This window comes from uncultured Sphingomonas sp., assembly GCF_964021865.1.
In the GTDB taxonomy this organism is placed as follows: domain Bacteria; phylum Pseudomonadota; class Alphaproteobacteria; order Sphingomonadales; family Sphingomonadaceae; genus Sphingomonas.
Genome location: NZ_CAXIAM010000010.1, coordinates 1 through 55397, shown reverse-complemented (window position 1 = coordinate 55397; position 55397 = coordinate 1). Strand labels below are relative to the sequence as shown.

Genomic DNA, 55397 nt, shown 5'->3' with positions numbered 1-55397 from the left:
GACCTGCTACGGCGGACCGACCAGCCGTAGCGTCGACCGTCGGCAGTGCCGTTCGTGCGACCCGAAGGGCGTCGAGGTCCGTCTAGCCGGCCTAGGTCGATGCCTTGCCCGACGTCAGCGCATGAACCCGCAGACGCGGGAAAACGTCTTCCAGCGACCTCGTATCGGGCAGGACGTAGACATAACCGCCCTTCTTCTCGAACAGCGGGCGCAGATCCGCGCCGTAGAATGCCTTTGGCACGTTGATGCAGCCGAACGTGATCCGATTGTCGTCCGCTTCCGGCGACAACATACGCGCGCGCCGATTTTCCGACTTGGCGGCGTCTCCCGGGATCGGATGAATCGCGACGCTATTGGTGTAATCGACCCACAGCACGCGCTGCCGCCCCGCGGCATAGCCGAATTTGGCGAGGAAGCGTCCCGCCGGCGTGGTCTTTTCCGCGGGGCCGATCTCCCCGAGCTTCTTGCTGCCGACGCCGGGGGTCGCATCGTCGCCGGGCGCGATGCCGATCAGCACGGGCACTTGCGCCAGTAGCTTGCCGCGACCGTCAAAGAGCATCAGCGACGCATCATGCTTGTCGATGACCACATAGGGCAGCGCATGATTGTCGCGCGACGTCGCAATCCAGTCGGCAACACGCGCCGCATCGGCCGACGGCGACAGCGCAGGTTGCGTCGGTGATGTCGGTGCTGCACCCGGCGCGCCTTGCGGCATCGGCTTGGAAACCGGCGGAGCGCCAGCAGCGATCAGAGCAACACCCGCAAGTATCTGTGAAATCATCAACCTATCGCCACAAGCCAAAAGCGGCCGCCCTGCGCGGGCGGCCGCCGGATCATCGTCAACAAGCGCATGGCGCTCGGCTTCACCGAGCACGAATTCGCATCGTCAGCGCACGACGACGGGAACGCCCTGCACGCGTCGATGTTGCTTAGTGGCGGGGGCGCTTGCCGCGCTGCTCCTGCTGCTGAAGCCGCTGCTCGACGCCGTCGACGCGGCCGTTCAACTGATCGAGGCGCTGGCCCTGCTGCTGCGCCTGCCCCGACGCGGCCTGCGCCTCGGCGAGCGCCTGCTTCGCGGTGCCGTCGGTCGCCTGCAACTGCGTCTCCAGGGTGCTGACCCGCGCGCTGACCGGCTCGATCTGCTCGCGCACATACTTCTTGGTGGCGCAGCCGCCGAGCGTCGGGGCGATCAGCAGTACGGCAACCGCGGGGGAGAGTTTGGCAAAGGAGGTAAGCATCACAATCTTCCAATAATCTCTAACCCGGCGAGGGAGCCTAGAACGTAACGCAGCGGCAATAGTGTAGACGATAAGGCGAGCCTATCACACGATCAGCCGAGGGGTGATCCACGCGGATGTTCGTGGTAAAGTACTTTCACTCTAAAGATGAACTCTGCTTCTACTTGGATATTAACCATCGCTGAACAGAAAAAGGGTCGGTCGTTACTTCTTCGAATCGCGAGGCCGGTCGCTCGCAAACGGATCGAGCGGGATGCGGCTGCCCGCATCGCGCATGGATTTGCCGGCGGCAGGCGCGCGTTGCCGATCGACGCACTTGCGCAATTCGACGATCGCCGCGCCGCTGCCGTCCAGCTTCAGCTCTTCGACCGGAACATCGCCACGGCGGACTTTCAGCGAATCGGAGGTCGCCAGGCTGCGCGGAAACGTCGCGCCGAAACTGGTGACGAACCCGCGCTGCCCCGCCGTGGCGATGCCGATGGCGAGATGGCGCGGAAAGGCCGAGGTGGAGAGGCGGAAATCGAGCCGAAGCTGCTCGCGCGCGCGGATCGACCAATTCGGGTTGAGCAGCGTCAGCCGGTTGCTGCCGTCGATATCCAACCCGAATTGCAGCGTGGTGCCGCGCGGCTCGGGATAGGTGCGCGTCAGAAAGCAACCTTTCCGATCGCTGCTGGCAGAGACGACCCACGCGCCGACCTCGCGGGTGGCATAATCGGCGGCGGCGGGAGTGCCCGCAAGCGCCACGCAGGACAGGAAGGCGGAGAAAGAGATGATGCGCATGGCGCAGGTCTTAGCGCCGATCCGACGCGGAGTTTAGCACTCGTGGCGCATTCATTCAGGGTTGAGAGATGCTAAGCGCGCGCCGATGATCGATACGCCCCTTCAGGAGATACCCCGATGCCCGACCGGATATTGATCTTTTACGGCTCCTATCGGTCGGATCGGCAGGGCATCCGGCTGGCCGACTATCTCGTGCGCGCCTTCACGGAGCGTGGCGCGGCACCCGAACTGATCGACGCCAAGGCGATCGGGCTGCCAATGCTGGATCGTATGTACAAGGAATATCCGGCCGGCGAGGCACCGCCCGTACTCGAAGAACTCGCGGGCAAGATCCGGGCCGCCGACGCGTTCGTGTTCGTCACCGGCGAATACAATTGGGGGCAGCAACCCGGGCTGAAGAACCTCACCGATCACTTTTTGGAGGAATGGTTCTGGCGCCCCGCCGCGATCGCCAGCTATTCGGCCGGGCGCCTCGCCGGCGCCCATGCCAGCGTCGCGTGGCACGGCACACTGACCGAGATGGGGATGGTCGTGGTGTCCAGTACGCTCACCGTCGGCAGCATCGGCCACACGCTCGACGAAGAGGGCAATCCGGCCGGCGACGGTGGCGCGTCATTGGCCCGCGCCTTCCCGCGCTTCGCCGACGACCTCGCCTGGTGGACCGCCGCCGCGCGCGAGCAAAGGGCCAAGGTCCCGCCGCCCTACTGACCGGGCCTCAGGTGGCGCAGACGAGTTCGGCGCTCTAAGGGATCGTGGATGAACGACACGTCTGGAACATGGCAGCCCGACCGCGTGCGCCTCTGGCTGGAGCGGCGCGCGGCAGCGGCACGACTGGACCAGGCGGCAGCCGACCGACGCGGGTACGAGGCACAACGCGATTACGACAAGGCCGCCGCCGAGGAATGGGTCTGCCGCACGCTGCGCGGCAACGACCGGATCGACGACCAGCAGGCCTTTGCCGCCGACATCAAGGCATTGCTGGGACAGGACGAATATCGCGCGACCGGCATCTATGACGATCAGCATTTCGAACGAAATGTGCGCGCCTGCCTTCGCAAGATCGCCAAGATGACCAAGACCAACGAAGGCTTCGCCAATACCTTGCGCTATCAGGCCTGAACCCCTGACAAGGCCCGTCACACCCGCTATCCGCGGCGGCATGACGTACGACATTCATATCGTGGGCGGCGGGCTCGCCGGGTCCGAAGCCGCGTGGCAATTGGCCGAGGCCGGCTTCAAGGTCCGCCTGTCGGAGATGCGCGGCGGCGGCGACACCACCCCCGCCCACCACACCGACGACCTCGCCGAGCTGGTCTGCTCGAACAGCTTCCGGAGCGACGATGCCGACAGCAATGCGGTCGGGCTACTTCATCAGGAATTGCGCGCGCTCGGCTCGCTGATCCTGCGCGAAGGCGACCGTCACCGCGTCCCCGCCGGGTCGGCGTTGGCGGTCGATCGCGACGGTTTCTCGGCCGGCGTCACTGCGGCGGTGGCGGCGCACCCGAACATCACGGTGGTGCGCGAGCGTATCGACACCCTCCCCGACACCCCCGCGATCATCGCCACCGGCCCGCTCACCGCACCCGGCCTGTCGGAGCGGATCGCCGCCGAGACCGGCCGCGACTCGCTCGCCTTCTTCGACGCGATCGCGCCGATCGTCCACCGCGACTCGATCGACATGGAGACGGCGTGGTTCCAGTCGCGCTGGAACAAGGGCGAAGGAACGGACTACATCAACTGCCCGCTCGACAAGGAGCAATATCACGCCTTCGTCGCCGCACTGATCGACGGCGAGAAGACCGAATACCGCGAGTGGGAGAACGTCCCCTATTTCGAAGGCTGTATGCCGATCGAGGTGATGGCGGAGCGCGGACCCGAGACGTTGCGCTTCGGCCCGATGAAGGGCGTCGGGCTCGACGATCCGCGCACCGGCCGCTGGCCCTATGCCTGCGTCCAGCTTCGTCAGGACAATGCGCTCGGCACGCTGTGGAACATCGTCGGCTTCCAGACCAAGCTCAAACACGCCGAGCAGGTCCGCCTGTTCCGCACCATCCCCGGCCTCGAAAACGCCGAATTCGCGCGGCTCGGCGGCTTGCACCGCAATACCTTCCTGCGCTCGCCCGAACTGCTCGACGAAACGCTGCGGCTCCGCTCGCGCCCGAACATCCGCTTCGCCGGACAGATCACCGGGTGCGAGGGCTATATCGAGAGCGCCTCGATCGGCTTGCTCGCCGGCCGCTTCGCGATCGCCGAGCTACGCGGCGAGACGCTCGCCCCGCCGCCGCTCGAAACCGCGCTCGGCGCACTGCTGTCGCACATCACCGGCGGCGCGGAGGCGGACAGCTATCAGCCGATGAACGTCAATTTCGGGCTCTTCCCGCCGATCCCCGGCCGCACGAAAAAGGCCGACCGCAAGAAGATGTACACCGACCGCGCCCGTTCGGCGCTGGCCGAGTGGCTGGCGGCCTGACCACCTCGCGCGCGTTTCGGGGTACTGATCACCAACCCCGTTCGTGCTGAGCTTGTCGAAGCACGTGCCCGGAACACGCCCTTCGACAAGCTCAAGGCGAACGATGTTAATGTAGCCATCTCTACACCGGCAACGCCGTCGTATATTTCGTCATCGACAACGCGAAATGCGACGACGCCCCCGCCACCGACGGATGCCCGAGCATCACCTGCATCAGGAAGTGATTATAATCGCTGACGTCCGCCACGACGATCCGCAGCAGGTAATCCCACTCCCCCGACATCGAGAAACTCTCGACGATCTCCGGCCGCCCGTCGACGAACGTTTCGAACGCCTGTCGTGCCTCGATCGCGTGGCTGCGCATCCGGACGTTGCACAGCACGTTGACCCCGCGCCCGACCGCCGCCGGATCGACCAGCCGCACCGTCCGCGTCAGCACCCCTGCTGCCTCCAGCGCCTTGACCCGCCGCCAGCACGACGCCGACGACGCCCCGGCGCGCTGCGCCAGATCGGCGTTGCTCAGTGTCCCGTCCTCCTGCAGCGCCGAAATGATCCGGCGATCGATGCTGTCGAGTTGATCGGCTTGGTTCATGGAACAAGGCTATAGCGTATGGTTCGTTTCACAAACATTCAAAACATCGCCCATTCTGATAAGCATTGATCGCGTCCATATGCGATCGTGTTGTCATGGCAGATACAGCGCTGATCCGGCCCGACGAGGCCGCCGCCGACTGGACGATCCCGCAAGGCTGGGCGTCCTACACGGCCGAGGAACATGCGACCTGGGACACGCTGTTCGCGCGCCAGATCGCGATGCTGCCGGGGCGCGCGACTCCCGAATTCCTCAACGGGCTCGACGTGCTCCGGCTGTCGAAACCCGGCATCCCCGATTTCGACGAACTCTCGGAACGGCTGATGAAGGCGACCGGCTGGCAGGTCGTCGCCGTTCCCGGACTCGTTCCCGACGACGTCTTCTTCGATCATCTCGCCAATCGCCGCTTCGTGTCGGGCAATTTCATCCGCCGCCCCGATCAGCTCGACTATCTTCAGGAACCCGACGTCTTCCATGACGTCTTCGGCCACGTCCCCCTGCTCGCCAACCCGGTGTTCGCCGATTACATGCAGGCCTACGGACAGGGCGGGCAGCGCGCCGCGGCGATGGGCGCGATCGATCGCCTGTCGCGGCTCTACTGGTACACCGTCGAATTCGGCCTCGTGCGCTCGGGCGACGATCTCGCGCTCTACGGTGCCGGCATCGTTTCCTCGCGATCCGAATCGGTCTTCGCACTCGACGACGCGTCGCCGAACCGTCTCGGCTTCGACCTGAAGCGCGTCATGCGTACCCGCTACCGAATCGATGATTTTCAGCAGAGCTATTTCGTCATCGACAGTTTCGAGGACCTGCTCGACCAGACGCTCAACACCGATTTCGCCCCCCTTTACGCCGAGCTGGAAGGCCAGCCGGATCACGACCCGGAGACGATCCTGGCGGACGACCGCGTCTACACGCGTGGCACGCAAGCGCACGCCCGCCGCTAACCCGTTCACCTGAAAGGCCCGACCATGACCGATCCCGCCAACCCGCTCGGCCTCGCCGGCTTCGAATTCTGCGAGTTCACCTCGCCGGACCCCGATACGCTCGCCCGGCAGTTCGAGCAGATGGGCTTCGTCGCCGCGCATCGTCACCCGACGAAACAGGTGACGCGCTACGTCCAGGGCCGCATCAACCTGCTGCTCAACCGCGAGGCGACCGGACAGGCCGCCGACTTCCGCGCGCTCCACGGGCCCTCGGCCAGCGGGATGGCGTTCCGCGTCGCCGATCCGCAGGCGGCCTACGACCATGCGATCGCGGAAGGCGCGACCGCGGTCGACGCCACGGCGGGCACGCTCGGCAACGGCAGTTTTCCGATCGAGGGGATCGGTGGCAGCTATCTGTATCTCGTGAAGGCCGGTGCCGACCTCTACGCCGATTGGGAGGAAGTGCCCGGCTGGCGGGAGGCCGCCGAGCAGAACAATGTCGGACTCGATATCCTCGACCATCTCACCCACAACGTTCGCCGCGGCGAGATGCGGACATGGTCGAGCTTCTACGGCCGGTTGTTCGGGTTCGAGGAGCAGAAGTTCTTCGACATCAAGGGCAAGGCGACCGGGCTGTTCAGCCAGGCGATGATCGCCCCCGATCTCGCGATCCGCATCCCGCTCAACGAGAGCAAGGACGAAACCTCTCAGATCGAGGAATTCATCCGCGAATATAACGGTGAAGGCATCCAGCACCTCGCGCTGACCACCGACGACATCTACGAGACGGTCGAGAAGCTGCGCGCGCGGGGCGTGCGGCTACAGGACACGATCGAGACCTATTACGAGCTGGTCGACAAGCGCGTCCCCGGCCACGGCGAGGACCTTGAGCGGCTGAAGCGCAACCGCATCCTGATCGACGGCAACGTCGGCGACGAGGGCATTCTGCTCCAGATCTTCACCGAGAACATGGTCGGCCCGATCTTCTTCGAGATCATCCAGCGGAAGGGCAATCAGGGCTTCGGCAACGGCAATTTTCAGGCGTTGTTCGAAAGCATCGAGCTGGACCAGATCCGCCGCGGCGTGGTGAAGGTGGACGCATAAGTCACCCTCCCGTCGCCCCGGACTTGATCCGGGGCCCCGCTTCTTCTTCTATGCTCAAGGAGAAAAGAAGCGGGACCCCGGATCGAGGCTCTCCTGAGCCTGTCGAAGGATCAGGCATGACGAAAGAGGCAGACGGTCCGCGAACCGGCGGGTCGCTACAGGAGAGAGAGCCATGACCGACACGCCCCGCTACCATCCCGGCTTCGGCAATCACGTGTCGACCGAGGCGGTGCCCGGCGCGCTCCCGATCGGTCGCAACTCGCCGCAACACGTGCCCTTCGGCCTCTACGCCGAGCAACTGTCCGGCACCGCCTTCACCGCACCGCGCCACGAAAATCGCCGGACGTGGCTCTATCGCCTCCGCCCGACCGCGCAGCATCCCGCCTTCACCCGCTATGACGGCGCACCCAACCTCTGCGCCGCTCCCTTCGACATGCCGCCCTCGCCGAACCGGATGCGCTGGGACCCGCTGCCGTGGCCCGCAACCGCCACCGACTGGCTCGACGGCCTGGTCACCTACGGCGGCAACGGCAGCGTGGCCGAGCAGACCGGCGTCGCGATCCACCTCTATGCCGCGACCGCTGACATGGACCGCGCCTTCTTTTCCGCCGACGGCGAGTGGCTGATCGTCCCGCAGGACGGCCGGCTCGCAATCGACACCGAACTCGGCCGCATCGACGTCGCCCCGCTCCAGATCGCCGTCATCCCGCGCGGGGTCCGTTTCCGCGTCGGGCTCCCGGACGGACGCGCCCGCGGCTATGTCCTCGAAAACTATGGCACGCCGTTCCGCCTCCCCGATCTCGGTCCGATCGGCGCCAATGGACTGGCGAACCCGCGCGACTTCGAGACACCCGCCGCATGGTTCGAGGACCGCAACGATCCCTGCACCGTCGTCCAGAAGTTTCAGGGCGCGCTCTGGCAATCCACGCTCGATCATTCGCCGTTCGACGTTGTCGCATGGCATGGCAATCTAGCGCCGTATCGTTATGACTTAACACGCTTCAACACCATCAACACCGTCTCGTTCGACCACCCGGACCCATCGATCTTCACCGTTCTCACCTCGCCGAGCGACACCCCCGGCGCCGCCAATTGTGACTTCGTGATCTTCCCCCCGCGCTGGATGGTCGCGGAGGGCACGTTTCGCCCTCCGTGGTTCCATCGTAACGTCATGAGCGAGTTCATGGGGCTGATCGCCGGCGCCTATGACGCAAAGGAAGGCGGCGGTTTCGTGCCCGGCGGCGCCAGCCTCCACAACCAGATGAACGGTCACGGCCCTGATCAGGCGAGTTATGAAAAAGCCATCGCAAGTGACTTGAGACCCATCAAAATAGACGGGACGATGGCCTTTATGTTCGAGACCCGGCACGTGGTGCGCACCACCGCCTGGGCGCAAACATCGCCAACGATGCAGCTCGATTACGACGACGTCTGGCGCGGCTTTCCCAAGGCGACACTCCCGCGGTGATCCACCGCACTGGAAAAAACCGTCGACCTTGCTAGCGTACCCGCCATGCAATTCCTGAAGATCCTGTTCTGGTCGCTGCTGGCGTTCGTCGCCGCGATGTTCACGTTCGGCAACTGGACCAATGTCACGGTCCAGTTGTTCGGCGGGCTGGTGGCGGAGGTGAACCTGCCGCTGCTGCTGCTGGCCACCTTCCTGCTCGGCTTCGTCCCGACGCTGATCTATCAACATTGGATGCGTTTCCGGCTGCGCCAGCGCCTGACCGCCGCGGAGCGTGCGACCGAAAGCGCGCTTGCCGCGGTCCGCGGGGTCGAGACGCCGCCCCCTTCGACGCCTCCCGCCGCCCCGACGAACGGAGCCGAGTGATGGCCAACCGCATCTTCGTCGCGCTCGACACCCCCGACCTCGACCGCGCCCGCACGCTGGCGCACAAGGTCCGGCACCACGTCGGCGGGATCAAGCTCGGGCTGGAATTCTTCTGCGCGCACGGGCCCTCGGGCGTGCGCGCGATGGAGGAAATCGGCCTGCCCGTCTTCCTCGACCTGAAGCTCCACGACATCCCCAATACCGTCGCCAAGGCGGTGCAGTCGCTCGCCGGGCTCACCCCCGCGGTGCTGACCGTCCACGCCAGCGGCGGCCGCGCGATGCTGGAGGATGCCAAGGCGGCGGCGCATCCCTCGACCAGGGTGGTCGCAGTGACGATGCTCACCAGCCTCGACGAGGACGACCTCGCCGCCACCGGCGTCGCGGGCAGCGCGCACGACCACGTCCTGCGCCTCGCCGAGCTGGCGCGCGCGGCCGGGCTCGACGGCATCGTCTGCTCGGGCGCCGAGGTGAAGGCCGCGCATGCCGCGTGGCCGAAGGGCTATTTCGTCGTCCCCGGCGTCCGCCCCGCGGATGGCGAGGCCGGCGACCAGAAGCGCGTCGTCACCCCGCGGATGGCGGTCGACCACGGCGCATCGATGCTGGTGATCGGCCGCCCGATTACGCAGGCCGAAGACCCCGACGCCGCCGCGCGCGCGATCGCTGCGACGCTCTAACGCGGTGTTGGCAGGGTGCGGGCAAGCGCCTAAAGCCGCGCGATGCCCGTCACCGCCAAGATCTGCGGCCTGTCCACGCCCGAAACGCTCGACGCCGCGCTGAAGGGCGGCGCGAGCCATGTCGGCTTCGTCGTCTTCCCGCCCTCGCCGCGCCACCTGACGCTCGACCGGCTCGCGGGGCTCGCCGCGCAGGTCCCCGCGCACGTCCGTAAGGTCGGCGTGTTCGTCGACCCCGATGACGAGCTGCTCGCCGCCACCGTCGCGGTCGGCACGCTCGACGCGATCCAGCTCCACAAGACCGCCCCGGCCCGCGTCGCCGCGCTCCGTCGCCTATCGTCGCGCGAGACATGGGCGGCGATCGCGGTGAAGACGCGCGCCGATCTCGCCAGCGCCGCGCATTATGCCGACGCCGCGGACCGCCTGCTCTACGACGCCAAGACCCCGGAGGGCGCGACGCTCCCCGGCGGCATGGGCCTGCGCTTCGACTGGCAGTTGCTCGACGGGTTCCGGCACCCACTGCCGTGGGCGCTGTCCGGCGGGCTCGACTCCGCCAATGTCGGCGAGGCGATCGCACGGACCCGTGCACCGCTCGTCGACGTTTCGTCGGGCGTCGAGTCCGCGCCCGGCGTCAAGGACGTGGACAAGATCGCCACCTTCCTGCAACGGGTCTCCGCATCATGAACGCACCCAATTCCTTCCGCGCGCAGCCGGACGAGCGCGGGCATTTCGGTCCCTATGGCGGCCGCTATGTCTCCGAGACGCTGATGCCGCTGATCCTCGACCTCGAGCGCGAGTATCGCGCCGCGAAGGAAGATCCGGCGTTCGCCGCACAGTTCGACGATCTGCTCGAACATTATGTCGGCCGTCCCTCGCCGCTTTACTATGCCGAGCGGCTGACCGACACGCTGCGCGATAGCGCGTCCGAGGGGTTGGGCGCACAGGTCTGGTTTAAGCGCGACGAACTGAACCACACCGGCGCGCACAAGATCAACAATTGCATCGGTCAGATCCTGCTGGCGATCCGCATGGGCAAGACGCGGATCATCGCCGAGACCGGCGCGGGCCAGCACGGCGTCGCGACCGCGACGGTCTGCGCGCGCTTCGGGCTGCCGTGCGTGATCTACATGGGCGCCAAGGACGTCGAGCGGCAGCAGCCGAACGTCTTCCGCATGAAGCTGCTCGGCGCCGAGGTGCGCGCGGTGGAAAGCGGCGCGCGCACGCTGAAGGACGCGATGAACGAGGCGCTGCGCGACTGGGTCGCCAACGTCCACGACACCTTCTACATCATCGGCACCGCCGCCGGCCCGCACCCGTACCCGGAGCTGGTCCGCGATTTCCAGAGCGTGATCGGCCGCGAGGCGCGCGCGCAATTGCTCGACCGCACCGGCCGTCTGCCCGACCTGCTCGTCGCTGCGATCGGCGGTGGGTCGAACGCGATCGGGCTGTTCCACCCGTTCCTCGACGACACCGATGTGAAGATGCTCGGCGTCGAGGCGGCGGGTGAAGGGCTGGAGGCGAAGCACGCCGCCAGCCTCGCGGGCGGCTTCCCGGGCGTCCTGCACGGCAACAAGACCTATCTGTTGCAGGACGACGACGGCCAGATCGCCGAGGCGCATTCGATCTCAGCCGGGCTCGACTATCCCGGCATCGGTCCCGAACATGCGTGGCTGAAGGACAGCGGCCGCGTCGACTACACTGCCGTCACCGATCGCGAGGCGCTCGACGCCTTCCAGCTGCTGTGCCGCACCGAGGGCATCATCCCCGCCCTCGAACCGTCGCACGCGATCGCCGCGGTGGCGCGCACTGCCAAGACCATGCCGCAGGATGCGATCATCCTCGCCAACCTGTGCGGTCGCGGCGACAAGGATATCTTCACCGTCGCCGAAGCGCTGGGAGTGCAGATATGACCCGCCTTGCCGACGCGTTCATCGCCGATCGCCCCGCGCTGATCTGCTTCGTCACCGCCGGCGACCCGTCGGTCGCCGCGACGCCCGCGATCCTCGACGCGCTGGTCGAGGGCGGCGCGGACGTGATCGAGCTGGGCATGCCGTTCACCGATCCGATGGCGGACGGCCCGGCGATCCAGGCCGCGAACATCCGCGCGTTAGGCGGCGGGATAACGACCGCCGATATCCTGCGCATCGCAAAGGATTTTCGCGCCCGCCATCCGCTCACCCCGCTCGTGCTGATGGGCTATGCCAACCCCATGTTGCGCCGGGGGCCGGAATGGTTTGCGACCGCGCTGCGCGATGCCGGGGTCGACGGCGTGATCTGCGTCGATCTGCCGCCCGAGGAAGACGATGCGCTCGGGCCGGAGCTGCGCGCGATGGGGATCAACTTCATCCGCCTCGCCACCCCGACCACGCGCGACACGCGCATCGCGCAGGTGCTCAACGGCGCCAGCGGCTTCGTCTATTACGTCTCGGTCGCCGGGATCACCGGCAAGCAACAGGCGCAGCAGACGTCGATCGATGAGGCGGTCGCGCGGCTGAAACAGGCCACCGACCTGCCGGTCGCGGTCGGCTTCGGCGTCCGCACCCCCGAACAGGCGCGCGCGATCGGTCGCGTCGCCGACGGCGTGGTGGTCGGCTCGGCGATCGTCGAGATCGTCGCCGAACATGGCGCCGCTGCCGCCGCGCCGGTCGCCGCCTATATCAAGACGTTGTCGGCCGCGCTTGCCGACGCACGAAAGGTTTCCGCATGAGCTGGCTCAGCAACGTCCGCAACGCCTTGTCGGGAATCGTCCCCGGCGGCGCCAAGGCGCAGACCCCCGATCACCTCTGGCACAAGTGCAAGGGGTGCGGGACGATGGTCTTCACCAGGGAGCTGGAGGAAAACCTCTACGTCTGCCCGACCTGCGACCATCACGAGCGGATCGGCCCGTCGCAGCGGTTCGAGCATCTGCTCGATCCGGCCAGCATCGACGTGCTCCCCGCGCCGCGCTCGACCGAGGACCCGCTCAAGTTCCGCGATTCGAAGCGCTACGCCGATCGCCTCAAGGCGGCGCGCGCCAGCACCGGCGAGCAGGATGCGTTCGTCAACGCGCGCGGCACGATCGACGGCCACCGGGTCGTGATCGGCGTGCAGGATTTCGCGTTCATGGGCGGTTCGATGGGCCAGGCGGTCGGCGAGGCGTTCATCCAGGGCGTCGAGACCGCGGTGAAGGACCGCGCGCCCTTCATCGTCTTCACCGCCTCGGGCGGCGCACGGATGCAGGAAGGCATTCTCAGCCTGATGCAGATGCCGCGCAGCACCGTCGCGATCCAGATGCTCCACGACGCCGGGCTGCCCTATATCGTCGTGCTCACCGATCCGACTTCGGGTGGCGTCATGGCGGCCTATGCGATGCTGGGCGACGTCCACATCGCCGAGCCGAAGGCGACGCTGGCGTTCACCGGCCGCCGCGTGATCGAAAGCACGATCCGCGAGAAGCTGCCCGACGATTTCCAGACCAGCGAATATTATCTGGAGCACGGCATGATCGACATGGTCGTCCACCGCCGTGACCTGCGTGCGAAGCTGGCGACCGTGATCGGCTACCTCTGCGGCGAACGGAAAGCCGCCTAACCCCCCTCCCCTTCAGGGGAGGGGCCGGGGGTGGGGGACTCCAACCGTCGTTCGCGAAAAATGCCCGCGGACAGGAATTAGGTCCAACCGTGACGAGATCATCACGCCCTAAAGCGTGATAACGTCAGCGTCACCCGTCATTGCGAGCGGAGCGAAGCAATCCAGAGCCGGACCAAGACGCCCTGCGTTGCTTCGCTACAATCGCAATGACGATCGGTATATTCGCCCTCACGTCTTAATGATCTAGAACGCATGCAGCAAAATCAGTGTTACGCTGCGAAAGACAGTAACGCGGTAGGTAAAGCCGGATGGATCACACCCCGAAAACCGCCGATCACGCCGTCTCCACCGACGCCGCCGTTCAGGCGCAACTCGACCGGCTCTGGTCATTATCGCCCGGCGCAGACGTGCTCGGGCTCGACCGGATCACGCGCCTGCTCGCGCGGCTGGGCGACCCGCACCGCGCGTTGCCGCCGGTCTTTCACGTCGCCGGCACCAACGGCAAGGGCTCGACCTGCGCCTTTCTGCGCAGCGCACTGGAAGCGGCGGGGCACCGCGTCCATGTGTACACCAGCCCGCATCTGGTCCGCTTCAACGAACGCATCCGCATCGCCGGCCGGTTGATCGACGACGCCGCGCTTTCAGCGCTGCTCGCGGAGGTACTCGATCAGGCCGACGGCATAGGGGCGAGCTTCTTCGAGATCACCACCGCCGCCGCCTTCCTCGCCTTCGCGCGCACGCCGGCCGATGCCTGCGTGATCGAGGTCGGGCTCGGCGGGCGGCTCGACGCCACCAACGTCCTGTCCGCGCCGGTCGCGTGCGGCATCGCGGCGCTCGGGATCGATCATCAGGCCTTCCTCGGCGACTCGCTCGAACAGATCGCTGCCGAGAAGGCGGGAATCGCGAAAGCCGGCGCACCGCTGGTGACGATGCACTATCCGCCCGACATCGCCGCGCCGATCGCGCGCGCTGCCGCCGCGTGCGGCGCGCCGTGGTACGCGCTCGACGAAGCATGGCGCTTCACCACCGGCGGCAACCGCCTCCGCTACAGCGACGCCACGGGCGCGCTCGACCTTCCGCTTCCAACGCTACCCGGCGCGCATCAAAGCGCCAATCTTTCGCTCGCGGTCGCGATGATCCGACATCAATCAGCCGTGTCGGTGCCGGCATCGGCGCTTGGGGTCGCGGCCACCGCGACGCATTGGCCCGCGCGCCTGCAACGGCTCTCCTCCGGGCCGCTCACCGCCATTCTAGGGTCGGTGCCGGTATGGCTCGACGGCGGACACAATCCCTCCGCCGGTCAGGCGATCGCCGTCTCGCTCGCACGGCTGACCGACGCTCGGGACGCGCGTCCGCTGACGGTCGTCGTCGGGATGCTCGCCAACAAGGACGCTGCCGGATTCATCGGCCCCTTCGCGGCGGCGATCGACACGCTGGTCGCCGTACCAGTCCCAGGGCACGCCTGCCACGCGCCAGCTGACCTGCTCACCGTCGCAGCCAGGCTCGGCATTCCGCACGGTGAAATCGCTGCGGACACTCGCTCGGCGCTGGCGCACATCGCCGCACGCCCGGCTCGACCGCGGGCGGTGTTGATCGCCGGGTCGCTATACCTCGCCGGTGAGGCGTTGAGCGCCAACGACGAAGCGCCCGACTGACGTTAAATATGCGATTGACTTGCAATAGCGGACGGGCGACCTTGCGCGGGCAAGAGGAGTCGCCTGTTCATGACCCAGCTTCCCGCCCCTGTTCTTACCACCAACGCGCTGCCGCACGCGCTGCCCGAATGCCCCAACGCGCGCGTCGTGCTTTTCGCGATGCGCCGTATGGGGGCCAACGGCCTCTCGGACGCGCGCGCCGCGCACGGTTTCTTCACCAGCTTCGGTGAGGCGTTCCGCCGCCCGCTCCTTCTGATGCGGGCGTTGATGGCCGATCTTGCCGGCACCGCGACGGTGCCGATCGCCATCGCGCCATGCTGCTGCGCGCGGATGACCGCGTCGGAGCAGGTGTTGCTCGCCATCCTCGCGCGCGTCGAAACCCGCCCCGACAGCGCGCGCCTGCTGATGCAGGATCTGCTGGGGCAGCGCCACGTCGACGGCGTCCTCGCCAGCGCCGCAGCGCTCGCCGCCGCCTTCGCCGACGAGGGTCGTCCGGTCGCCGTCTAGCCGGCGGCCCCGTCGCGCGCGTCGCCCGGCCCTTCGGTGCCCGCGCTCCCGACCGAGCGATCGACCAGCCCCGACCGGCTCATCCACCAGAACAGCGCGACGCCCGGCAGCGCCAGCACCACGGTCAGCAGGTAGAAATTGACGTAGCCGACCCGTTCGACGATCGCCCCGGCGCTCGCCCCGGTGACGATCCGCCCCACGACGCTGGCGGCGGCGGAGATCAGCGCATATTGCGCGGCGGTGAAGCGCAGATCGCACAGCGCCGAGAAATAGGCGACCACCGTCACCCCGCCGATCCCCGAGGCGATGTTCTCGAACGTCATCGCGCCGGCCAGCCCCACCGTGCTGTGTCCTGCCGCGGCCAGTGCCGCGAAGCTCGCGTTGGACACCGCCATCAGCACCAGACTGATCAGCACGGACCGCTTCAGCCCCAACCGCGCATACATGACACCGCCGAGGAAAATACCGATCAAATACGCCCAGAAACCGACCCCGACGTCGTACAAGGCGATCTCGTCATTGGTAAATCCGGTGTCGTTGAGTAACAGGCGCAGGACGAGCTGCCCCAGAGTGTCACCGATCTTGTGGATCAGGATGAACAACAGCACGACGATAGCCCCCGGACGCGCAAAAAACTGCACGAACGGCCGCCAGATCGCCGCAAGTGTGTGCCCGACCCCGCGCCGCGGCTCAACATCGCGGTGCCGTCGTGGCTCCCCGACGATCAAACCTGCGACCATCGCCGGCAAGGCGAGTGCCGCTGTCGACAGGTAAGCGGCGGTCCACCCGTGCCGCGCCGCCACGAACAGTGCCAGCGACGCCGCCCCTGCCGACCCGATCCGCCACCCGTACTGGCTCATTCCCGACCCGACGCCCAACTGGCGCGGCTCCAGGATTTCAATGCGATAGGCATCGATCACGACGTCGAAGGTCGATCCCGCGACCGCGACCAAGATCGCCGCGGTCACTGTCGCCCCGATGCTCGCGCGCGGATCGACCAGCGCCAGATTAGCCACCGCCGCGACCACCAGCACGCCCGCGACCAGCAACCACGACACCCGCTGTCCCAGCGCGCCGAGCACCGGCAGCCGCACACCGTCGATCACCCACGCCCATAAGAATTTTATATTGTAGACAAGAAACGCGAGGCTGAACGCCGTCACCGTCTTCTTGTCGATCCCGCTTTGCGCCAGCCGCGTGGTCAGCGTCGCCGCGATCATCGCATAGGGGAAGCCCGACGACACACCCAGCGCGAACGCGGCGAGCGGTCCGCACTCCAGATACGGGCGGACACCATCCACCCAGGTCCGTCCGTCCGTTCGCGCCGCCATCCACATCGCCTTCGTTAAGCCTGTGGTGGGCTTAGCGCGAAATCGCGATCAGGTAAGCCCGGTCATCGACGGCCCGCCGCCGAACAACCGCAACCCGCCCGGCACCCGTGGCGGCGCCTTCCCCGCTGCGGCCGACTCGATCGCATCAATCGAACTCAAAAGGTCGCGCGGCGTATAGGGTTTGGCGAGACACCCCACCGCCACGCCCTCGGCATCGGCCGGGCAGCTTCCCGTCACGAATAGCACCGGGATGCCGCGCGCCGTGGCCGAACGCGCCACGTCCAGCCCGCTGCCGTCCGCCAGCCTCACATCGACCAGTACGAGATCGATCGCGGCACCGCTCTCCAGCAGCCGCACCGCATCCGCGACCCGGTCGACCGTCGCGACCACATCGAAGCCCTGATCGCTGAGCAGATGCTCGGTATCGAACGCCACGAGCGGCTCGTCCTCCACCACCAGCAGCTTCTCGATGGATCGCTGTTTCCGCCCGAACAACATCGCTTGTTTCGCCCCGGTATCGTCTTCTTCGCTCAACACGGCTGGAGCAATTTATGTCCCGGCTCTTTGCGCACTTGCCCGACGGCGGACGATCACGGTCCTTGTTGCGGACGAGCACAGACCGTAAGCGACCCTGATGGCCGACGAACGTTCCCCACACCGCATCGCCAAGCTGCTCGCCCGCGCCGGCGTCGCCTCCCGGCGCGAGGTCGAGCGGATGATCGCCGAGGGACGCGTCGCAAAGGATGGCGTCACGCTGGATACACCCGCTACGATCCTCCCCTCGCTCGACGGCGTGACCGTCGACGGAGAGCCGGTCGCCGCGGCCGAGCCGACCCGGCTCTTCCTCTTCCACAAGCCCACGGGCGTGCTCACCGCCGAGCGCGACCCGGCGGGGCGTGCGACGATCTACGACCGGCTTCCAAAGGATTTGCCGCGGCTCGTGCCCATAGGCCGGCTCGATCTCAACACTGAGGGGCTGCTGCTGCTCACCACCGATGGCGAGTTCAAACGCCAGCTCGAGCTCCCGTCCACCGGGGTCGAGCGCAGCTACCGCGCCCGCGCCTATGGCCAGATCAGCCAGGCGCAGCTTGAGGATCTGATTCACGGTATCGAGATCGACGGCATCCGCTACGGCGCGATCGATGCCAATCTCGAACGCCGCACCGGCGCCAACGTCTGGATCGAGATGACGCTGAGCGAGGGGAAGAACCGCGAGGTACGTCGCGTGCTGGAACATCTTGGCCTGCGCGTCAGCCGGCTGATCCGGACCCGTTATGGCCCGTTCGTCCTCGGCGACCTTCCGGTCGGCGACATCGGCGAGGTGCGCGTCGCGGACCTGATCGCGTTCCGCCAAACCCTGAAGGCCGCCGCACGCCAGCGCCCGCCGGTCGCCGATGTCGCCGTGCCGGGCATCCGTCGTACGTCGGCACCGCGGCAAGCGCCGTCCGCTCGCCCGGCCCAACCCAATATCCCCCGGCCGCCGCGTGCCGCCTCGGGCGCACCCATTCGGCCAGCGGGTGCGCCGCCGCGACCGGCGCGAGCCGCCTCCACCGCACCCCGCCCGACGCCGAAGCCCGCTGCGCCTGCCGCCGACGATCAGACGCTCACCCCGCAGCGTCCGGTGCGCATCAAGCGTCAGCCGGGCTGGGCCAAGCCGAAACCCAAGCCCGGTGCCCGGCCGCGTTCGGGCGGTCCACGGGGACGCAAGTGAGGATCATCGCCGGCAAGTGGCGCGGTCGCCCGCTCACCGCCCCAAAAGGCGACGCGACCCGCCCCACTGCGGACCGCACGCGTGAGGCGCTGTTCTCGATGCTGACCAGTCGCGTCGGCAGTTTCGAGGGGCTGGCCGTAGCGGACCTTTTCGCGGGCTCCGGCGCGCTCGGGCTCGAAGCATTGTCGCGTGGCGCCACCACCTGCCTGTTCGTCGAGCAAGACAAAACGGCGCTCGATGCCTTGCGCGCCAACGTCGCAAAGCTCGGCGCGACGGGTGCGGACATCCGGCCGGCATCGGTCATGGCGCTCGGCCCGGCACGCGCGCCGCTCGACGTCGTGATGATGGACCCGCCCTATACGACCGGCGCGGGAGCGGTGGCTGCGGACAAGCTGGCGCGATTGGGCTGGATCGGCCCGGCGACCTGGGTTTCGATCGAAACCGCCAAGGGCGAAGGGGACGTGCCGCCCGGCTTCGTGGTCGACGCCGACCGCACGCATGGTCGCGCACGGCTGTTACTGCTGCGGCTCGGCTGAACTTCAGGCGGCGACTGCGCGCGGCCGCATCGCCACCAAAGCGATCAAACTCACCAGCGACATCGCCGCCAGATAGCCGCCGACCAGCGACAGCCCACCGTGCCGCGCCAACGTTTCGGCCGCGACCGGCGTCAACCCGCCGCCTATGATACCGGCCATATTGAACGCGAGGCTGACGCCCGTATAGCGCACCCGCGCCGGGAACAGCCCTGGCAACCATGCGCCGAGCGGTCCATAGACAAAGCCCATCGCGAACAACGCCAGCGCAAGGCTGGCGAAGATCAACACTAACGATCCCGATCCCAGCCCCGGTGCCAGCACGAAGCCTGCCACCACCGCGAACACGCATCCCCAGGTCAAGACATGCCGCGCGTCGCGCCGGTCGGCCCAGATGCCCGACAGAACGATCCCGACGGCCATGAACAGGATCGCCCCGAGCTGCATGGACAGGATCGTCGGTCGCGCGATCCCCAGCCGCGTGGTGGCGTAACCCAATGCAAACGCGGTCGCGATATAATAGACCGCGAAGCACGCGATCGCGCCCGCCGTTCCGCCGAGCGCGGCGCGCCAGTGGTCGCGGAGCAGTTCGCCCATCGGCACGGCGGGGGGTGGGCCCTCCTCCAGCACCTGCGCAAAGGCCGGGGTCTCAGCGATCTTCAGCCGCACCCAAAGCCCGAGCCCGACCAGCACGATCGACAGCACGAAGGGAATGCGCCAACCCCAGGCGGCGAAGTCCTCCGCGCTCATCGCCAGCCCCAGCAACAGGAACAACCCGTTGGCGGCGATGAACCCGACCGGCGCGCCCAGTTGCGGCACCATACCATAGCGCCCGCGCCAGCCCGGCGGCGCATTCTCCACGGCCAGCAGCGCCGCGCCGCCCCACTCTCCACCGAGACCGAAGCCCTGCCCGAACCGCAACAGGCACAGCAGCACCGGCGCCAGATAACCCGCCTGCGCATAGGTCGGCAGGAAAGCGATCGCGAGCGTCGAGCCGCCCATCAGCATCAGGCTGACGACCAGCGTCGATTTGCGCCCGATCCGATCGCCGTAATGGCCGAACGCCCACGCCCCGACCGGTCGCGCGAAGAACGCCACCGCGAGACTGGCATATGCCGCAAGCAGTTGTGCCGACGGATCGCCCGCCGGAAAAAACAGCGGCCCGAACACTAGCGAGGCAGCCGTCGCGTAGATGTAGAAATCGTAGAATTCCACCGACGTGCCGACCAGGCTGGCGAGCAGGATGCGGCGATGCGACGCGCCCGCCGCCGGGGCGGGCAAAGGTGAAACGGCCATCATCCCTTTCCGCGCGCCGGTCGCCCGACGTCAACGCACAAAAATATGTCGTTGCAGTCACGAAATCGGGTTTCGAAGACACATGACAGCAATGTTGACGGGTTAGAGGACGAATGTGCGAGGCAGCCTTACGGCGCGCATTGCATATTGCCGGGCTTCCCCCCCTCGCCCGGCCATTCCCTGAACTACGGGGCGGTCCCGCGTGGCCGCCCCGATTTTTCAGCGCGACAAGGCATCGCGCAACTGCGCCTTGTTCATCCTGGATCGGCCGGCGATCCCGCGCTTCTGCGCCTCGGCATATAGCTCCTCACGGGTGTAGTGATCGCGTACTTCCGCAGTCTTTTCCGCAATATCGTCCGGCTGCGCCGAAAACTGCCGTCCCTTGCGCGTATCTGAACGCTTCTTGGCAGTCGTCCGGGCATATTCCGGGTCGGAGAGCGATTCGAGCGCCTTCTTCGGCAGATATCGCTCGCCCGTCTTGCCGCTCTGCTTGCCCGATTTGGTCCCCCACTCCTCCTCGGTCCACTGATGCAGCGAATTGTCGGCGTCCTTGCCGCCCTTATAGCCTCCGCCGCGCTTCTTGTATTCGGCGACCGCCATCTGCGCCTTGCGCGCCGACCATTGCCCCTTCTTCCCGCCTTTCGACCCGGAGGTGACCTCTTCCTTCACCTTTTCCCACAAGGCGGGATCGGTCTTTTCGGCGGTCTCAGACATCGACTGCACCTCCTGCCCGACAAACCCGTCCCGCACCGAAAAGACGCAAGCTCAACTCGCGGAAACGAAGCTGTCCATCACCCGCTTGCGCCCGGCCTGCTCGAAATCGATCTCCAGCTTGTTGCCCTCGATCTCCGCGATCGCGCCATAGCCGAACTTCTGGTGGAACACGCGCTGCCCCACGGAGAGGTCGCCGCGCCCCTTGTTGCCGAGGCTCACCGCGGAGGCACGACTCTCCACCACCCGCACCGGCTCGCGCGTGAACGTGCGGCTGGACCAGTCGCCGCCCGGCTTCGTGCCGAGCGTTCCCGCGGCGCGCTGCCATCCCGGCCCGCGGCCGGTGCCCCGCGCCACGTCGGCGAACGGATCGGCGCGCTCCGACCAGTTGGCGCGCCACAGGCTCTCACCCCCTGACATGCTGGTCTCGCTCTCGACATGCTGCGGAGGCAGCTCGCCGACGAAGCGCGACGGGATCGAACTGGTCCACTGGCCATAGATGCGGCGATTGGCGGCGTGCAGGATCGTCGCCGAACGCCGCGCGCGCGTGATCGCGACATAGGCCAGCCGCCGCTCCTCCTCCAGCGAGCGCGTTCCCCCTTCGTCGAGCGCCCGCTGCGACGGGAACAATCCCTCTTCCCAGCCGGCGAGGAAGACGGTGTCGAACTCCAACCCCTTGGCGGCATGGATCGTCATGATCGTCACCTTGGGATCGTCGCGCGTCGCCTCATTGTCCATGACGAGGCTGACATGCTCCAAAAACGCGCCGAGGCTTTCGTATTCCTCCATCGCGCGCACGAGCTCGGTCAGGTTCTCCAGCCGCCCTGCCGCCTCGGTCGACTTCTCCGCCTGGTACATGGCGGTATAGCCGCTCTCGTCGAGGATCTGCCGCGCCAGCTCAGGATGCGGCAGGTCGCGCGCCATATCGCGCCACCGCGCCACGTCGCCGACGAACCGTCCCAGCGCCTTGCGCGCCTGCGGGGTCAGCTCATCGGTGTCGAGAATGCGCGCCGCCGCGATCGACAGCGGCAGTCCTTCGGCGCGCCCGAGTTGATGCAGCTTGGCGATCGCCTTGTCGCCCAGCCCGCGCTTGGGCGTGTTGACGATCCGCTCGAACGCCAGATCGTCGGCGGGCTGGTTTACGACGCGCAGATACGCCAACGCATCTCGTATCTCGGCACGCTCGTAGAAGCGGAAGCCGCCAACGATCCGATACGGCAACCCGACCGCGATGAAGCGGTCCTCGAACTCGCGGGTCTGATGCTGCGCGCGGACGAGGATCGCGACCTCATCGAGGCTCTTGCCCGATCGCTGCACCGCCTCGATCTCGTCGCCAACGCGTCGCGCTTCCTCCGGGCCGTCCCACACGCCCAGCACGCGCACCTTCTCGCCCGCGTCCAACTCGGTCCATAATTCCTTGCCGAGCCGTCCGCCATTATGAGCGATCACCCCCGATGCGGCGCCGAGGATGTGCGGGGTCGATCGGTAATTCTGTTCCAGCCGGATTACCTTGGCACCGGGAAAATCCTGTTCGAACTTCAGGATGTTCTCGACCTGCGCCCCACGCCACGAATAGATCGACTGATCGTCGTCACCGACGCAGCAAATGTTGCGCCGCTCCTGCGCCAAAAGCCGCAGCCAGAGGTACTGGACCGAGTTCGTATCCTGATATTCATCGACCATGATGTATCGAAAGCGCTGCTGGTATTGCTCCAGCACGCTACGGTCGCGCTTCAAAATCGTCAGAACGTGGAGCAGCAGGTCGCCGAAATCGCAGGCGTTCACCGCCTTCAGCCGCTCCTGATATTGCTGGTACAGCTCGCCGCCACGCCCGTTCGCGTACCGCTCGCTCTCCCCGGCATCGATGTCGGCGGGTACTAAGCCCTTGTTCTTCCACTCGTCGATCAATCCGGCGAGCGAGCGCGCGGGGAAGCGCTTCTCATCGATGTCCGCAGCGAGCACGAGTTGCTTGAGCAATCGCAACTGGTCGTCGGTGTCGAGAATGGTGAAATTGCTCTGCAAACCCACCAGTTCGGCATGACGCCGCAGCATCTTCGCGCCGATCGCGTGGAACGTGCCCAGCCACGGCATCCCCTCCACCGCATCGCCCACCAGCCGCCCGACTCGCTCACGCATCTCACGCGCGGCCTTGTTGGTGAAGGTTACCGACAGGATTTCCGAAGGATAAGCGCGTCTGGTCCACAGCAGATGCGCCAACCGGGCTGTCAGCGCGGCAGTCTTGCCGGTACCCGCTCCGGCCAGCACCAGCACTGGCCCGTCGGTTGTCAGCACCGCGTCACGTTGCGGGGCGTTGAGCCCGGCCAGGTAGGGCGGGTCCTGCGTAGCGGCGGAAAGATCGGTCACGCCGAACAGGTAGGGAACGCGCGCGCCGCGGGCAAGCGAAACGGCGGATAGTTACAGTAATGCAGGCGTCTTCAGCCAGACGCAGCGCCGTAAAGCACCGCGTCTAGGCGCGAGCACGTCGGCACCCAGGCCGCGCCGGCAAGTCGCCCGCCTCGATGCAGAGGCGACGCATGTTGCGGCCGCCGAACCAACCCAGGAGTACCACCGATGAAACGACTCGACTTCGCCGCGCTTGCGGCAATGCTGACATTCGCCATTTCGCCCACGGCCGCGTTTGCCGATGCGGATCGCCTACCGCTCACCGCGCGGATCACCGTTCGCGATCTCGATCTCACCACCGACGTCGGTCAGCGGAAGTTTCGGCAGCGCGTGGATCGCGCCGCCGCGAGCACCTGCGGCGTCGGCATGAGCATCAGAGAGCGGCTGGACGTGCTGCGTTGCCACGCTGAAATGCGCAAAGACGCGCAGATCCGGCTCGCGGCACTCACGCATAGCCACAAGGTCGAGGTGGCGGCGCTTACCTCCCGCTGACCGTGACAAGGGCCGGATGCCGCAGGGGAGTCCGGCTCTTGCTGCGATTTGAGTGAAGAGGAACGTCGTGACGAAGACGCCATTTCTTGACGCCGGGCGCTTCGATGGTTCGCCTGTGTTCGAGGTTGCCAAATTGCGACTGAAAAAGCCGTTATTCTTCTTCCGGATACCGCATGCGCGGCCTTTCGTGTACGGGTCTTTTCCTGTCGCGATCCAGCAGCGGCGCACCTCTTCGTCGTACCGGCATTCTCAAACAGTCGTCCGACTTATTGATCCACTTTATTCGCCGACGACTGACTGAGATCGGCGATAGGTCATCAAACTGTCACGCTTCACGCCGACAGCACGACTCGTCATGGCATCCAATGTCCTTGAGGCGTCGCCTTCGTCACCGCCCGCGGCAACGCGATCGTTTGACGGTCCAGTCCATCCATTCGCCCGTTTCGCGTTCCTGGCGGTTGTCATCCTGGGGTTCGGCTATGCCGGGATCAGCGTCCTGATCGACACCCAGCAGGTCGGTGAGCAGCTTGCTATCGGCGTTTTTGCGTTTCTCGGCCTCGCGCTGCTGATCGCGCTGGGGTTCGAGTTCGTCAACGGCTTCCACGACACAGCCAATGCGGTCGCGACCGTCATCTATACGAACGCGCTGCCCGCACATTTTGCGGTCGTATGGTCGGGCTTCTTCAACTTCCTCGGCGTCATGCTGTCGTCCGGAGCGGTCGCTTACTCGATCATCACGCTGCTCCCGGTCGATCTGATACTGAATGTCGGCTCAGGCGCCGGGTTCGCGATGATTTTCGCGCTGCTGTTCGCGGCGGTGCTGTGGAATCTGGCGACATGGTATGTCGGCTTGCCCAATAGCTCGAGCCATACGCTGATCGGGTCGGTGCTGGGCGTCGGTCTCGCCAACCAGTTGCTGACCAGCGGCAGCGGCGGCACCTCGGGTGTCGACTGGACGCAGGCGACTAAGGTGCTGACCGGGCTCTGGATGGCGCCGCTGATCGGGTTCGGGGCGGCGGCGCTGTTGCTGCTGGTCATCCGCCACATCGCGCGCAATCCGCAACTCATGACCCCGCCGGAGGGCGATACGCCGCCCCCGCGCGGCATCCGTGCGCTGTTGATCTTTACCTGCACCGCGGTGTCGTTCAGCCACGGGTCGAACGACGGCCAGAAGGGCATGGGCCTGATTATGCTCATCCTGATCGGCTGCGCGCCGACCGCCTACGCGCTGAACCGCACCCTGCCCGCGAGCGAGACACCTGCCTTTGTCCAGAGCGCTAATGACGCGCGGACGACGCTGACCGGGCACGGAGCATTGCCGGTCGACCTTGTGAAAGCGCGAGAAGTTCTCCGTGACTCATTGAAAAAGCGTGATGTGCTGAACGGACGCACCTACGGGGCTGTGATCGCCGTGTCAGACGATCTGGCCCGCCGCGTCGGCAGCTATCGTTCATTGAGCCAGGTCCCCGCCAGTGCCGCGCCCAATATCCGCAACGACATGTACCTGGTGATGGACACGACGCGGATGATCACCTCCGCCAATCATCATGGCTTCAACGATGGCGAAAAAGCGGTGCTCAACGACTATCGCACCCGGCTTGAGCGCGGCACACGCTTCATCCCGCTGTGGGTCAAGGTGGCAGTGGCACTGGCGCTCGGGCTCGGCACGATGGTCGGCTGGAAGCGGATCGTCGTCACCGTCGGCGAGCGGATCGGCAAACAGCACATGACCTATGGCATGGGCGCGTCGGCAGAACTGGTGGCGGCGGGTACGATCCTGGCCGCCGATCGCTTCGGCTTGCCGGTGTCTACGACTCACATTCTGTCGTCGGGTGTCGCTGGCGCCTCGGTGGCGAGCGGACACGGGCTGCAACGCCGTACGCTGATCCAGCTTGCTGCTGCCTGGCTGATGACGCTGCCGGTGGCGATGCTGCTCGCCGGCGGGCTGTACTGGTTGCTGCTGACGATCGTCAGGACCGCCGGACTTTAGTTCTGGCCTAGCCGTCGCGACGAGTGAAGGGAAAGACAGTCGCGACCGCCTTGATTAGCTGGGCTGTCAAGCGGGTTGGCCGAGCGACGCGGCAGGGTTCCAACGCTACACGTAAAGTGTGCGCGAGAAGCGCCCCTTATGTCAGCTCTCGACGGAAAGCAGCGTCACGCCGGCGTAACGCTCCTCGCCCGGCACGAACAACTCACTTGGCTTGAACCGCCGCGGCGTGATGCGCAGCGACGTGAGCCCCGCCAGTTTGAAAGCGCCGATCTTCGGCTCCTTTGGCGGCTGCCCGTCACGCTCCAGCGTCAGCGCGTCGAGGTAGATCTCGCCGTGCTTGGTGTAGAGGATATGCGGCGCCAGCGTGACGCTGCCACGATTGTACATCGCTGCGATCGCCTGCAATTTGACGATCGCCTCGAAGACGACGGGAACGGTATCGGGCACCGCCGGCGCAGGCCGGCTCTCGGTTTCGGCACTCATCGCGCGGCCCATAGCCGATTGCGCCGCACCGCAGCAAGATTGACGTGGGAAACGCTGCGTTCCCACGCCGGACATTCAGGGCTCGCGAAGCAACTTTTGTGCGAAGTACGTCATTTGCAGCGCCTGTAATCGGGCTCCCTGCTCGATGTCGGCGTCACCGGAGTGGCCACCCGCCGTATCCTCGTAAAACAGATAGGGCAGCCCGTATTCCTTGAGCCGCGCCGCGAATTTGCGTGCATGCTGCGGGCCGACACGATCATCCTTGGTGGTTGTCCAAATATATGGCTCGGGATACGCGACGCCGCGCTTGATATTGTGGTAGGGTGAAATTCGACGCAGGAATGCCCGTTCCTCCGGCACCGACACCGATCCATATTCGTCGACCCACGACGCGCCAGCCGCGATCTGTTCGTAGCGTAGCATGTCGAGCAACGGCACCTGGATGGTCACCGCTCTCCATAATTCCGGGTGCTGATTGAACTCGACTCCCATCAGCAGCCCGCCATTCGAGCCGCCATAGATACCGAGCTTCGCCGCACTGGTGAAGCGGCGAGCCATCAGATCTCTGGCGACCGCAGCGAAATCGTCGTAGATCACCTGGCGCTTGGTCTTGCGCCCGGCGTCGTGCCATGCGGGACCGAACTCGCCACCACCGCGGATATTGGCGAGCACGTAAGCCCCCCCACGCTCCAGCCACAATTTGCCGGTGATCGCCGAATAGCTGGGCAGCATCGGCAGCTCGAAGCCGCCATACGCCGTCATGATCGTCGGCGTGCTGCCGTCGCGCGGCGCATCGCCGCGATGGACGATGAAATATGGAATTTTCGTTCCGTCGCTCGATGTCGCCTCGAATTGATCGGCGACGAGGCCGGCCGCGTCGAACTTTGCAGGTAGCGCCTTGACCGGTGTCGGCGGCGCAGCGGTTCCTGCGACGAAGCGCGCAAGCGTCGTCGGGGTCAGAAAGCCCGTCGTCACCAGAAAGGCGTCGTCGTTGCGGTCGCTGGTCCCGGCGATGCCGAAGCTGGCGTTGTCGGGAAGCGCCATCGGCTGGGCGCGCCAGCCGGCGGCGGTCGGCGTGTAAACGGTGATCCGACCGCGTACGTTGTCGGTATAATCGAGGATCAAGTGATGCCGGGTGGCGTCGACGCCGCTTACCGCCTGGCGAGCTGTCGGCGCGAAAATCAGTGTCGGCGCCATCCGCCCGGCTTCGAGTTCCTTCAGCGGCACCGAGGCGACACCGCCGGTCGGGATCGGCCCCCACGGCTCGCTGGTCGTGAAAATGACGCGGCCGTCGATCATCGCCGCAGGCGCGGTCCGCGCCGGGAGATCGAGCTTCGTCACCCCCGCCGGCGTCCACAACAGCCGCTCGGCGCCGAAGAAGGTCTTTCGCCGCTCGATGAAGACCGCGCGATTGCCGACCCCGTCGGTGATCACGCTGGCGTAACTGCCGAGTTGATCGTCAGGTGCGCCACGAAAGACTTCCACCGCCTCCGCCAATGGTTGGCCGCGCGTCACCTTCTTGACGACGAACGGATAACTCGATGCGGTCATCGTGCTCGCCCCCCAGTCGCGGCTGACCAGCAACGTGTCCTTGTCGAGCCAGACCGCGCCCTGCTTCGAGGTCGGCAGCACGAAGCCGTCGGCCACGAACCGCCCGGCCGCAAGGTCGAATTCGCGATAGGTGATCGCATCCTCTCCGCCTTCGGACAGCGCGAGGAGGCACAGCCGCTCTTCAGGCATAAGGCAAGTCATGCCCTTGTAGACCCATTTGCGCCCTTCCGCCGCGCTGAGCGCGTCGACGTCGAGGAGCGTGCGCCAGGCCGGTGTCGGGGCCGCGTACTCCTCGATCGTCGTCCAGCGGAGAATGCCCTGCGGATGATCGGCGTCTCGCCAGAAGTTGACGATCCGTCCCATCACCTGCTGCGGCATCGGAATGCGATCCTTCGCCGCGGCGATCGCCAGCGCTTCGGAATAGAATTTGCCGTAGCGTGGATCGTTCTGAAGTCGCGGGAGCGTCCGTGCATTCTCGGCGGCAACCCACGCCTGCGCACGCGAACCGTCCTTGTCCTCAAGCCAGATATAGGGATCGGTCTCTGCCGCGCGCTGCGCCCAGGCAGTAGCCGCCATCGTCAACGCCACACCTGCCAGCAACCAACCGATCCGACTGCGCTTCATCCCTGTCGCTCCGTTCGCCATCGTGGTGTTGTGCGACACCATCCCAGCGGGAACAACCCCGGCGTCGAAGCGTCAACCGCCCAGCATGATCGATCCGCAACGCGCCGCCGATGGCCTTCCCCTACCGAGGCGCTACGCGGCGATCGATGCGCTCTCGTTCGGGACCGCCTTGGTGATCATCGACGGCGGCGTCGCCAACGTCGCCTTGCCCACCATCGCGCGAGACCTGCATGTCGGGTCATCGTCGGTGGTGGCGATCGTGACCGTCTACCAGCTGACGCTGGTCATGCTGATGCTGCCGTTCGCCGGTCTGGGCGATCGGATCGGCCTGAAGCGCATGTACCAGCTCGGGCAAATGATCTTCACGATCGCCACGTTGCTGTGCTTCTTCGCCAAGAGCCTGCCCTTCCTGCTGATCGTCCGGGCGGTTCAGGCCGTCGGGGCCGCCGGGGCGCTGGCCGTGGCCTCGGCGCTGATCCGCCAGACCTATCCCTCGGCGCAGCTCGGACGCGGATTGGGGATTAACTCGGTCGTCGTTGCGTCGTCGGCCGCCGCGGCGCCGACCATCGGCGGTCTGGTGCTGTCGATCGCACCGTGGCCGTGGGTATTCGCCAGCGCGATCCCGTTTGCGGTCGCTTCGTTGCTGCTCGGTCGCGCGCTGCCCGACCCGGCCCCGCGCGACCGCCCCTTCGATGCGATCGGCGCGGTGCTGTGCGCTTCGATGTTCGGGCTCATCATCGGCGGTGCCGAAAGCGCGGTACATGGCGACAGCCCCGTCGTGTCATTCGCGATCGTGGTGCTCGGGTTCGTGATCGGCCGCTTCTATATTCGCCGCGAGCGGGGTTCGACGCAGCCGATCCTTCCGGTCGACCTATTGTCGCGACCGGTGATCGCGCTGTCGACGATCGGCGGCTTCACGGCCTTCACCGCATCGATGACGCTGCTGCTGTCGACGCCGTTCCGCCTGACACACAGTTATGGCATGTCCGCCGCCGCGGTCGGCGCGGTGATCGCGCCGTGGCCGCTGACCAACATGATCGTCGCGCCGCTGATGGGCTGGCTCTCGGATCGGATACCGGCGGGGTTGCTGGGCGGGATCGGCATGGCGATCTCGACCACCGCCTTGCTGTTGCTTGCCTTCATGCCCGCCGATCCTTCGTGGTTCGACATCGCATGGCGCATGTCGCTGTGCGGGGCCGGGTTCGGCACTTTCCTGCCGCCCAATGCCCGGCTCATCATCGGTTCAGCGCCGCGCGAGCGGGCGGCTGCGGCGGGCGGGTTGGTCAGCACCGTACGTCTGGTCGGACAGACGACCGGGGCAACGGTGGTGGCGGGGCTGCTGGCGCTTGGCGTCGGCGCCGGATCGACACCGCCGCTCGTTGCCGCCGGACTGGCGGTGATCGCCGGCCTATGCAGCCTGGCGCGGTTGCGGCCGTCGATCCGCGATCCGGAGCGCGGCGAAACCGAAGACGTGCAACCCGCCGCCGCGGTCCGCTGACCGGTCAGCCGCGAGCGCCGATCCACGCCAGCCACAGCCATCCAGCGATCAGCAACGTCCCGCCGACGGGCGTGATCGCCCCCAGCCAACGCGGCAGGCCGAGCGCCATCAGGTACAAGGTGCCCGCAAAGATCGCACCACCGGCCAGGAAAAGCCATGCCGGCCCACGCGCCTCGAACCGCACGGCGAGCAACGCCGCGAGCGCATGGACGAGCTGATAATGCGCGCCGGTCTTCAACCACTCGACCGCCGTACCCGATGCGCCGTGCGCACCAAATGCGCCGGCGGCGACCGCCAAGGCGCCCGACAATGCCGCCAGCACGACGATCATATTCACGATCGCTCTCCCCCGCCCCACGGATGATGTTCGGCGATCATCGCGCGTGCGGCGCGTGGATCGGCGGCCTCGATCTGGATGCGAAGCCGCTCCTTGTCGCTCGCGCGATACATCTGCTCGGCGCGGTCGATATCGCCGGGGGCGATGTCCAGCCCGGCCATCGCAAGCCGCGCCATCTTCACGGCCGATTCCAGCACCTCCCGCACCACCGCGCGGGCCGGACCGTTCTTCAGCTTGACCAGCGCGCGACGGTCATAGGCGCGAACATAGAGGGCCGCCTTCGGGAACGCCTCGTGGATCGCCTCCAACTGGTCGAGCGACAATTGGTCACCGTCCATGCAGAACAGGATCAGCTCCGCCTCTCCTGCCCCCGCCTGGCGCAACAGATCGAGCCGGGTGCCATCGCCATAATAGACCTTGGAACCAAGCTCCCCGGCGATGTCGATCATCTCGATATCGGTGTCGATCAGCGTGACCGGGATATCCTGCGCCATCAGCATCTGCCCGACCGTCTGGCCGAAGCGACCGTAGCCGACGATGATCGCGTTCGCTCCGTCCGCCTTCGGGCCGTCGCGATCGCTCTGCGCGGCGATCGGTTCCTCGCGGAACCGGCGCGTGAACATCATGAGGAACGGCGTCGTCGCCATCGACAGCGTGATGATCGCCCCGAACAGGCTCGCGGCGTCGGGGGCGATCAGAAGCGCCTGTTGCGCCTGCGCCAGCAGCACGAACCCGAACTCACCGCCCTGGCTGAGCAACAGCCCGAGCGCGAGCGCCTGTCTCCAGCCCATCCGGAACGCCAGCCCGAGCACGGTGATGATCGCGGCCTTGGTCGCGATCAGCGCGGCAGCCATCGCGATCACGAATACCGGTCGATCGGCGATCGCTTCCAGATTCAACATCATGCCGACCGCAAGGAAGAACAGCCCCAGCAGGATGGCGCGGAACGGCTCGACATCGGTTTCCAGCTCGTGCCGGTACGGGCTGTCGGCGAGCATCACGCCGGCGACAAACGCGCCGAGCGCGGTGGAAAGACCCAGCCGCTCCATGACCGCCGCGGCGGCGATCACCGTGAACAGCGCGGCGAACACGAACATCTCGCGCTCACCCAGATGCCCGATCAACCGGAACAGCGGGCGCAGCACGAAGCGGCCGGCGGCGACCAGTCCGACGATCGCCAAGACCGTATAAAGCCCCAGCAACCAGCCCTCGGGTCCGCTGGTCGCGGCGGGATTGCGGCTCATCGCGGCGATGATCGTGATCATCGGGATGATCGACAGATCCTGGAACAGCAGGATCGAGAAGGCGCGCTCCCCGAAGGGCGTGCGCAGCCGGCCGGAGGATTGCAGCATCGGCAGCACCTGCGCGGTCGACGACAATGCGAGCGGCATACCGACCGCCAGCGCCGCGGCCAGCGAGAAGCGCGCGGCAAGCGCCAGGATCGCCGCCAGCGCGATGCCGCAGGCGACGACCTGGATCAGCCCGAGACCGAAGATATCTTCCTTGAGCCGCCACAGCCGCTGTGGGCTGAGTTCAAGCCCGACGATGAACAGCAGCAGCGTGATGCCGAGTTCGGCAAATCCCAGCTTCGCCTCCGCCCCGCCGACCAGCCCGAGCAGATGCGGCCCGACCACCGCCCCCGCGACGAGAAAGCCCAAGGTCGCGCCGAGGCCCAGCCGACGGAACAGCAGCACGAACGCCAGCCCGCTTCCGAGCAGGATCGTGCCGTCGCGGATCATCGAAAGGTCGGCGTGTTCCATCAGCTACCCCGCGCGGCGCGTGCCCGATCGGCCGCGTCGGCCGCGGCCTCGAACGCGAGGCGGATCGACGGATGCCGTGCCGTCAGCTTCAGTCCGGGCGTGAACAGCTCGAGACCCGGCCAGTCGGGCACGGCGCCCTCGCCCGCCAGCCAGTGCGTCAGCGCGTCGCGCGCCTCGACGAGTTCCTCGACCGAGCGGCCAACCGCATGGCGGGCGAGCAACGTCGAGGATGCCTGGCCGAGCAGGCAGGCGCGGACCTGCGTGCCCAATGCCGCGACGCGGCCGTCGTCGCCGAGCTGGACGTCGACGGTCACGCGGCTGCCGCAGATCGGCGAGCGGCGCTCGGCGGAACCGTGCGCATCCGGCAGGCGATCCGGGAACGGATTGCCGATCGCCAGGGCGCTGATCTCGGGGGTGTAAAGGTCGAGGCTCATGAGGGTCGGTCGCCTTGGCGGGAGGGGGTGCGCGGGCCGAACACCGGCTGCCCCTTGCGGCGGCGATCGACGAAATCGGCCACCGCGCCGCTGGTCGCCACCAGCAGCGGGAAGGTACGCGCGTTCTTGACCCACGCCGGACGCCGCGCCGGACCACCGCCGGTGAGATCCAGCATCAGGACGAGGAACAGGAAGGCGAGGCTGGCGAGGATAAGGCCCTTGAGCGCGCCGAAGCCGAAGCCGAGCGCGCGGTCGATCGGCCCCAGCACCGAGGTGCGCGTCCGCGCCGAAATCGCGTTGATGATCAATCGACTGACCAGATAGGTGCCGCCGGTCAGCAGCACGAACGCCAGCACCGCCGCACCGGACACGCTGGCGATCGATCCCGCCAACGCCTTCGACAGCGGCAGATGGAAGATCTTGAGCGCAAAGATCATCGCCACCCACGCGAACAGCGCCAGCACCTCACCGACGAACCCGCGCCGCGCGCCGCCGATCGCGGTGAGCGCGACCAGTACGAGGACGGCAATGTCGAGCGGTTCGAGGTTCATGCCCCCTCCTTATGGCCCGATCCCGCGATCGGCTAGGGCCGGATGTTGGCGAAGGTAGCGCAAAACGGTGGTTGCGCCGCTGCTCCGGGCGACGGTTGCTGCCCCGCCGGACCGCCAGCCTGCCCGATGTTGGACGCTGTAGGACAGCATTGTTCATCCACGCCCGAGCAGATGATCGACGAATTGGCCCAGCGTCCGAAAGGCGGATTGCCGCATCGCACCGCGCTCGACCGCCGCCGGAAGCAGCGCGCGCTCGAACCCGAGCTTGGCCGCTTCCTTCAATCGCAGCGGCGCATGGGCGACCGGACGCAACTCACCCGACAGCGCGATCTCGCCGAACGCGACCGCGTCGGCAGGCACCGGGCGTTCGCTGAGCCCCGAGACCAGCGCCGCAGCGACCGCAAGATCGGCGGCCGGATCCTGGATGCGATAGCCGCCGGCGACGTTGAGATAGACTTCGCACGTCGAGAAGCTGAGCCCGCACCGGGCCTCCAGTACCGCGAGGATCATTGCCAGCCGCGCTGAGTCCCAGCCGACCACCGACCGACGCGGCGTCGCGCCGCTCGCCACCCGCACGACCAACGCCTGGATCTCGACCAGCACCGGCCGTGTACCCTCCAGCGCCGGAAACACGGTCGCCCCGGTCACGCCTTCGTCACGCTGCGTGAGAAACAGCGCGGAAGGGTTTGATACCTCGACCAATCCGTCGCCTGCCATCGCAAAGACCCCGATCTCGTCGGTGCCGCCGAAGCGATTCTTGAGGCTGCGCAGGATGCGGTACTGGTGGCTGCGCTCGCCCTCGAAGCTGAGCACCGTGTCGACCATATGTTCGAGCACGCGCGGGCCGGCGATCGTCCCGTCCTTGGTGACGTGACCGACCAACACCACGGCGGTGCCGCGTTCCTTGGCGAAGCGGATCAGCTCCTGTGCGGTGGCGCGCACCTGGCTGACCGTACCGGGTGCACCCTCGATCAGATCGGAATGCATCGTCTGGATCGAGTCGATCACCAGCAGCCGCGGCGGCGTGCCATGCCCCAAGGTCGTCAGGATGTCCCGCGTGGATGTTGCCGCCGCGAGCCGCACCGGGGCGTCGCCAAGCCCCAATCGTTGCGCGCGCAGGCGCACCTGGTCCGACGCCTCCTCCCCGGAGACATAGGCGACATCATGACCGGCGCGCGCCAGCGCGGCAGCCGCCTGCAACAGCAAGGTCGACTTGCCGATCCCCGGATCGCCGCCGATCAGCGTCGCCGATCCCGCCACCAGCCCGCCGCCCAGCGCACGGTCGAATTCCGCAATTCCGAAGGGCAGCCGGTCGGGCAGCACCGATTGCGCGTCAAGCGCGGTCATCGCAATCATCCGCCCGCCGCCTTGCAGATTATGCTTTGCCTGGAACGGCGTAGCGTTGAGCGGCGCTTCCTCGACCAGCGTGTTCCATTCGGAGCAATCCACGCACTGCCCCTGCCAGCGATGACTGACGGATCCGCACGACTGGCAGACAAATCTTTTTTGAACCTTCGCCATTGTTTGCACCTAGCGCATCAGGAACGATCAGGGAACATACTTAAGGTGAACAAGACGTTCATCGCAGGGCAAGGCGGATTGTCACAAAACCGGAACCCTGTTCGGGGCCGACCGTTTGCTCCCGACCTAGATTTTGCCAACGAGTAAAGGAGTTCCTCGTGAAGCATTTCGCCGTTCTCGCCCTGGCCTCTGCTGCGCTGATCCCCGGCGCCGCCCTTGCACAGGCCCCGGCCCAGGCACCCGCGGCCGGCCAGACCACCGCAGCGGCGGGCGCCGCCGTCACCACCGGTGCGACCGTCTACGACACGTCGGGCGGCGTGGTCGGCACGGTCGAGTCGACCGACGGCACCAACGCCGTCGTCAATACCGGCACCGTAAAGGCCGCAATCCCGCTGACGTCGCTCGGCAAGGGTGCGCAGGGACCGGTGCTGGCGATGACCAAGGCGCAACTGGAGGCCGCCGCCGGCCAGCAGCAGGCGCAGGCATCGGCCGAATTCAAGTCGAAGCTGGTGCCCGGTGCGACCGTCTACGGCACCGGCGGGACGCAGTTGGGCACGATCAAGTCGGTCGACGCCAGCGGCGTGACGCTGACCACCACCGATGGTGACGCGGTGTTGCCGGTGACCGGCTTCGGTCCGGGACCGCAAGGCATCGTGCTCGGCATGACCGCGGCGCAGTTGAAGGCGGCGATGTCGGCCGCGGCACCGGCAGCGGGCGCGACGGCGGCGGCGGGTGCCGCCACCGAGGCAACGACCGCGACCGCCGACACGGCGGCAGCGGTGACGACCGAGACCGCGGCACCGGCGAAGTCCAAGCGCAAGCCGCGCTGAGTTGGGTGGCGGCGGGGCTCCGGCCCCGCCGTCGGCCTTGGCGAGACGCCGTCCGTGCGGTCAGGCACGGGCGGCGTTTCGTTCGTTTGGATCGGGCGTTGCGGGCGGACTGAGCGACGGAGCGGAATCGCGGGATGACGCGTGCGCAAGCGATGGCTTGGGACAGCCGATCGTCATTGCGAGCGTAGCGACGCAATCCAGGGCATCCTGGTCCGGCTCTGGCTTGCTTCGCTTCGCTCGCAATGACGGACGTGGGTAGCTGGCGTCGGCTCTGGAGCGATTGCCTATCGGCGGCAGAAGTGCCGCCCCGGATCAGGTCCGGGGCGACGTAGCCTCAAGCGGCGACCGTACGTGCTTCCAGCGCGGAGCGGATCGCGGCGATCGCATCGGCGGCCTTGTCGCCGTCCGGGCCACCGCCCTGCGCCATGTCGGGGCGGCCACCGCCGCCCTGCCCGCCGAGCACCGTGACCGCCTGTCGCAGCAGGTCGACCGCGCTGATCTGACCGGCCAGATCGGCGGTGACGCCGACCGCGACCGAGGCGCGACCATCGTTGACCGCGACCAATGCCGCGACACCAGAGCCGACGCGCGCCTTGGCATCGTCGACCGCGCCGCGCAGTCCCTTCGCCTCGAAGCCGTCGAGCACCTGCCCGACAAAGCCGACCCCGCCGACCGTCTCCGGGCCGGCCGCTGCACCGCCGCTGCCGCCGCCGAGCGCCAGCGCCTTCTTCGCCTCGGCCAGTTCGCGCTCGAGCCGGCGGCGATCCTCGACCAGCGCCGCGACGCGCGCGGGCACCTCGTCTGGCGAGGCCTTGAGCGTTGCCGCCGCTTCGCGGAGCTTCTCGTCGCGCGCGTTCAGCCATTGCCGCGCCGCCTCGCCGGTCAGCGCCTCGACACGGCGCACGCCCGACGACACCGCGCTCTCACCGACGATCTTGAATACGCCGATGTCGCCGAGCGCGCGGACATGGGTGCCGCCGCACAGCTCGATCGAATAGGTCTTGCCGTCGTCCTCGCTGCCCATCGAGACGACCCGGACCTCGTCGCCGTATTTTTCGCCGAACAGCGCCATCGCGCCCTCGGCGATCGCCTCGTCGGGGGTCATCAGCCGCGTCTCGACGCTGCCGTTGCGCCGGATCTGTGCGTTGACCGCGCGCTCCGCCTCGGCGAGTTCGTCGGCGGTCATCGCGCTGTTGTGCGACACGTCGAAGCGCAGCCGCTCGGGCGCGACCAACGACCCCTTCTGCGCGACATGCGTGCCGATCTTCTGGCGCAGCGCCTCGTGCAGCAGGTGCGTGGCGGAGTGATTGGCGCGGATCGCGGCGCGGCGTGCGACGTCGATCGCCAGCTTGACGGTATCGCCGACCTTCAGCGCGCCCGAGGCGATCGTCGCATGGTGGACGAACAGCTTGCCGAGCTGCTTCGAGGTTTCGGCAACGTCGGCGCGCAACCCGTTGTCGCTGCTGATAATACCGGCATCGCCGACCTGACCGCCGCTCTCGCCGTAGAAGGGGGTCTGGTTGACGATCACGTCGACCGTGTCGCCAGTCGCGGCGTGATCGACACGCTTTCCGTCCTTGACCAGCGCGAGCACCACCCCTTCACCGACGTCGCTGCCATAGCCGGTGAATTCGGTCGCGCCGACTTCCTCGACCAGATCGAACCACAGATCGTCCGACGCCTTCGCCCCCGAGCCCTTCCACGCGGCGCGCGCGGCGCGCTTCTGCTCGGCCATCGCGGCATCGAAGCCAGTGCGGTCGACCTTGAAGTCCTGCGCACGCAGCGCGTCCTCGGTCAGATCGTACGGAAAGCCATAGGTGTCATAGAGGCGGAAGGCGGTGTCACCGGACAGCGTGTCGCCCGGCCTCATCCCCGCCGTCGCATCATCGAGCAGCCGCAGCCCCTTGTCGAGCGTCTGGCGGAAGCGCGTCTCCTCCTGCCGCAGCGTCGCCTCGATCAGCGGCTGGGCGCGGATCAGTTCGGGATAGGCCGCGCCCATCTCCGCGACCAGCGCCGGCACCAGGCGGTGCATCAGCGGCTCCTTGGCGCCGAGCAGGTGCGCGTGGCGCATCGCGCGGCGCATGATCCGGCGCAGCACATAGCCGCGGCCCTCGTTGGCAGGCAGCACGCCATCGGCGACGAGGAAGCCCGAACAGCGCAGATGATCCGCGATGACGCGGTGGCTCGCCTGATTGTCGCCGGTGGTGTGCGTGTGCGTCAACGCGCCGCTCGCGGCGATCAGCGCCTTGAAGGTGTCGGTGTCGTAATTATCGGTGACGCCCTGCAGCACCGCCGCGACACGCTCCAGCCCCATGCCGGTGTCGATCGACGGCCGCGGCAGGTCGCCGACGATCGCATCGGCCTCCTGCACATGCTGCATGAACACCAGGTTCCAGATTTCGACGAAGCGGTCGCCGTCCTCGTCGGGGCTGCCCGGGGGGCCACCGGGGATGTGATCGCCGTGGTCGTAGAAGATCTCCGAGCAGGGCCCGCACGGCCCGTCCGAGCCCATCGCCCAGAAATTGTCCTTGGTCGGGATGCGGATGATGCGGTGATCGGGAAGCCCGGCGATCTTCTTCCACAGCTCGAACGCCTGATCGTCGGTATGGAAGACGGTGGCGGTCAGCCGGTCGGCCGGCAGCCCCCATTCCCTGGTCAGCAACGTCCAGGCGTGGGTGATCGCCTGTTCCTTGAAATAGTCGCCGAAGCTGAAATTGCCCAGCATTTCGAAGAAGGTATGGTGACGCGCAGTGTAGCCGACATTGTCGAGATCGTTATGCTTCCCGCCGGCGCGGACGCATTTCTGCGACGAGGTCGCGGTGCTGTACGGCCGCGTTTCGAGCCCGGTGAAGACGTTCTTGAACGGCACCATGCCGGCATTGACGAACATCAGCGTCGGATCGTTCTGCGGCACCAGCGGCGCCGAGGGCACGATCTGGTGCCCGGCCGAACCGAAATAGTCGAGGAACGAGCGGCGAATGTCGTTGGTAGCGGTCATGGCGCTCGACTTAATCCGCGAAGGCCGCGCTGCCTAGAGCCCCGGTGCGCGGTTCGGTTCGTCGCGTGCGGCGCTCCGCGCGATTGTCTCCCTCATCTATGTATGCAAAGTCGCCGTCGACGAATCGGGGGTAAGCTGAATGAGGCATTTACTGACGCTCGCTGCGGTTTGCGCAACGACGGTCGCGAGCGGTGCGTCGGCGGCGACCCTGATCCAATTCGACAGCGAACAGGGGGCGTCGCGCGGATTTGACGCGTTCGATAGCCGTGCGGGCACGCTGAACACGGTCACGTTGACGATCAAGCTCGCCAAGACGCGCGGCTGGGTCGTCGGGGCGCCGAGTGGCAGCGCTTCCACCGCGAACGTCTCTTGGACCATCGCCGGCAACTGGCGTCTGGAGTCGAACAACGATGCGCTCGGCAATCCGCTCGTGGCGCTGACCGGGTCGGGCAGCGCCGTCGTGCCGCTCGACCGGAGCGACGGTGAATATGATTTCGGCTTCTTCGGGGTCACCGCGACCGGCACGGCAACCCTCCAGTTCGATACGGCGCAGTTCCTGAGCCAGCGGATCAGGTTTAACGGCTACGATCTGGGGCAGACGGTCGGGTCAGGCGACACCAGCTTTACCGGGATACCCGCGGGCGGCACCATCAATCAGCTGCGGGGCGGGTGCGCCGTCTACAATGGCAACGCCAGCGCGCCGGGCGAGGACTTCTGCGGCAGCGCGAATTATACGCTGACCTACGACTACACGCCGGCGGTGCCGGAGCCGGGCACCTGGGCGCTGATGATCGCCGGGTTCGCCGCCACGGGCGCGGCGCTGCGTCGCCGCCGCCGGTTGCCGGCCGTCGGCTGACGGTCAGACCGGACGGTCGAGCGAGGCCGGCGGGGTGCTGAACCACGCCGGCCCGCTGGCCGTCATGTGGAAGCAATCCTCCAGCCGCACGCCGAACCGGCCGGGCAGATAAAGGCCGGGCTCGTCCGAGAAACACATGCCGGCGGCGAGCGGCGTGGTTTCGCCGTGAACGAGATTGACCGGTTCGTGCCCGTCCATGCCGATCCCGTGCCCGGTGCGATGCGACAGGCCGGGCAGCCGGTACCCGGGGCCATAGCCGAGCTTCTCGTAATAGCCGCGCACCGCGTCGTCGATGGTGCCAGCCGCGACCCCGATCCGCGCCGTGCGGAACGCAAGCGCCTGCGCGGCCTTCACCTGATCCCAGACCGTGCGCTGCCCGGCGGTGGCGGTGCCGTGCACCCAGGTGCGCGAGACGTCGGATTGATAGCCTTGTACGGTACAGCCGCAGTCCATCAGGACGACCTCCCCATCGGCGACACGGATCACCTCGCGGCTGCCGTGCGGGAGCGCCGCGGCGGGGCCGATCAGCGCCATCGAGAATTCGGGATCGCCGCCGAGCTTCTTCGTCGCTGCGGTCATCAACGCCCCGATCTGCGCGCCGGTCATGCCCGCCTCGACACGCGGGTGAGTCCATCGGTATGCGGCGATCGTCACATCGGTGGCGCTTTGCATCAGCGCGATCTCGGCCGGCGTCTTGATCATCCGGCACCCGCGGACGACCGGGTTGGCGCTGACCAGCCTGGCACCGGGCAGCGCATGCGCCAGCCCCTCGAACGCGAAGAAGCGCGCGCTCTCCTCGATACCGATCGTGCGGCCCGCCAGTTTGCGATCGCGCAGGAAACCGGCCACAATCTTGAGCGGATCCTCATCCTCCTGCCACACGCGCACTTCGGCCGGGACGGCAAGCGTCTGGCGAACCGAGGGTTCCTCGAAGAACGGCGTGACGATGCAGGGATCGCCCTCGACCGGGACCACCGCCGCGGTCAGCCGCTCGCTGCGATGCCAGGCGACGCCGGTAAAATAGATCAGGCTCGACCCCGGCTCGATTAGCAACGCAGCGATCCCCTGCGCCTTCATCAAGGCCTGCGCGCGCGCCAGCCGCCGCGCGCGCTCCTCCACCCCGATCGGCACCGCGCCGCCGGTCATATCGGAAAGGCCGGCGAGATCGGGCTCGGCGGCCCGCACGATCGAGGTAGCGAGCAGGGCGGCGGCACCGCCCAGAACGGCCCGTCGCGAAGGGCGGAAGCGAGGAAGGAACATGGTTGCGGACGATACGGTGCTTGACCGAGCGGCCGCAATCCCCTTCCCTGTCGGCACAAACGGGAGCGATGAATGGCCAAGCGGCTGACCCTTTATATTCTTGGCGGGCTGGTGCTCGGGTTGATCGTCGGGCTGGTGCTCAACACCTGGCTCGACGACGGCTCGCCCGCCGCGCAGGTGCGGCTGACCGAGATCGCGGGCTATTTCTCGATCCTGACCAGCATCTTCCTGCGCCTTATCAAGATGATCATCGCGCCATTGGTCTTCGCGACATTGGTATCGGGAATCGCGCAGATGGGTGATACCGCCGCGCTCGGGCGGATTGGGGCGCGGAGCCTGGCGTGGTTCATCACCGCCAGCCTGCTGTCGCTGACGCTGGGGCTGGTGATGGTCAACCTGCTAAAGCCGGGCGTCGGCATCGGGCTGGCGTTGCCTCCGGTCGGTGAGGCCACCGGGCTGGCGACGGCGGCGTTCAATCTCAAGGACTTCTTCACGCACATCGTCCCCGCCTCGATGGTCGATGCGATGGCGAAGAACGAAATTCTGCAGATCGTCGTGATGTCGGTGTTCGTCGGCGTTGCGATCACCGCGGTCGGCGAGAAGGCGCAGCCGCTGGTCAAGGCGATCGACGCGCTGGTGCACGTCATGTTGCAGGTGACCGATTACGTGATGCGCGTGGCACCGGTCGCAGTGTTCGCGGCGGTGGCGGGGACGCTGACCGAGCGCGGACCGGCGGTGATCGGGCAGCTCGCGTACTTCATGGGCAGCTTCTACCTGACCTTGCTGGTACTGTGGGCGGTGCTGCTGGGCATCGGCTTTCTCTTCATCGGCGCGCGCATCCGCGAGCTGATCCGCTATGTGCGCGAGCCGTTGCTGGTGGCGTTCTCGACCGCGTCGTCGGAGGCGGCGTACCCGCGGATGCTGGAAGCGCTCGACCGCTTCGGGGTGCCGCCGCGGATCGCCAGCTTCGTGCTGCCGCTCGGCTATTCGTTCAACCTCGACGGGTCGATGATCTACATGACCTTCGCGTCGCTGTTCATCGCGCAGGCCTATGGCATCGACATGTCGCTGGGGCAGATGGTGACGATGCTGCTGGTGCTGATGGTCACGTCGAAGGGGATCGCGGGGGTGCCGCGCGCGAGCCTGGTGGTGATCGCGGCGACGCTACCTATGTTCAAGCTGCCCGAAGCGGGCCTATTGCTGGTGCTGGCGATCGACCATTTCCTCGACATGGGTCGCACGGCGACCAACGTCATCGGCAATGCCGTGGCGAGCGCGGTGATCGCGAAATGGGAGGGCGGCCTCGATCCGCGCGAACCGGTCGTGGTGGAAGGGGCGGCGGCGCCTTCGGGGCACGGGCCGGCGCGTGAGGTGGAGAGTTTCCGGGAGGTTTGAGGTTCAGGGGGACGCGTAGAAGAAGTGGTTCGCGCAGAGGCGCGGAGGCGCAGAGAGGTCGTGGTTGTACGACGCGAAGCGTCACTCTCGACCGTTGCAGATGCAGGAGCCGCCGATGGCGGCTCGGGACATGGCGACACCCACAACCTCTCTGCGCCTCCGCGCCTCTGCGCGAACAATCCTTCTTCTCTTTCCCCGCCCTTATTGCCCCGTCCTTATTGGCTCAATTCCGTGGTGGTTGCCGCCGGTAGCTAAGCGCCTCCGCAATGTGCAGGCGGCCGATCGTGCCTGCGCCGGCGAGATCGGCGATCGTCCGGGCTACCCGCAGGATGCGGGTGTAGCCGCGTGCCGACAGCTTCATTGCGACCGCCGCCTGCGCCAGTAACTCGCGTCCAGCGGCGTCGGGTGTCGCGAAACGTTCGAGGTTTTCGCCATCGAGTTCCGCGTTCGTGCGCAGGCCGCTCTCCGCCAATCGCGCACCCTGGATCGCGCGCGCGGCCGCGACGCGGGCCGCGACCTCCGCCGAGCCTTCGGCCGGGGGCGGCAAGGTGAGATCGACGGCGCTGACCGCGGCGACCTCGACGTGCAGATCGATGCGGTCGAGCAGCGGGCCAGAGACTTTGGCCTGATAGTCCGCCGCGCATTTCGGAGCGCGGGCGCAGGCCAGCGACGCGTCGCCGAGATGGCCGCAGCGGCACGGGTTCATCGCCGCGATCAGCTGGACGCGCGCCGGGTAGGTGACATGCGCATTGGCGCGGGCGACGCTGACTGTGCCGCTTTCCAGCGGCTGGCGTAGCGAGTCGAGTACGGCGCGCTGGAATTCGGGCAGCTCGTCGAGGAACAGCACGCCGTGATGCGCGAGGCTGACCTCCCCCGGCTTCACCTTCAGCCCGCCGCCGGTGAGCGCCGCCATGCTCGCCGAATGGTGAGGTGCGCGGAACGGGCGCGTGCGGGTCAGCGTACCGCCGGGTAGCGTGCCCGCGACCGACTGGACCATCGATACCTCCAGCGCCTCGGCCGGGTCGAGCGGCGGCAGGATGCCGGGCAGACACGCGGCCATCAGCGACTTGCCCGCGCCCGGCGGGCCGACGAACAGCAGGTTGTGTGCGCCGGCCGCGGCGATTTCCAAGGCGCGCTTGGCGACTTCCTGTCCCTTGACCTGCCGCAGGTCGGGGCCGGTGCGCGCCTCCTGCACGTCGCCGGGCGTCGGCAAGGCGAGCAGGCCGTGACCTTTCAGATGGTTGAGCAGCGCGAGCAGATCGGGGGCGGCGATCACCTCGATACTGCCGCTCCACGCCGCCTCGCTGCCTTGCGCGGCGGGGCAGATCAGCCCCCTGCCCGTCTCCGCGGCATGGAGCGCGGCGAGCAGCACGCCCGGCGACGGCGCGAGGCGCCCGTCGAGCCCGAGTTCGCCGACGATCACATAATCGGCCAGCGCCTCGGCATCGACCACCCCCATCGCCGCGAGCAGCCCGAGCGCGATCGACAGGTCGAAGTGCGAGCCTTCCTTGGGCAGATCGGCCGGCGACAGGTTCACCGCGATCCGTTTCGGCGGGAGCGACAGTCCCATCGCCGCAATCGCGCCGCGCACGCGCTCGCGGCTTTCGCCGACCGCCTTGTCGGCCAGCCCGACGACGTTGAAGGCGGGCAGACCGGGGATCAGCTGCACCTGCACCTCGACGCTGCGCGCCTCCAGCCCCAGATAGGCTACCGTCGATACGATCGCGACCATGTTCCCCCCGTCCCCGCCCGCCTCATAGCGGCTTTGCGGCGCGGCGAAATGGCCGAACGGTGACTTGCAACTGCAACACACCCGCGCCACATGGCCCGCATGATCCGCCGCCATCCGGCCCTGCGATACGCGCAATTGCTGCTCGGCGGGCTGCTGCTGCTGCTCGCGGCATTGATCGCGCCCTTGCCGGGGCCGGGCGGCGTGTTTCCGATGGCCGCGGGGCTGATCCTGATCCTGCGCAACTCGCCACGCAGCCGGCTGTGGTTCGCGCGCGCCAAACGACGCTGGCCGCGAATCGGCGGGATGGTGGATGTCGCGCTCCGCCGGCGCAGCGCATTGCGGCGACGCGCACGCGATCGTGCCGCGGCGCGTTGACTTTGGCGGCAGCCTCCCCTAACGGCGTCCTTCTTTCGGGCCGTCCGCTTGGGCGGCCCTTCGACATTCGATTTCGGGACATGAACGATGAAGCGGACCTTTCAGCCGAGCAATCTGGTGCGCGCTCGCCGTCACGGCTTCCGTGCGCGGATGGCCACGGTCGGCGGCCGGGCGGTGATCCGGGCGCGTCGCGCGCGCGGTCGCAAGAAGCTGTCGGCGTAAGCACGACCGAAACCCGCCTGCCCGTGGCTTCGGCCGCGGTCGGGCGGATGACCAGGCGGCCGGAGTATCTGGCCGCGAATGCCGGGCGTCGGGTGCCGATGCCCGGCTTCGTGCTTCTGGTGCACCCGCGCGACGATGGCGACACGAGGATGCGGATCGGCATCACCGTCACCAAGAAGGTCGGCAACGCGGTGGTGCGCAATCGCATCAAGCGGCGCTTCCGCGCGCTGTCGCGCGAAATCCTGCCCGAACATGGCTGGCCCGGCGCCGATCACGTGCTGATCGGGCGCGAGGCGGCGCTTACCTCCGATTATGCGGGATTGCGCGAGCATCTGGCCAAGGCGCTGGCGAAGAGCCGAAGCGTCGCGCCGGGTGGCAACCGATCGCGGCCGAAACGGTGATCGCGCGCGTGCTGATCCTGCTCGCCCGCGGGTGGCAGCTGGGGCCGTCGGTCCTGCTCCCGCCTTCGTGCCGGTTTCAGCCGTCATGTTCCGCCTATGCAATCGAGGCGCTTCGCCGCTATGGCGCGGGCAAAGGTAGTTGGCTGGCAATACGCCGGATCGCGCGGTGCCATCCCTGGGGCGGGCACGGCCATGATCCGGTGCCATAAGGCACGGGCATGATCCGGTGCCATAAGGAAAGCGTGGGACGCTGGTGAAGGACGAGAGCAAGAACTTCGTGCTGTTCGCGGTGATCGCGGCGCTGATCCTGTTCGGATGGCCGCTGATCCAGAGCCGCGTCTTCCCGACGGCGAACCCGCCCGCGACCAAGATGGTCGACGGCAAGAACAAGCCGCTGCCCAACCCCGCCGCGGACCCGACCGCCGACTCGCCCGCTGCGCTGCGCGACCGCAACGTGGTGCTGGCCGAGACGCCGCGCGTGCGGATCGACACGCCCGCGCTGAAAGGCTCGATCAACCTGAAGGGCGCGCGGATCGACGATCTGGTGCTGACCCGTTACAAGGAGTCGATCGCCAAGGACTCGCCGCCGATCCGGCTGTTCTCGCCCGCGGGGACGCAGGACGCGTATTTCGCGGGCTTCGGCTGGCGTGCCGATGGCCTCACCCCGCCGGCCGCCGACACGGTGTGGACCGCCTCGGCACCGGTGCTGACCCCGGGCAAGCCCGTGACGCTGACCGCCAGTAACCCGCAGGGGCAACGGTTCGCGATCGAGATCGCGGTCGACGACGACTATCTGTTCACCGTCAAGCAGACCGTCGCCAATGGCGGCGGCGCGGCGGTGCCGGTCGCGGCCTATGGCCTCGTCAGCCGCGTCGGCGTGTCGAAAGACCCCGACAGCATGACGATTCACACCGGGCCGATGTCGGTCAATAACGGTGCGGCGCATTACAATCCCAATTTCAAGGACGTCGACAAGGAGCCGACGCGCTTCACGACGACCGGTGGGTGGCTGGGCTTCACCGACAAATACTGGCTCGCGGCGCTCGTCCCCGATCAGGGCCGCGCGTTCGACGGGCAGTTCCGCGCCGGTGCCAACAACGCCTACCAAGCCGACTTCACGACCGCGCCGCAGATGCTGCCACCCGGCCGCCAGCTGACGCAGACCGCCAAGCTGTTCGCGGGCGCCAAGGAAGTGAAGCTGCTCGACCGCTACACCGACACCGGTGCGGTCACGAAGCTCGACTATGCGATCGACTGGGGCTGGTTCCGGTTGGTCGAGAAGCCGATCTTCTATTATCTCGACTGGCTGTTCCGGCTCGTCGGCAATTTCGGCGTCGCAATCATCATCCTGACGCTGACGATCCGGTTGCTGGTCTTCCCGATCGCGCAGCGTCAGTTCGCCAGCATGGCGGCGATGCGCGCGCTCCAGCCGAAGATGAAGGCGATCCAGGAGCGCTACAAGGACGACAAGCAGCGCCAGCAGCAGGAGATCATGGCGCTGTACAAGACGGAGAAGGTCAATCCGCTCGCCGGCTGCCTGCCGTCGCTGATCCAGATCCCGATCTTCTACGCGCTCTACAAGGCGCTGATGCTGACGATCGAAATGCGGCACCAGCCGTTCGCCTTGTGGATCAAGGATCTGTCGGCGCCCGATCCCGCGACGATCCTGAACCTGTTCGGCTATATCCCGATCACGCTGCCGCATTTCCTCGCGATCGGCGTCGTGCCGGTGCTGCTGGGCATTTCGATGTTCTTCCAGTTCCGCCTCAACCCGACGCAGATGGACCCGGCGCAGCAGCAGGTGTTCGCGATCCTGCCGTGGGTGCTGATGTTCGTGATGGCGCCCTTCGCGGTCGGGCTGCAGATCTACTGGATCACCACCAATTGCATCTCGATCCTGCAGCAGAAGTGGCTCTACAGCCGCCATCCGCAACTCAAGAACGCGTCGCCGAAGTGAGCGACGTCAATCCCCGGTTCGACGAGGACGCGATCGAGGCGGCGCGTAAGCGTTTCGCCGGGCCGATCGAGTTCCTGAAGTCCGCGCCCGCGCTGGACTTCCTGCCCGCCGACGAGGTGGCGGAAGTGGCGTTCGCCGGGCGCTCGAACGTCGGCAAGTCGTCGCTGCTCAATGCGCTGACCGGGCGCAAGGCGCTGGCGCGCACCTCGGTGACGCCGGGGCGGACGCAGGAGCTGAACTTCTTCGATGTCGGCGATCCGCTCGCCTTCCGGCTGGTCGACATGCCCGGCTACGGCTTCGCCAAGGCGCCGAAGGATATCGTCAAGAAGTGGCGGTTCCTCGTGAACGACTATCTGCGCGGACGGCAGGCGCTGAAGCGCGCGCTGGTGCTGATCGACAGCCGGCACGGGATCAAGGACGTCGACCGCGAGGTCCTGGAGATGCTCGACCGCGCGGCGGTCAGCTACCGGCTGGTGATGACCAAGGCCGACAAGGTGAAGGCCAGCGACCTCGCGGTGACCGTCGCCGCGACCGAGGCCGAGGCGCGCAAGCGCGCGGCGGCGCACCCCGAGATCATCGTCACCTCCAGCGAGGGCGGGATGGGGATACCAGAATTGCGCGCGGCGGTGATCGAGGCGATCGGCTGAGCGCGGGCTCGATCCGGACGCCCGCTTTTACACGATTGACGAAGAAGCGCCGCCCCGGATCAAGTCCGGGGCTGCGCTTCTTACCAGATCGAGGCGCGGCGCGCGGTGCGGGCGGCTTCGATCTGCTGGCGGAGCACTTCCGAGCGGCTCGGAGCCGGCGCGTTCGCCACGAACACGAAGGTCGGCGCCTGCACGAACGCGGGTGCCGTTGCGCTGAGCGCAGCGTCGGTCGGGGAAAAGCTGGCCATGACAATGCTCCTTCGGTGACGATCCTTCTCTTGGCACCCGTCCTACCGACGGGTGACTGACAGCCGATGGACGAGGGCGGTTAACGCGCCGCTCGGCAAAATCCCGGACGGCGTTGCCCTGCGCGCCATTGCCCCTTACTCCGGGCGGCATGAAGCTCATCATCGGCAACAAGGCCTATTCCTCCTGGTCGCTGCGCGGCTGGCTCGCGTGCCGGCAATCGGGATTGCCGTTCGAGGAAGTGGTCGTCCCGCTCTACGACGACGAATGGGATCGCCGCCGCGAGGGCGACGAATTCGCGCCGTCCTCGGGCAAGGTGCCGATCCTGTGGGACGGCGAGGCGGTCGTCTGGGACAGCCTCGCGATTGTCGATTATCTGGCCGACAAGGTCGGGCGCGAGCCGTTCTGGCCCGCGGACGAAGCGGCGCGCGCAATGGCGCGATCGATGGCGGCCGAGATGCATTCCAGCTTCGCCGCGCTGCGTCGCAAGCACACGATGAACGTCCGTCAGGTCTATCCCCCGGTCACGCCGGACGAGGATGTGCGCGCCGATCTGACGCGCATCTTCGAACTATGGGCGCAGGCGCGTGCGCGGTTCGGCAGCGGCGGCGACTTCCTGTTCGGCGCGTTCGGCGCGGCGGACATCATGTTCGCGCCGGTGTGCACGCGGATCGCGACCTATTCGCTTCCCACCCCGCGCTTCGCCGCCGCCTATGTCATGGCGGTGCTCCAGCATCCGTTCATGCAGGACTGGATCGCCGGCGCGCAGGAAGAGGAATGGGTGATCGAGAAGTTCGAACAGCCCGTCGCCTGATGTCAGTCGCTTGCGTAGCCGGTGGCGGGCGACCAGCGCATCGCAATGTCGGGATAATGGACGGTCGAGCGTTCGGGCAGGCTGACCGCGAACACCACGCACGGCGCGTCCCCGTCGTTGCGAAGGTGGTGCGCGTTGCCGTCGCCCTTGCGGAACACCGCGATCTCGCCGGCGTGCATCGCGCGCGGGCCATCGTCGTCGACCAGCGTCGCGGTGCCGGAGAGCAGCACGACGATCTCGTCCTCGCCTTCGTGCCAATGCCGTTGCGACGACCAGCCGCCGGGCGGGATCGTGACATGCGTCGCGACGAAATCCTCAAGGCCGCCAGCCGCCGCCAGATCGCGCACCAGCCGCTCCGATGCCGCGGCGGCGAAGGGCGGCGGATAGTCGCTGCCCTGGGCTGGCGGTACGGCGTCGATGTCCAGCTTCGGCATAGGGAGCCCTCTTGTTGATCGATGTCGTTCAACTCGCCAGTCTATTGATCGGGGCCGAAAGCGTCACCCCCGCGCGTGGGCCGGTGTTCGACGTGCTGGAGCAAGCGCTGGTGCCGCTCGGCTTCGCGGTCGAACGGCGGATCAGCGGCGATGCGCCCGACGGTCCGGTCGAGAACCTGCTCGCCACGCGGGGCGCGCAGGGGCCGCATCTCGCCTTTGCGGGCCATGTCGATGTCGTACCGCCCGGCGACGGATGGAGCGCCGATGCCTTCGCACCGCACCTGCGCGACGGCTTGCTGGTCGGGCGCGGTGCGGTAGACATGAAAGGCGCGGTCGCGGCGTTCGTCGCTGCGGCAGCGCGCATTCCCGCCGATGCGGGGCGACTGACGCTCATCATCACCGGCGATGAGGAAGGCCCGGCGACGTTCGGCACGGTTGCGCTGATCGAGCGGATGCACGAGCGCGCGCTGCTTCCCGACCTGTGCCTCGTCGGCGAGCCGACCTCGGTCGCGGCGCTGGGTGACATGGTGAAGATCGGGCGGCGCGGATCGGTCAACATCTGGATCGAGGTGCCCGGACGTCAGGGGCATGTCGCTTACCCACATCTGGCCGACAACCCGATCCCCCGATTGATCGCGATCCTCGCCGAGCTGGACGCGCTGATACTGGACCAGGGCAGCGACTGGTTCCAGCCGTCGAACCTCGAGATTACCGACGTGACGGTCGGCAATCCTGCCACCAACGTCATTCCGGCGCGCGCGACGGCGCGGATCAGCATCCGCTTCAACGATCTCCAGCGCGGGCGGGATCTCGCCGAGCGGATTACGGCGATCGTGCACCGCCACGCGCCGGAGGCGATCGTCACGCCGCGCATCTCGGGCGAGGCGTTTCTTACCGAGCCCGGTCCGCTCTCCGCGCTGGTTTCTGCCGCGATCCTCGACGTGACCGGCCGGACGCCCGAGCTGTCGACCACGGGCGGCACCTCAGATGCGCGCTTCTTGCGCGCCTTGTGCCCGGTGGTCGAGTTCGGGCTGCTGAACGCGACGATGCACAAGGCCGACGAGGCGGTGTCGGTCGCCGATCTCGAACAGCTGACCGACATCTACACGCAGTTTATCCAACGCGCCTTTTCAGCGGCGGCGGCGTAGCACCACATACAGCGCGCCTGCCCCGCCGTGGCGTGGGTGTGCGTTGCGGACGGCGGCGATCATCCCCGCATAGGCCGAAAGCCGCAGCCAGTCCGGGATGGCAGCCCGGATCGCGCCGCGCGCGTGCGGGCGCTGGCTTTCGGGGCGCGGCGGCTTGCCGGTGACGAGCAGGATCACCCGGTCGCCGTGCATCAGCGCCTGCCCTAGCCCCATCTCCAGCGCCGCATGCGCGCTGGCGAGCGTGTGGCCGTGGAGGTCGATCGTGCGATCCGGGGCGACCACCCCGCCCGCGAGCCGCCGATCCCACCCGCCGTCAAGGGTATGCCCCGGTTCGCGACGGGCATGCGACGGGGGCGGCGTAGGAACGCTGGGGACCGACATCGCCTTGCTCGGCGCGGGCAGCGGCAGCCGTTCGGGCGATGGCGCGGCGACCTTGCGCCCCGGCATCGCGCGCACGGTTGCGCGCACCCGCGCCCACAGCGCCTCCTCGTCAGGGCCGAGGCGTCGTGCCGCCACTCGCCGCCTGCCCTGCCCGCCAGCGCGCGTAGCTGCCGCGCGGCAATAGCACGAACGCGGTGCCGTGCGCGCTCATCCCGCCGGCGATCGCGCGTGCTTCCTCGCCCGCGCCCCAGAACGTGTCGAAGCGGTTGCTGCCCTTGATCGCGCCGCCGGTGTCCTGCGCGATCCAGATGCCGTTCGCGTCGGTGCGATCCATCGACAGCAGCACCGGCGCGCCGAGCGGCACGAACTTCGGGTCGGCGGCGACTGTGGCACCGCCGCTGACCGGCAGGCCGAGCGCGCCCTGCGGTGCGCCGGTCAGCTCGCGGAAGAAGACGTAGCTCTTGTTCTCGCGCATGATCGCGCGGCCCTCGTCGGGGTGGGCGTGCAGCCACGCGACGATCCCCTGCATCGACGACTGACCCGGACCGAGCAGCCCGCGGCTCTTCATCAGCGCGCCGATGCCCGTATAGTCGCGGCCGTTCTGCGTGTCATAGCCGATGCGCAGCACGCCGCCCTCGTCCAGCCGGATAAAGCCCGAGCCCTGCACCTGCAGGAAGAACAGCTCGACCGGATCGGCGGCATAGCCGAGGATCGGCGCCCGGCCGGTGAGCGCACCCTCCTCGATCGCCGTCCGATCGAAATAGGGGACCAGCGCCATGCGATCGACACGTCCGCGAATTTTCTTGCCGGTCCAGGTCGGCGAAAAAGCGCCCAGATCGACCTCGATCAGATCATTGGGTCGCCCGTAGATCGGCACATAGCCGGTGCGCGGACGGCGCGAACCGGCGATTTCGGGAATGTAATAACCGGTGGCGAAGGCGCGACCGTCGCCGACCTGCACCGCCTCGAACCAGCGCTGGAAGAATACCGCCGCCGACGACGGATCGGTGCGCGCCGCTTCGGTGCAGGCGGCCTGCCAATCGGTCGGGATCGTCATCCCCGACGTGTCGGTGCGGCGCACGAGACTCGGGCAGGAGATACGGAAGGCGGCGAGCGCGGCGCTCGCCTGCGCGGGATCGAGCGGGACGGTCGCCAGATCGATCGCGGGGGTCAGCCCGGCCAGCGCCGCGGTGGTGGCGCCCGGGACGACATTGGCCGTGAACGCCGGAAGCGGCACCGATGCGACCGGCTGGCGCACCGCCAACGGTCGTGCCGGCAGGGTCGTCGGCACCGGCCGCGAAGCGACGGGGCGCGGCGCGGGGGACGGCGGCACCGAACGCCCGCCCGGCCCGACGCAGCCAGCCATCAACAGGGCGCCCGCCACTGCGAGCGTCGCTTTGGTCCGCACCCCCAAACCCCCTTGTCGTTTTCGGCTCAGGCTTCGTCGGTGTCGGCGAGGATCCAGTTCGGGTCCGACGCACGGACGGTCCGGACGAAGGTCCAGACGTCATGCGTCTGCACCGCGTCGCTGGTCGAGCCGGCAAGGACATTGCCCTCGGCATCGCGCGTCACCGCGGCAATGTCGGCATCGAAACGCACCGCGACGCGCGCTTCGCCGTTCGCCACGCCCGCCGACACGATCGTCGCACGCTCGATCGCGATCAGCCGGTTGTCGAGCACCTGCCCCTGCGCGTTGCGCGTCTCGATCGCCTCGGCGAACGCGGCGTGGACGTCGTCGCTGACCAGATCGCGCAGCGCCGCCTCGTCCCCGCGCCAGAACGCTTCGAGGATCATGCGATACGCCGACTTCGCACCTTCGAGGAAGCGCGTGACGTCGAAGCTCGGCTCCGCCGACACGATCGCGCGCAGGCCGGGCTCGGTCGCGGTGTCGAACGGCCGCGTCGCAGGCTCCCGCATTTCAGCGGCGGGTTCGATCGCGCGCGGCACCGCTACCGACGCCACCCGCTCCTCGGCGGGCTTGGGCAGCGGCTGTTCATGGCCGGAGCGCTTGCCCAGAACCGAATAGAGTCGCAGCGCCAGAAAGCCGGCGACCATGGCGAGCAGGACAACGTAGAACACGGCAACTCCAGTAAGCTGGTGTGCGTACATAGGCGCGTGGGCACCGAACATCAAATCGCCCGACCCGCCTATTGTATCCGCCGAGGACCGCATCCGCGATTGTCACATCCGCGGGGCACTGCTAACCGCCCGACACTTTCCCGCGCGGCGCCGCATCGGCGCGCGCCGAGCCTGACGATAGGGGTAGGACGATGGACGAATTTGGCAACGCAGGCGGCGAACCGCTGGCCAACGGCGCCGACACGGCACCGGCCGCAGGGCTGATCTCGCAATATGTGAAGGACCTGTCGTTCGAGAACCCGAACGCGCCGGCGATCTATCAGGAGCCGCAGGCGCCCGAGATCAACGTGCAGTTCGACATCGGCGCGGCGCAGGTCGCCGACGAGGTCCACGAGGTCACGCTGAAGATCGAGGTGCGCGCCACCACCGGCGGCAAGACCGCGTTCATCGCCGAACTGTCCTATGCCGGGCTGTTCGGGCTGCGCAACGTGCCGGCCGACCATGTCCAGCCGTTCCTGCTGGGCGAAGGCCCGCGCCTGCTGTTCCCGTTCGCGCGCCGCGTCGTCGCGGATGCGATCCGCGACGGCGGCTTCCCGCCGCTGCTGCTCGAGCCGATCGACTTCAACGCGCTGTTCCTTCAGCAGGCGCAGGCGCAGGGCGTGTCGTTCGGCGCCGAAGACGCGGGCCAGGCCTGATCTGACGACGCGGGCGAGGATCGACGGATGAACCTCGCCCGTGCGCTTGGCTCGATCGGCGGCCTGACGCTGGTCAGCCGCGTGCTGGCGCTGGTTCGCGACACGTTGCAGGCCAGCTATGTCGGCGCGAGCTTCGCGTCGGACGCGTTCTTCGTCGCCTTCCGGCTGCCCAACATGTTCCGCGCGCTGTTCGCGGAGGGCGCGTTCTCCGCGGCGTTCATCCCGCTGTTCAACCGCAAGGTCGCGGAAGGCGGCGGAACCGCGGCGGGGGTGGACTTCGCGGAACGCGCGCTGGCGTTGTTGTTCCCGGTGCTGCTGGTGATGACCGCGCTGATGCTCGCGGCGGCGTGGCCGCTCACTTGGGCATTGTCCGGTGGGTTCGATCGCCAGCATCCGACGGCGGAGCAATTCGCCTTCGCGGTGACGCTGTCGCGCTTCACCATCCCTTACCTGCTGCTGATTTCGCTGGTGTCGCTGCTGGGCGGCATCCTCAACTCGCTGCATCGCTTCTGGGTCAATGCCGCCGCGCCGATCCTGCTCAACATCGCGATGGTCGGCGCGCTGATCTTCTTCCACGGCGGCGATCCCTATGCGACCGCGCGGGCGCAGGCGATCTCGGTCACCGTCGGCGGCGCGCTCCAGCTGGCATGGCTGTGGTGGGCATGCCGACGCGCGGGCGTGAGCCTGAAGCTGCGTCGCCCCCGCATCGACGACGACGTCAAGCAGATGCTCAAGCTGATCGTCCCCGCCGCAACCGGCGCGGGCGCGGCGCAGATCAATCTCGCGATCTCGACCGCGCTGGCCGGCGGCCTGCTGTCGGCGGGGTCGATCTCGGCGATCTATTATGCCGACCGGCTCAACCAGCTGCCGCTGGGCCTGATCGGGATCGGGCTCGGCACGATCCTGTTGCCGGTCGTATCGCGCCTGCTGTCGCAAGGTCGCGAGGCGGAAGCGATGGAGACGCAGAACCGCGGGCTCGAACTCGCGCTGTTCCTCACCCTGCCCGCCACCGCCGCGTTCGTTTTCGCGGCCGAGCCGATCGTGCGCGGGCTGTTCCAGCACGGCGCGTTCGACGGCGGCGATACGATACGCGCGGCGCAGGCGCTCGCCGCCTTTTCGCTCGGCCTGCCCAGCTATGTGCTGGTGAAGGTGCTGACCCCCGGCTTCTACGCGCGCGCGGACACGAAGACGCCGGTGCGGCTCGCGCTCTATTCCGTCGCGATCAATCTGGTCGGCAATCTGATCCTCATCCCGACGCTCGCGCATTGGGACATCGGGCAGATCGGGCCGCCGCTCGCCACCGCATTGGCCTCCACGATCAACGTCGTCTCGCTCTATGTCGTGCTGGCACGGCGCGGGCATTTCGCGCTCGATCCGCAGGTCAGGCGCAAGGTGCCGCGGCTGGCGCTCGCGGCCTTGTTGATGGGCGCGGCGCTGCTGCTCGTCGCCCCGTATGTGGATCCCTATCTGACCGGTGCGCTCGCGGTCCGCGCGATCGCGCTGATCGTCCTCGTCGGCGCGGGTGTCGCCATCTACGCGCTGGCGTGCGTCGTTACCGGGGCGTATCGCCTCGCCGATCTGAAAACCCTCCTTCGTCGCAGAGCTTCCACCTGATGACCAATATGCGCGTCCTTTCCGGCATCAAGCCGACCGGCAACCTCCACCTCGGCAATTATCTCGGCGCGGTGAAGCAATGGGTGGCGATGCAGGACGACATCCAGGCGTCAGGCGGCGAGACGATGTATTTCATCGCCGACCTTCACGGGCTGACCGAATTCATCGCGCCGGCCGAGATGACCGCCAACACCGTTGAGATGACCGCCACGCTGATCGCGGCGGGGATCGATCCGGCGCGCTCGATCGTGTTCAATCAGGCCCGCGTACCGGCCCATGCCGAACTGGCATGGCTGCTGAACAACGTCGCGCGGGTCGGCTGGCTGAACCGCATGACGCAGTTCAAGGACAAGGCGGGCAAGAACCGCGAGGGCGCGTCGGTCGGGCTATACGATTACCCGGTGCTAATGGCAGCCGACGTGCTGCTCTACAACGCGACGCATGTGCCCGTCGGCGAGGATCAGAAGCAGCATCTGGAGCTGACGCGCGACATCGCGACCAAGTTCAACACCGACTTTGGCGTGGAGCTGTTCACCCTGCCCGAGCCGCTGGTCAGCAAGGCCGCGCCGCGCATCATGTCGCTGCGCGACGCGAGCGCGAAGATGTCGAAGTCGAACCCGTCCGAGCAATCGGTGGTGAAGCTGGTCGACAGCGACGACGTGATCGCCGACAAGTTCCGGAAGGCCAAGACCGACCCCGATCTTCTCCCCGCCACCCTCGCGGAGCTGGAGGGGCGGCCGGAA

At 67.3% G+C, this 55397-nt stretch carries 58 protein-coding genes (1 of these 58 running past the window's edge); 34 read left to right on the top strand and 24 right to left on the bottom strand.

Translation table 11 applies throughout. The features are described from left to right. A protein-coding gene (locus AADI75_RS04485) for an alpha/beta fold hydrolase (protein WP_341207845.1) crosses the window boundary here: on the top strand, window positions 1-30 show its 3' end. Its footprint begins 1071 nt before the window's first position; only the last 30 of its 1101 coding nucleotides appear in the window; the start codon falls outside the window, past its left edge; it ends in the stop codon at window positions 28-30. A gap of 61 nt (window positions 31-91) precedes the next feature. Here AADI75_RS04485 and AADI75_RS04480 read toward each other — a convergent pair whose 3' ends face one another. The 3 genes from AADI75_RS04480 to AADI75_RS04470 all read right to left on the bottom strand — a co-directional run bounded on the left by AADI75_RS04480 (window position 92) and on the right by AADI75_RS04470 (window position 2018). Further along, a complete protein-coding gene (locus AADI75_RS04480) occupies window positions 92-715 on the bottom strand; it encodes a hypothetical protein (protein WP_341207870.1) in 624 nt (207 codons plus the stop codon). 214 nt (window positions 716-929) lie between these two features. Next, a complete protein-coding gene (locus AADI75_RS04475; RefSeq protein WP_037488172.1) occupies window positions 930-1238 on the bottom strand; it encodes a hypothetical protein in 309 nt (102 codons plus the stop codon). 204 nt (window positions 1239-1442) lie between these two features. Next, the gene (locus tag AADI75_RS04470; RefSeq protein ID WP_341207844.1) at window positions 1443-2018 is read right to left on the bottom strand and encodes a hypothetical protein; all 576 of its coding nucleotides are present in this window, start codon (window positions 2016-2018) and stop codon (window positions 1443-1445) included. 117 nt (window positions 2019-2135) lie between these two features. Between AADI75_RS04470 and AADI75_RS04465 the strand changes: the two genes are divergently transcribed. The 3 genes from AADI75_RS04465 to trmFO are packed head-to-tail and all read left to right on the top strand — an operon-like array spanning window position 2136 to window position 4488. Beyond that, the gene (locus AADI75_RS04465) at window positions 2136-2726 is read left to right on the top strand and encodes an NAD(P)H-dependent oxidoreductase (protein ID WP_341207843.1); all 591 of its coding nucleotides are present in this window, start codon (window positions 2136-2138) and stop codon (window positions 2724-2726) included. 48 nt (window positions 2727-2774) lie between these two features. Further along, on the top strand, window positions 2775-3137 hold the full coding sequence (locus AADI75_RS04460; protein WP_341207842.1) for a hypothetical protein: 363 nt from the start codon (window positions 2775-2777) through the stop codon (window positions 3135-3137). A 40-nt stretch (window positions 3138-3177) separates the two neighbouring features. Further along, on the top strand, window positions 3178-4488 hold the full coding sequence (gene trmFO, locus AADI75_RS04455) for a methylenetetrahydrofolate--tRNA-(uracil(54)-C(5))-methyltransferase (FADH(2)-oxidizing) TrmFO (RefSeq protein ID WP_341207841.1): 1311 nt from the start codon (window positions 3178-3180) through the stop codon (window positions 4486-4488). Between the two features lie 121 nt (window positions 4489-4609). On the opposite strand, the gene AADI75_RS04450 is transcribed toward trmFO, so the two are convergent. Then, window positions 4610-5080 (bottom strand): Lrp/AsnC family transcriptional regulator, encoded by a 471-nt coding sequence (locus AADI75_RS04450; RefSeq protein ID WP_341207840.1) that lies wholly within the window; start codon window positions 5078-5080, stop codon window positions 4610-4612. Between the two features lie 95 nt (window positions 5081-5175). Here AADI75_RS04450 and phhA point away from each other — a divergent pair, with 95 nt between their 5' ends. The 11 genes from phhA to AADI75_RS04395 all read left to right on the top strand — a co-directional run bounded on the left by phhA (window position 5176) and on the right by AADI75_RS04395 (window position 15344). Next, on the top strand, window positions 5176-6027 hold the full coding sequence (gene phhA, locus AADI75_RS04445) for a phenylalanine 4-monooxygenase (RefSeq protein ID WP_341207839.1): 852 nt from the start codon (window positions 5176-5178) through the stop codon (window positions 6025-6027). Between the two features lie 24 nt (window positions 6028-6051). Then, entirely contained in the window at window positions 6052-7110 is a 1059-nt protein-coding gene (gene hppD / locus AADI75_RS04440; protein ID WP_341207838.1) for a 4-hydroxyphenylpyruvate dioxygenase, read from the top strand. 172 nt (window positions 7111-7282) lie between these two features. Then, entirely contained in the window at window positions 7283-8578 is a 1296-nt protein-coding gene (hmgA, locus tag AADI75_RS04435) for a homogentisate 1,2-dioxygenase (protein ID WP_341207837.1), read from the top strand. Window positions 8579-8623: 45 nt separating this feature from the next. Continuing rightward, on the top strand, window positions 8624-8941 hold the full coding sequence (locus tag AADI75_RS04430; protein ID WP_341207836.1) for a lipopolysaccharide assembly protein LapA domain-containing protein: 318 nt from the start codon (window positions 8624-8626) through the stop codon (window positions 8939-8941). Beyond that, window positions 8941-9615: an orotidine-5'-phosphate decarboxylase gene (gene pyrF / locus AADI75_RS04425; protein ID WP_341207835.1), complete on the top strand. Its 675-nt coding sequence runs from the start codon at window positions 8941-8943 to the stop codon at window positions 9613-9615. The genes AADI75_RS04430 and pyrF overlap by 1 nt, the downstream gene beginning before the upstream one ends. A 42-nt stretch (window positions 9616-9657) precedes the next feature. Then, window positions 9658-10296, top strand: a complete 639-nt coding sequence (locus tag AADI75_RS04420) for a phosphoribosylanthranilate isomerase (protein ID WP_341207834.1) — start codon at window positions 9658-9660, stop codon at window positions 10294-10296. Then, complete coding sequence (gene trpB / locus AADI75_RS04415; RefSeq protein ID WP_341207833.1) at window positions 10293-11522, top strand: tryptophan synthase subunit beta; 1230 nt, start codon at window positions 10293-10295, stop codon at window positions 11520-11522. The genes AADI75_RS04420 and trpB overlap by 4 nt, the downstream gene beginning before the upstream one ends. Then, window positions 11519-12319 carry a tryptophan synthase subunit alpha gene (gene trpA / locus AADI75_RS04410; protein ID WP_341207832.1) on the top strand — a complete coding sequence of 267 codons (801 nt, stop codon included), beginning with the start codon at window positions 11519-11521 and terminating at the stop codon, window positions 12317-12319. The genes trpB and trpA overlap by 4 nt, the downstream gene beginning before the upstream one ends. After that, complete coding sequence (gene accD, locus AADI75_RS04405) at window positions 12316-13182, top strand: acetyl-CoA carboxylase, carboxyltransferase subunit beta (RefSeq protein WP_341207831.1); 867 nt, start codon at window positions 12316-12318, stop codon at window positions 13180-13182. Before trpA ends, accD begins: the two co-directional genes overlap by 4 nt. Window positions 13183-13490: 308 nt before the next feature. Then, window positions 13491-14837 (top strand): folylpolyglutamate synthase/dihydrofolate synthase family protein, encoded by a 1347-nt coding sequence (locus AADI75_RS04400; protein WP_341207830.1) that lies wholly within the window; start codon window positions 13491-13493, stop codon window positions 14835-14837. A gap of 69 nt (window positions 14838-14906) precedes the next feature. Further along, window positions 14907-15344, top strand: a complete 438-nt coding sequence (locus AADI75_RS04395) for a DUF6628 family protein (RefSeq protein WP_341207829.1) — start codon at window positions 14907-14909, stop codon at window positions 15342-15344. Here the strand turns inward: AADI75_RS04395 and AADI75_RS04390 are convergent. Together AADI75_RS04390 and AADI75_RS04385 are read right to left on the bottom strand one after the other, a co-directional pair. Next, window positions 15341-16675: an MFS transporter gene (locus AADI75_RS04390; RefSeq protein ID WP_341207828.1), complete on the bottom strand. Its 1335-nt coding sequence runs from the start codon at window positions 16673-16675 to the stop codon at window positions 15341-15343. The two genes, AADI75_RS04395 and AADI75_RS04390, sit on opposite strands and share 4 nt — an antisense overlap. A gap of 48 nt (window positions 16676-16723) precedes the next feature. Then, complete coding sequence (locus AADI75_RS04385; RefSeq protein WP_341207869.1) at window positions 16724-17173, bottom strand: response regulator; 450 nt, start codon at window positions 17171-17173, stop codon at window positions 16724-16726. Window positions 17174-17309: 136 nt separating this feature from the next. On the opposite strand from AADI75_RS04385, the gene AADI75_RS04380 reads away from it, so the two are divergent. Next, entirely contained in the window at window positions 17310-18386 is a 1077-nt protein-coding gene (locus tag AADI75_RS04380) for a pseudouridine synthase (RefSeq protein WP_341207827.1), read from the top strand. Continuing rightward, complete coding sequence (rsmD, locus tag AADI75_RS04375; protein ID WP_341207826.1) at window positions 18383-18922, top strand: 16S rRNA (guanine(966)-N(2))-methyltransferase RsmD; 540 nt, start codon at window positions 18383-18385, stop codon at window positions 18920-18922. The genes AADI75_RS04380 and rsmD overlap by 4 nt, the downstream gene beginning before the upstream one ends. A 3-nt stretch (window positions 18923-18925) precedes the next feature. Here the strand turns inward: rsmD and AADI75_RS04370 are convergent, their stop codons facing one another. From AADI75_RS04370 to AADI75_RS04360, 3 genes are all read right to left on the bottom strand, one after another. After that, complete coding sequence (locus tag AADI75_RS04370) at window positions 18926-20215, bottom strand: MFS transporter (RefSeq protein ID WP_341207825.1); 1290 nt, start codon at window positions 20213-20215, stop codon at window positions 18926-18928. Window positions 20216-20434: 219 nt separating this feature from the next. Then, window positions 20435-20929 carry a DUF5872 domain-containing protein gene (locus AADI75_RS04365; RefSeq protein WP_341207824.1) on the bottom strand — a complete coding sequence of 165 codons (495 nt, stop codon included), beginning with the start codon at window positions 20927-20929 and terminating at the stop codon, window positions 20435-20437. A gap of 51 nt (window positions 20930-20980) precedes the next feature. Beyond that, window positions 20981-23290, bottom strand: a complete 2310-nt coding sequence (locus AADI75_RS04360) for a UvrD-helicase domain-containing protein (protein ID WP_341207823.1) — start codon at window positions 23288-23290, stop codon at window positions 20981-20983. A gap of 207 nt (window positions 23291-23497) precedes the next feature. On the opposite strand from AADI75_RS04360, the gene AADI75_RS04355 reads away from it, so the two are divergent. Continuing rightward, window positions 23498-23821, top strand: a complete 324-nt coding sequence (locus AADI75_RS04355; protein ID WP_341207822.1) for a UrcA family protein — start codon at window positions 23498-23500, stop codon at window positions 23819-23821. 355 nt (window positions 23822-24176) lie between these two features. Continuing rightward, window positions 24177-25811: an inorganic phosphate transporter gene (locus AADI75_RS04350; protein ID WP_341207821.1), complete on the top strand. Its 1635-nt coding sequence runs from the start codon at window positions 24177-24179 to the stop codon at window positions 25809-25811. A gap of 141 nt (window positions 25812-25952) precedes the next feature. Here AADI75_RS04350 and AADI75_RS04345 read toward each other — a convergent pair whose 3' ends face one another. Further along, window positions 25953-26294 (bottom strand): hypothetical protein, encoded by a 342-nt coding sequence (locus AADI75_RS04345; protein WP_341207820.1) that lies wholly within the window; start codon window positions 26292-26294, stop codon window positions 25953-25955. Between the two features lie 75 nt (window positions 26295-26369). Then, the gene (locus tag AADI75_RS04340; RefSeq protein WP_341207868.1) at window positions 26370-28421 is read right to left on the bottom strand and encodes a prolyl oligopeptidase family serine peptidase; all 2052 of its coding nucleotides are present in this window, start codon (window positions 28419-28421) and stop codon (window positions 26370-26372) included. 133 nt (window positions 28422-28554) lie between these two features. On the opposite strand from AADI75_RS04340, the gene AADI75_RS04335 reads away from it, so the two are divergent. Then, window positions 28555-29967: an MFS transporter gene (locus tag AADI75_RS04335; RefSeq protein WP_341207819.1), complete on the top strand. Its 1413-nt coding sequence runs from the start codon at window positions 28555-28557 to the stop codon at window positions 29965-29967. A 4-nt stretch (window positions 29968-29971) separates the two neighbouring features. Here AADI75_RS04335 and AADI75_RS04330 read toward each other — a convergent pair whose 3' ends face one another. The 5 genes from AADI75_RS04330 to radA form a co-directional block, all read right to left on the bottom strand. Continuing rightward, on the bottom strand, window positions 29972-30298 hold the full coding sequence (locus AADI75_RS04330) for a DUF423 domain-containing protein (RefSeq protein ID WP_341207867.1): 327 nt from the start codon (window positions 30296-30298) through the stop codon (window positions 29972-29974). A 2-nt stretch (window positions 30299-30300) separates the two neighbouring features. Beyond that, window positions 30301-32064 (bottom strand): cation:proton antiporter, encoded by a 1764-nt coding sequence (locus tag AADI75_RS04325; RefSeq protein WP_341207818.1) that lies wholly within the window; start codon window positions 32062-32064, stop codon window positions 30301-30303. Next, a complete protein-coding gene (locus tag AADI75_RS04320) occupies window positions 32064-32498 on the bottom strand; it encodes an iron-sulfur cluster assembly scaffold protein (protein WP_341207817.1) in 435 nt (144 codons plus the stop codon). Before AADI75_RS04320 ends, AADI75_RS04325 begins: the two co-directional genes overlap by 1 nt. Beyond that, a complete protein-coding gene (locus AADI75_RS04315) occupies window positions 32495-33049 on the bottom strand; it encodes a CvpA family protein (protein ID WP_341207816.1) in 555 nt (184 codons plus the stop codon). Before AADI75_RS04315 ends, AADI75_RS04320 begins: the two co-directional genes overlap by 4 nt. A gap of 153 nt (window positions 33050-33202) precedes the next feature. Beyond that, entirely contained in the window at window positions 33203-34570 is a 1368-nt protein-coding gene (gene radA, locus AADI75_RS04310) for a DNA repair protein RadA (RefSeq protein WP_341207815.1), read from the bottom strand. A gap of 158 nt (window positions 34571-34728) precedes the next feature. Between radA and AADI75_RS04305 the strand changes: the two genes are divergently transcribed. Next, a complete protein-coding gene (locus AADI75_RS04305) occupies window positions 34729-35400 on the top strand; it encodes a hypothetical protein (RefSeq protein WP_341207814.1) in 672 nt (223 codons plus the stop codon). Between the two features lie 334 nt (window positions 35401-35734). Here AADI75_RS04305 and alaS read toward each other — a convergent pair whose 3' ends face one another. After that, on the bottom strand, window positions 35735-38398 hold the full coding sequence (gene alaS, locus AADI75_RS04300) for an alanine--tRNA ligase (protein WP_341207813.1): 2664 nt from the start codon (window positions 38396-38398) through the stop codon (window positions 35735-35737). A gap of 139 nt (window positions 38399-38537) precedes the next feature. On the opposite strand from alaS, the gene AADI75_RS04295 reads away from it, so the two are divergent. Next, a complete protein-coding gene (locus tag AADI75_RS04295; protein ID WP_341207812.1) occupies window positions 38538-39254 on the top strand; it encodes a choice-of-anchor E domain-containing protein in 717 nt (238 codons plus the stop codon). 3 nt (window positions 39255-39257) lie between these two features. Here the strand turns inward: AADI75_RS04295 and AADI75_RS04290 are convergent, their stop codons facing one another. After that, entirely contained in the window at window positions 39258-40514 is a 1257-nt protein-coding gene (locus AADI75_RS04290; protein ID WP_341207811.1) for a Xaa-Pro peptidase family protein, read from the bottom strand. Between the two features lie 72 nt (window positions 40515-40586). Between AADI75_RS04290 and AADI75_RS04285 the strand changes: the two genes are divergently transcribed. Further along, window positions 40587-41909, top strand: a complete 1323-nt coding sequence (locus AADI75_RS04285; protein WP_341207810.1) for a dicarboxylate/amino acid:cation symporter — start codon at window positions 40587-40589, stop codon at window positions 41907-41909. 223 nt (window positions 41910-42132) lie between these two features. Here the strand turns inward: AADI75_RS04285 and AADI75_RS04280 are convergent, their stop codons facing one another. After that, a complete protein-coding gene (locus AADI75_RS04280) occupies window positions 42133-43641 on the bottom strand; it encodes a YifB family Mg chelatase-like AAA ATPase (RefSeq protein ID WP_341207809.1) in 1509 nt (502 codons plus the stop codon). Window positions 43642-43731: 90 nt separating this feature from the next. Between AADI75_RS04280 and AADI75_RS04275 the strand changes: the two genes are divergently transcribed. The 6 genes from AADI75_RS04275 (at window position 43732) to yihA (ending at window position 47243) form a co-directional block, all read left to right on the top strand. Continuing rightward, window positions 43732-44016, top strand: a complete 285-nt coding sequence (locus AADI75_RS04275) for a hypothetical protein (RefSeq protein WP_341207808.1) — start codon at window positions 43732-43734, stop codon at window positions 44014-44016. 87 nt (window positions 44017-44103) lie between these two features. Continuing rightward, window positions 44104-44238: a 50S ribosomal protein L34 gene (gene rpmH, locus AADI75_RS04270; RefSeq protein ID WP_028056723.1), complete on the top strand. Its 135-nt coding sequence runs from the start codon at window positions 44104-44106 to the stop codon at window positions 44236-44238. A 47-nt stretch (window positions 44239-44285) separates the two neighbouring features. Further along, entirely contained in the window at window positions 44286-44639 is a 354-nt protein-coding gene (rnpA, locus tag AADI75_RS04265; protein ID WP_341207807.1) for a ribonuclease P protein component, read from the top strand. Then, window positions 44636-44848 (top strand): membrane protein insertion efficiency factor YidD, encoded by a 213-nt coding sequence (yidD, locus tag AADI75_RS04260; protein ID WP_184032497.1) that lies wholly within the window; start codon window positions 44636-44638, stop codon window positions 44846-44848. The genes rnpA and yidD overlap by 4 nt, the downstream gene beginning before the upstream one ends. 44 nt (window positions 44849-44892) lie before the next feature. Beyond that, window positions 44893-46596, top strand: coding sequence for a membrane protein insertase YidC (gene yidC / locus AADI75_RS04255; RefSeq protein ID WP_341207806.1), 1704 nt, complete (start codon window positions 44893-44895; stop codon window positions 46594-46596). Then, window positions 46593-47243 carry a ribosome biogenesis GTP-binding protein YihA/YsxC gene (gene yihA, locus AADI75_RS04250; RefSeq protein ID WP_341207805.1) on the top strand — a complete coding sequence of 217 codons (651 nt, stop codon included), beginning with the start codon at window positions 46593-46595 and terminating at the stop codon, window positions 47241-47243. Before yidC ends, yihA begins: the two co-directional genes overlap by 4 nt. Before the next feature lie 80 nt (window positions 47244-47323). Here yihA and AADI75_RS04245 read toward each other — a convergent pair whose 3' ends face one another. Next, window positions 47324-47491: a hypothetical protein gene (locus AADI75_RS04245; RefSeq protein ID WP_341207804.1), complete on the bottom strand. Its 168-nt coding sequence runs from the start codon at window positions 47489-47491 to the stop codon at window positions 47324-47326. A gap of 149 nt (window positions 47492-47640) precedes the next feature. Between AADI75_RS04245 and AADI75_RS04240 the strand changes: the two genes are divergently transcribed. Continuing rightward, on the top strand, window positions 47641-48303 hold the full coding sequence (locus AADI75_RS04240; protein ID WP_341207803.1) for a glutathione S-transferase family protein: 663 nt from the start codon (window positions 47641-47643) through the stop codon (window positions 48301-48303). A 2-nt stretch (window positions 48304-48305) separates the two neighbouring features. Here AADI75_RS04240 and AADI75_RS04235 read toward each other — a convergent pair whose 3' ends face one another. Then, window positions 48306-48737 carry a cupin domain-containing protein gene (locus AADI75_RS04235; protein ID WP_341207802.1) on the bottom strand — a complete coding sequence of 144 codons (432 nt, stop codon included), beginning with the start codon at window positions 48735-48737 and terminating at the stop codon, window positions 48306-48308. A gap of 14 nt (window positions 48738-48751) precedes the next feature. Here AADI75_RS04235 and dapE point away from each other — a divergent pair, with 14 nt between their 5' ends. After that, window positions 48752-49885, top strand: coding sequence for a succinyl-diaminopimelate desuccinylase (dapE, locus tag AADI75_RS04230; RefSeq protein ID WP_341207801.1), 1134 nt, complete (start codon window positions 48752-48754; stop codon window positions 49883-49885). Here the strand turns inward: dapE and AADI75_RS04225 are convergent. Genes AADI75_RS04225 through AADI75_RS04215 form a run of 3 tightly spaced genes read right to left on the bottom strand, consistent with a single transcriptional unit; the run spans window position 49868 to window position 52345 of the window. Further along, on the bottom strand, window positions 49868-50401 hold the full coding sequence (locus AADI75_RS04225) for a Smr/MutS family protein (RefSeq protein ID WP_341207800.1): 534 nt from the start codon (window positions 50399-50401) through the stop codon (window positions 49868-49870). The genes dapE and AADI75_RS04225 overlap by 18 nt on opposite strands. Beyond that, window positions 50376-51674 carry an MltA domain-containing protein gene (locus AADI75_RS04220; protein WP_341207799.1) on the bottom strand — a complete coding sequence of 433 codons (1299 nt, stop codon included), beginning with the start codon at window positions 51672-51674 and terminating at the stop codon, window positions 50376-50378. The genes AADI75_RS04225 and AADI75_RS04220 overlap by 26 nt, the downstream gene beginning before the upstream one ends. A 26-nt stretch (window positions 51675-51700) precedes the next feature. After that, window positions 51701-52345 (bottom strand): Tim44/TimA family putative adaptor protein, encoded by a 645-nt coding sequence (locus tag AADI75_RS04215; RefSeq protein WP_341207798.1) that lies wholly within the window; start codon window positions 52343-52345, stop codon window positions 51701-51703. A 191-nt stretch (window positions 52346-52536) separates the two neighbouring features. Here AADI75_RS04215 and secB point away from each other — a divergent pair, with 191 nt between their 5' ends. The 3 genes from secB to trpS all read left to right on the top strand — a co-directional run. Beyond that, window positions 52537-53040: a protein-export chaperone SecB gene (secB, locus tag AADI75_RS04210; RefSeq protein WP_341207797.1), complete on the top strand. Its 504-nt coding sequence runs from the start codon at window positions 52537-52539 to the stop codon at window positions 53038-53040. Between the two features lie 27 nt (window positions 53041-53067). After that, window positions 53068-54654 carry a murein biosynthesis integral membrane protein MurJ gene (murJ, locus tag AADI75_RS04205; protein ID WP_341207796.1) on the top strand — a complete coding sequence of 529 codons (1587 nt, stop codon included), beginning with the start codon at window positions 53068-53070 and terminating at the stop codon, window positions 54652-54654. Window positions 54655-54662: 8 nt separating this feature from the next. Then, window positions 54663-55397, top strand: a 735-nt coding sequence (trpS, locus tag AADI75_RS04200; protein ID WP_341207866.1) for a tryptophan--tRNA ligase, incomplete at its 3' end; no start/stop codon positions are given.

What these genes read in the sequence shown, in the direction of transcription:
- AADI75_RS04330 (WP_341207867.1), bottom strand. Translation starts at nt 30,298, where the DNA reads ATGATCGTCGTGCTGGCGGCATTGTCGGGCGCCTTGGCGGTCGCCGCC.
- AADI75_RS04395 (WP_341207829.1), top strand. Translation starts at nt 14,907, where the DNA reads ATGACCCAGCTTCCCGCCCCTGTTCTTACCACCAACGCGCTGCCGCAC.
- AADI75_RS04390 (WP_341207828.1), bottom strand. Translation starts at nt 16,675, where the DNA reads ATGGCGGCGCGAACGGACGGACGGACCTGGGTGGATGGTGTCCGCCCG.
- pyrF (WP_341207835.1), top strand. Translation starts at nt 8,941, where the DNA reads ATGGCCAACCGCATCTTCGTCGCGCTCGACACCCCCGACCTCGACCGC.
- AADI75_RS04385 (WP_341207869.1), bottom strand. Translation starts at nt 17,173, where the DNA reads ATGTTGTTCGGGCGGAAACAGCGATCCATCGAGAAGCTGCTGGTGGTG.
- trpB (WP_341207833.1), top strand. Translation starts at nt 10,293, where the DNA reads ATGAACGCACCCAATTCCTTCCGCGCGCAGCCGGACGAGCGCGGGCAT.
- AADI75_RS04350 (WP_341207821.1), top strand. Translation starts at nt 24,177, where the DNA reads ATGGCATCCAATGTCCTTGAGGCGTCGCCTTCGTCACCGCCCGCGGCA.
- secB (WP_341207797.1), top strand. Translation starts at nt 52,537, where the DNA reads ATGGACGAATTTGGCAACGCAGGCGGCGAACCGCTGGCCAACGGCGCC.
- AADI75_RS04450 (WP_341207840.1), bottom strand. Translation starts at nt 5,080, where the DNA reads ATGAACCAAGCCGATCAACTCGACAGCATCGATCGCCGGATCATTTCG.
- AADI75_RS04460 (WP_341207842.1), top strand. Translation starts at nt 2,775, where the DNA reads ATGAACGACACGTCTGGAACATGGCAGCCCGACCGCGTGCGCCTCTGG.
- AADI75_RS04240 (WP_341207803.1), top strand. Translation starts at nt 47,641, where the DNA reads ATGAAGCTCATCATCGGCAACAAGGCCTATTCCTCCTGGTCGCTGCGC.
- AADI75_RS04315 (WP_341207816.1), bottom strand. Translation starts at nt 33,049, where the DNA reads ATGAACCTCGAACCGCTCGACATTGCCGTCCTCGTACTGGTCGCGCTC.
- AADI75_RS04320 (WP_341207817.1), bottom strand. Translation starts at nt 32,498, where the DNA reads ATGAGCCTCGACCTTTACACCCCCGAGATCAGCGCCCTGGCGATCGGC.
- AADI75_RS04430 (WP_341207836.1), top strand. Translation starts at nt 8,624, where the DNA reads ATGCAATTCCTGAAGATCCTGTTCTGGTCGCTGCTGGCGTTCGTCGCC.
- murJ (WP_341207796.1), top strand. Translation starts at nt 53,068, where the DNA reads ATGAACCTCGCCCGTGCGCTTGGCTCGATCGGCGGCCTGACGCTGGTC.
- rpmH (WP_028056723.1), top strand. Translation starts at nt 44,104, where the DNA reads ATGAAGCGGACCTTTCAGCCGAGCAATCTGGTGCGCGCTCGCCGTCAC.
- hppD (WP_341207838.1), top strand. Translation starts at nt 6,052, where the DNA reads ATGACCGATCCCGCCAACCCGCTCGGCCTCGCCGGCTTCGAATTCTGC.
- AADI75_RS04345 (WP_341207820.1), bottom strand. Translation starts at nt 26,294, where the DNA reads ATGAGTGCCGAAACCGAGAGCCGGCCTGCGCCGGCGGTGCCCGATACC.
- phhA (WP_341207839.1), top strand. Translation starts at nt 5,176, where the DNA reads ATGGCAGATACAGCGCTGATCCGGCCCGACGAGGCCGCCGCCGACTGG.
- AADI75_RS04400 (WP_341207830.1), top strand. Translation starts at nt 13,491, where the DNA reads ATGGATCACACCCCGAAAACCGCCGATCACGCCGTCTCCACCGACGCC.
- AADI75_RS04285 (WP_341207810.1), top strand. Translation starts at nt 40,587, where the DNA reads ATGGCCAAGCGGCTGACCCTTTATATTCTTGGCGGGCTGGTGCTCGGG.
- AADI75_RS04465 (WP_341207843.1), top strand. Translation starts at nt 2,136, where the DNA reads ATGCCCGACCGGATATTGATCTTTTACGGCTCCTATCGGTCGGATCGG.
- AADI75_RS04475 (WP_037488172.1), bottom strand. Translation starts at nt 1,238, where the DNA reads ATGCTTACCTCCTTTGCCAAACTCTCCCCCGCGGTTGCCGTACTGCTG.
- AADI75_RS04335 (WP_341207819.1), top strand. Translation starts at nt 28,555, where the DNA reads ATGATCGATCCGCAACGCGCCGCCGATGGCCTTCCCCTACCGAGGCGC.
- AADI75_RS04480 (WP_341207870.1), bottom strand. Translation starts at nt 715, where the DNA reads ATGCCGCAAGGCGCGCCGGGTGCAGCACCGACATCACCGACGCAACCT.
- AADI75_RS04245 (WP_341207804.1), bottom strand. Translation starts at nt 47,491, where the DNA reads ATGGCCAGCTTTTCCCCGACCGACGCTGCGCTCAGCGCAACGGCACCC.
- AADI75_RS04295 (WP_341207812.1), top strand. Translation starts at nt 38,538, where the DNA reads ATGAGGCATTTACTGACGCTCGCTGCGGTTTGCGCAACGACGGTCGCG.
- AADI75_RS04235 (WP_341207802.1), bottom strand. Translation starts at nt 48,737, where the DNA reads ATGCCGAAGCTGGACATCGACGCCGTACCGCCAGCCCAGGGCAGCGAC.
- AADI75_RS04365 (WP_341207824.1), bottom strand. Translation starts at nt 20,929, where the DNA reads ATGTCTGAGACCGCCGAAAAGACCGATCCCGCCTTGTGGGAAAAGGTG.
- rnpA (WP_341207807.1), top strand. Translation starts at nt 44,286, where the DNA reads ATGACCAGGCGGCCGGAGTATCTGGCCGCGAATGCCGGGCGTCGGGTG.
- AADI75_RS04355 (WP_341207822.1), top strand. Translation starts at nt 23,498, where the DNA reads ATGAAACGACTCGACTTCGCCGCGCTTGCGGCAATGCTGACATTCGCC.
- AADI75_RS04325 (WP_341207818.1), bottom strand. Translation starts at nt 32,064, where the DNA reads ATGGAACACGCCGACCTTTCGATGATCCGCGACGGCACGATCCTGCTC.
- AADI75_RS04470 (WP_341207844.1), bottom strand. Translation starts at nt 2,018, where the DNA reads ATGCGCATCATCTCTTTCTCCGCCTTCCTGTCCTGCGTGGCGCTTGCG.
- AADI75_RS04290 (WP_341207811.1), bottom strand. Translation starts at nt 40,514, where the DNA reads ATGTTCCTTCCTCGCTTCCGCCCTTCGCGACGGGCCGTTCTGGGCGGT.
- AADI75_RS04380 (WP_341207827.1), top strand. Translation starts at nt 17,310, where the DNA reads ATGGCCGACGAACGTTCCCCACACCGCATCGCCAAGCTGCTCGCCCGC.
- hmgA (WP_341207837.1), top strand. Translation starts at nt 7,283, where the DNA reads ATGACCGACACGCCCCGCTACCATCCCGGCTTCGGCAATCACGTGTCG.
- AADI75_RS04280 (WP_341207809.1), bottom strand. Translation starts at nt 43,641, where the DNA reads ATGGTCGCGATCGTATCGACGGTAGCCTATCTGGGGCTGGAGGCGCGC.
- AADI75_RS04370 (WP_341207825.1), bottom strand. Translation starts at nt 20,215, where the DNA reads ATGGCCGTTTCACCTTTGCCCGCCCCGGCGGCGGGCGCGTCGCATCGC.
- AADI75_RS04420 (WP_341207834.1), top strand. Translation starts at nt 9,658, where the DNA reads ATGCCCGTCACCGCCAAGATCTGCGGCCTGTCCACGCCCGAAACGCTC.
- radA (WP_341207815.1), bottom strand. Translation starts at nt 34,570, where the DNA reads ATGGCGAAGGTTCAAAAAAGATTTGTCTGCCAGTCGTGCGGATCCGTC.
- trpA (WP_341207832.1), top strand. Translation starts at nt 11,519, where the DNA reads ATGACCCGCCTTGCCGACGCGTTCATCGCCGATCGCCCCGCGCTGATC.
- AADI75_RS04275 (WP_341207808.1), top strand. Translation starts at nt 43,732, where the DNA reads ATGGCCCGCATGATCCGCCGCCATCCGGCCCTGCGATACGCGCAATTG.
- alaS (WP_341207813.1), bottom strand. Translation starts at nt 38,398, where the DNA reads ATGACCGCTACCAACGACATTCGCCGCTCGTTCCTCGACTATTTCGGT.
- trmFO (WP_341207841.1), top strand. Translation starts at nt 3,178, where the DNA reads ATGACGTACGACATTCATATCGTGGGCGGCGGGCTCGCCGGGTCCGAA.
- accD (WP_341207831.1), top strand. Translation starts at nt 12,316, where the DNA reads ATGAGCTGGCTCAGCAACGTCCGCAACGCCTTGTCGGGAATCGTCCCC.
- AADI75_RS04340 (WP_341207868.1), bottom strand. Translation starts at nt 28,421, where the DNA reads ATGGCGGCTACTGCCTGGGCGCAGCGCGCGGCAGAGACCGATCCCTAT.